Origin of the sequence: Serratia sp. JSRIV004 (assembly GCF_019968705.1) — a bacterium.
GTDB classification, from domain to species: domain Bacteria; phylum Pseudomonadota; class Gammaproteobacteria; order Enterobacterales; family Enterobacteriaceae; genus Chania; species Chania fonticola_B.
The window spans coordinates 3,616,644-3,672,732 of record NZ_CP074140.1; the positions used below are offsets into that span (position 1 = coordinate 3,616,644).

A 56,089-nucleotide genomic window follows, 5' to 3' on the forward strand; every position below is an offset into this window, starting at 1 on the left:
CGGCCACAGCGCCGATCCACTTTTCCCCTCCTGATAACTGCCATCGTCGAGACGAATTTCGTCGCCCTGGTCCGGCAAGGTGTTAAACCAGTGGTGAGGGCGCTTGGTCAGCGACTCCGGCAACCAGATGTTATCGACCCGTTCCCACGCCATCTCCTGACAGCTGAAGCCATAGCCGACGGCACTCATGCCGTTGAGGATGACGTCTTCCATATTGGGGATCCCGCCCATCCAATCGGCCACGGCGGCGGTGAGTTTCAACTCCTCAGCGCTGGCATTCAGGGGCGGCTCGATGGACCAGTCCAGCGTTAACAGCGCATTGCGCCGCTTCTCCATCTCGGCGAACAGGTGGCCGTCACGTTCTTCCATATCGCCGAACAGGCACGCCTGAGCGGACAGGTTGCCCTGCTCGGCGGCTTCCAGAATGCGCGGCAGGCGGCGAATATTCAACCCGCGTGACGGGTGATCGGGATAAATGCGCAGGCGCTCCGCCACCTTCACCGTCTGCGCCGTCTTCAGGGCCTCGCGCTGTAACGGTTGCCCGTACCTGTCAACAATGGCCATTACCAGCCCCCTCCTGAACCAAAACGACCATCACGATCACGCGAAGCACCGCGTGGCGTGTGGACCTGAAATTTCGCACTGCGTGAGACCGCAAGCCGCCAGAGCATATCGAGACAGTCCGGGCCGTCGTCGTGGTCTGCCTTCGGGTAGTGTCTGAGCTGGTCAATCAGGGTCTGGTGTGCCGGACTGACACGGATCAGGCCGTTGACCATGTGCGGCTGTAACGACTCGATACGCAGGGCCTTATCTTCCAGCGGAATGACCGGCAGCGCCGGAACCGGGACGCCTAATTTGGCGGAACGTTCAACTAACACGGTGCGTAAAAACTCCTGAAACTGGACCGCCTCAATGGACCAGCAAAGGCAGTGCCATTCGCGCTGGTACTTGATGGTGTCTTCAATAATTTTATCGGGTAAACGGCGACGGATATCGGCCTCCACAACGTCCAGGATCCCGGTGTAGCGATTAAAGCCCCCGACCAGAATGGCGGACGGGTCACGCTTCTTGTTCTTCTTGCCGAGGCTCGGGTCAACCGCGCCATAAAATACCCATTCGTTGAGCCGGTTCACCCAGAAATTGATACAGCCCACGAACAGCGCATCCTCGCCGCTGACCGGGTCGTTCTGGTATTCACTGTCGAAGGTGTCATGACCGTCACGAACGCGGATTTTCATCAGTGCCAGCAGCGGACGCGCCGCCCATGAAACGATCGCGTCCTTCAGCATGGCGGCCTCATTCTCGATGTAATAGCGTTCTGCTTCCTGTACCTGCTTGTTGCGGATCAGTTCTTCCCACTCGTCCCACAACTTCATGTTGGCGGGCCACTGGATCACAGCCTTAAATCGGGCAGTTTTCCACATCGGGTTATCCAGCGTTCGGGAGAGAACGGAATCGTAGTGGAGAATAGTACCGATGTAGACGATATCGGTTTTCCCGCCCGCTTCCCCGAGCGGCATGACGGTCTTCGTTAACCAGTCGTGAAGCTTGTCCCGCTGCTCATGGTTGCGGACCATCTCGTCGTTCTCGATATCGTCCAGGATAACCAGGTCAGGACGGTACGGGCCATGACGCAGACCACGCAGCTTTTTACCGCTACCCGCGACCGTGACTTTGATATTGTTGGCGGTGACAATGGTCCCCATCCGCCAGACGCGTCCCTGGCCACACGCCGCCGGGAAGTCGTTTTTTAAACGTGGGTTAAACTCCAGTTCCGCCTTGATGGCTTCCAGCATCGGATACGCCTGGTCTATCGAGTCCATAATGATGACCGGGTAATGCTTGATAGCCCGAATAAGGGTCCACAAAACGAACAACTGGCTGACCAGCGTCGATTTTGCTTCGCCACGCGGGGCCGCGATGGCGTCGTTCTCACCGTCAGGGCTGGCGATAATCTGCGGCAGTCGCTTGAATAAATACTTGTGCAGTTCACTTTTTGCCGGGTTACGGACGTAGTGCGGGAAATACGTCTCCACAAAATAATCATACCCAGTGACCGGATCGGCCACGGCAGCGCATCGCGCTTTAGTCGCCTGCGGATCGACAGCAAAACCCAGACACTCGGCTTCGATGGTTTGGCGTATGCTGGCGATGTACTCAGCCAGTTCCTGCTGGAACTCCTTGAGCGTCTTTTTTCTCTTGGCCATAAAATTCCTGATTATGCTTAACGTGTAACCCTTTTTTATGTAAGCTTTTTCCTTTCACTTCAAAGGAAATTCAAATGGGTGCCAGACAAATCGAATTACTCGAACGTTTTATTCAGGGGGTGACAGGAAAGCCGCTGTCATCATTTAAGCCTCTTGAGGGAACAGGCTTTGAAGCAAATGCGCTTATCTGGCCGCTGGGTTCTCGTTTTAAAGGCAAAACTACGGACATATCGAATACGATCTATCAGTTTGAATATGAACCGCTGGCAGATCAGGCTATTGAAGATTATGTTTTTAATGATGATCAATGGACTGATTTACCTCTGCCCGTTTTGGCCGTGCTTTATGAGCGATTCACTCAACTAAGTATGCTGTTGAGTGCGCATGAAAAACACGGCACGATGACCGTACTGCCCCCAGAGTTAGGCGAAATTAACAAGGCCAAATTTCTAGCACTGTTCTGGCTTCATGGAATGACGCTCCCTTTTCCAGTAAACGGCCAAGCTCTTTTCGAACGCGGGAAATTGTTTGTGGATCCATCGAGCGGGCCACACTAAAAGCCTTTTCTCGGGCCTGTTCCAACCAGACTGAATTAAGTTTATTCATGATGTAACCCTCTTGCTTTTCATGATCTCCAAGCGTTCACCGACGTTGGTTCTGACAGTAACCGATCACACTTGCGGCGCTTCTTGGGCCGCATAGCTAACGAAACTCATCCTCCAGCACGCTGGCGAACTGTTCCAGGACTTCGACGAACGGCACGTAAAGTGCCGGATTTTTCTTGCTGATAAAGTCGCCCATCTTCTGAACCACCTCCAGCGCCGTAGCCAACCGGTCGGTCTCTGGCAGGATTTTCTTACTGGAAGCCACTGCCTTGCTCAGGCTGTCTGACAGACTGGCCAACAACTCGACGGACTCTTTGGGCGGAATATCGGGGTTTTGGTTTACGAGTTCCAGCGTGGCCTGGCACTTAATCACCAGACTGATCAACACCGTGCGAGCCATGCTCTCCAAACCATCTCCCGCCAACGTGTGCGCCACGCGCAGCTTGTCCCAGTCGTCGCCTTTTTTGGCGGCTGCCGCTTTCCAGCGGCGCACCGTGTCAAACGGGACACTGCACTTGAGGGAGACCATCTCCAGTGATAGCTGGTCAAAGATGTATCCTTTGCGGACTTTGTCCCGTGTGTCCTGTGGCCAGGCCATTAGCGCTCCTTCTGAGCTTCCTCAATCTTGCGTTGGACGTCGCTGGCGTATTCCCCAACAATGACCTCTTTCCCGGTGTCTAATACGAGGGTGGTCCCGGACCTGCCGTTATAGTCGACCCCATAAAAATGGGTGATGCGCTCAACCATGACGCGAACCGGCTCTGCGCTATATCCGTATGACTGAAAACTCATTACTGCCATGCTATTCATACTCTGAGGTTAATAATTTGCACTCAGGCGGAGGGGGTAACGTTTTGCCTGTTTCCCCGCTGGCCCTGAGTTGCTCAATCTGCCGGATCAATGCTTTGTCACAGTTACCCTGGCGTAGGGTCTCCAGCAGCCCGATGTTCCACGTCACCGACTCCCCGTAGGTCAGCCGCCCGGGATTATTTCCCGGAAGCGGAGCCAGCCGGGAGGCGGTCAGGTTCGCGGGCAGCATCTGATAGGGCTGCGGCGCGGGTCTGCTCGGCGTACCGCCACAACCGCTGACCACTAGCATCAGGAACAGACTGGCCCGCGCAGGGTTCCCGGATGATTTGTTGACGGATTTCAATCTGCGTTTTCTCCTGCTTTGCCGTTCCCTGCTGGCTGTATGTCAAACCCTGCTGACCGACAACCTGTTCGCCGTTATGCTGCTTACGGCTGGCAGCCAATGTGTCGGAGAGGGTTTTATTCTCATCCCTGAGCGTCTTCACCGTTGCTTGCGTAGTGAAGTAGCTGTCCACAGCGAAATACCCCACCGTGATCGCCGCCAGTACTAACAGGTCTTTTGTGATTAGCGGCATGGTTTCAGGAACAAATCCCGCTCAGCGGCGCGGCGACGGGTTAAGCCCTTCATGACCTTGCCTGCGGAATTGTTCCACTTCACAAACTCATTCGCAGCCCCCTCATAGTCACCGGCATTGAGCTTGCGTAACAGCGTGCTGTCCCCCAGCCCCTCGGGCACGTCGTCCTCGTCGATATCGCTCCCGACGTTAAAGGCGAAGCTGACCAGCGCGTCGAACTGGTTCTGATTGATCTCGACCTTCACGAGCGTCCTTACATCACGCTCAAATCGAGCCACGTCATCGTTTAACGCCTGTTTAGCCTGCGCCTGAGTCCAGGTTAAGCCGGGTTTAACCTCAGGCCCAGTATGCCCCCAGCCAATCGTCCAGGGCGCTCCCCCTGTCCCCGGGTCGGGATAAGCCGTCAGCGACAGGCCTTCAAATGCTTTAATCAAGGCCAGGCCGTTATTGCTTATTTTCATTTTTCCCGTCCTGAGTGGTCCCATTGATCCGTCGGTTTGCGAGGGTGTTGGCGATATCGCGCAGCTTGTCCGCGCCAATGAAGCCAATGATCCCGCCGACCAGCGCAGCGGCGCTTGATGGCAAGCCAACATGTTCCAGTAGTCCACTGAGGCTGGTCGCAACAATCCCGCACACGATGGCGCTGGTAATGGTGTATTTTTTGGGTTGTCCATCTTTTATGTTCATCATCGACGACACGCCAATAGCCGCCAGACCTGCATAGAGGGCGGGGGCGTTGTCAGCTATCCATTTCAATGAGTCTTCCCAGAATCCCTGATCGCTCATACTTTTCTCGCTTGATGGTTATCGGATGGCAATGCCACGTTAACAAGTAGGGGGATTGTGGAATAAAGTGAGGGGGAGAAACGCTGGAAAGGCTTCAGCGCCCCCTTTTACCGGGGCGCTGATTAATCAGAATGTTGACAGGGAAGGCAGGGTGATGATGGGTTTGTTACACAATGCAGCGGCCTGATTGGCTCTTTCGACAGCCGCCCGCATTTCGCGCTCGGCTGAGGTGACGTCGTCAAGAGAACGTTGTAACAGTGCGGTGTCTAAAACGGTCTCATGCTGTTCTGCCTGCTGGTTAAGCATGGTAGCCATGCTTCTTCATAAACGCAAAACGGCGGCTGGCAGCATCGCTGGCCTGCCGGGATTACGCGTTATATTCGCCCAGTGCGGCATAATTTGTCATGATAAATCTCCGGTGCAAGAGTGAGTCAGTGTCGTCAGAGGGGCGCATGTTCATCAGAACAGCCCGGGTTGCGTCTGTTTATCCTGGTTAAGTCGCTTACTGATTAGCTGCCAGCCGATGCGGTCACTGATCCCGAATTGCGGGCATAATACCGCCATCGCCTGGCGAATTGAAAGACCCGCCTCCTGGCGCTCCGCAACCGCCGCCACAAATCGGGTGTTGCGCAGTTGCCTCAGTGCCGCATCACAACGGGGGATATAAAACTGCGCGGCCCCCAGGTAGGCGATTAATTTCTTCAATTCCTCATCGCTGAGCACCTCACGTAACAGCGAATGAACGCCGCCGGAACGCTCCTGAGCCGCGCCACTTTTAGCCGATAATGTGACACCGCCAAAACGGTCAATCAGCCTAGCTGTCGCGGGATACCCCAGAATGAGCAACAACACTTTGGCCGACTCGGGCAGGAGGTCTTCTGTTCTCGCCAGTTCCTCATGGTTGACGGTGATTTTCATGTTTCCCCCTGCGTTTGGCATCGATAACCAGGGCTTGCATCAGCCTGGTGAGTTCGTCCGTTGTCAACCAGTCCACGCGCTCACGGTTAAACATGTGCTTCGCCATGCTGACCGCATAAGACCACGGACGGCCCGCATCAGCCAGTAGCGCCTCGACCTTGCTTAAAAGGCCTTTGTGACTACTGGCCACCGAGGGGCGACGGCCCTGCTTTTTGGACTGGCGGGGGAACCCTGCCGTGTGCATGTACTCTTTGACAGTCTGGAGTTCCTCCAGACTGCATCGGGTTGCGCTGGTCTTCCCGATCAAGCGCTCAAGCGTCTGGCGATAGGTGGTATCATCCCAGCCCAGGAACGCCTGACCGGCTTTGATAGCCCCAATCAATTTTTTAGCATTCGGTGTCATGTTGTTTTCCTTTTCGCTGGGAAATTTGCAAACACCAACCATCGGATGTTTCCAGGAGCAGAACCTCTCCAGCCTTCAATTCATACGTCGCCAAAATTTGATTGATCGCAGTTTCAACCTTTCCTTTAGGGCTTCTGCCAGTAAAGAGTTTGATGACATTCCAGGTGATCCACGCCCCTGTTTTACTTGCAATATAAAACCAGATAACCACAATCTGACCGGTAATGAACCAATCAGCGGCGGTAAAATTCCCGAGGCTATTCATCAGCCTTCCCCTTGTAAATTGGCGTGACCGGTCACGGCGCTGGTTAAATTCATCGAAAGACAGTCACGGGTAAACCAACAGGCCGCTTCACCTTTGAAGTCACCGTTACAGCCACCAGGCAGAACCTTGCCGCAGCGCTGGCAGCTCCCCAGCGCCTTCTCTTGCCGCTCAAGACGCTGATCGTCACAGAGGATCAGCAGGCTTATATACTCATTGCGGCTGTAGGCAGAGCGCCCCGGGTTTCGGCGTTGGCGGTTTCTCTCCAGCGCTTCGGTCTCTGGCTGAGTCAGTACCAACTCGTGCCTCAGCCCCCCGCTGGCGGCCAGTTTTGCGCGTTGTTCTGCCTTGCGGTCAGTTGCTGACTTGGCCATCTTCTCCTCCTTGATGTTCGGGACGGTTCATCAGGGCCATGTGCTTCAGCGCATCTTGTGCCTTCTGGAATCTAAGGGCGTAGTCGGTGGCGATGGCTTCCAACTCCTTGATACGCCGAGCGGCACGGCTTGATGATGGAAGGGCGCTATAGGCGGCATGAGCAACTTTCACCTGATGCAGGGCATCGGCCAGCGCATTATGCTTCTCACCGGCAAACGGGATCGCTTTTACATCAATTCCAGACAGGCGCACCAGGGTGCGCAGGTCTGCAACATCCCAAAACTTCCAGGGGTAGATGTCGTCGCCCTTGGCGTCAACCATTGGATCGACGCGGTCAAACCATCCTTCAAGAATACTGATGTCAAAGACCGAACCATTACCCCACGGGATACAGCGACCACCACCGGAGTTATGCAGGAAAGCCCGCAACTCAGACGCAACACTGACAGGGGAGCGCTTACCGTTAAACGCTTCGTCGCGAGCTTCTGCACTCTGTTTACCCCACCATTCCAGGGTGCTTATTTCTGGCAAACCATAGGCGAGAGCCGCGTCATAACCCATTCGCTCGTAGAAGGTTTCGCCCACATTACCGGTCTGTAGATCAAACGCTACGGCGGCGATGGAAAGCACTGGACACCCGCGCTTTTTACCCAAGGTCTCGATATCGATCATGATGTTGGTCATTTGGCTAATCTCCATTTGGTTTTGTAGCGCTCGATGGCGGCCTTCATTTCCTGTTTCACCGCCCCTTTGTGGATGGCATAACCCCGAATGTCGTAAAACCTGAACCGTGCCTTCCCTGGATACTCAGGGACTTCCACTGCGGTGGAGAGATTGCTCATGGTGTAAACGCAGGTCTTGCCGTTATCGCGATATTCGCAACCCTTAACGTTAAGCATGTTGACCTCCGATCAATTTGGTTTCGTTGGTCGCACCATTAACAGCATGATTCAGCTGCGCCTGACGCCCAGCAACAAAACCGGCGACGCTGGCCTCATTGCTGCGGCTGCACTCGCGAGCCTCTCTGTAGGCGCTTGTTTTCATCGTGCCAGAGTCCATCTGCCGCTGCTTATAAGCAGCCATTAACGTGGTCTCTGACTCTGTCGGGGCCAGTTCAGCCACAATCTGATAGACCCCGTTAGCCCAACCTTCGCAGAACAGATCTGCCCGGGCGATTTTGGTGGCAGGCTTGGTGTTCTTGTGGATCTTTGCGATAAAATTTTTACGGGCTGCTGTCATTTGCCTGGCTAAAACATCAAAGGCATAGGCGGCAATCTGGGGACGACTGTCAGGCCCGTAGAACGTCACGACCCGGTGGGGTGTTCCGTACTTACCATAGCGCCAGTCAAACATGGCCTGAACACCGAAAGCACGATTGATCACCTCTACCAGCCAGCCCAGATATTTAGGCGGTGTCTGCGCATTGCTGGGAGAACCTTTGGTGCTTGCTTCGCTGATATCGATAAACTCCGCTTCAGACTCACTGACGCCGTGCTGCTTCATCAGGTTTTGCGCCTGACGCAGCGCGGCGGCGGCTTCATTGGAATTAGTCGCTTTACGTGCCAAATTGAGAAGCTTTTTAATTTTTGCTAAATACTTTTCTTTATTCATAAATAACTCCCGAAATTAGTTGATCAATTTCAATTGGTTACATGTAATAATGGTTAAGCCCATTTCGGCATAACACTTGAGGTAAATATGTTTGACGACAAAAAAACCATCGTTGACGCCATTGTCGCCAGTCAGGGGGCATGGAACATACTCATCGGTGAACTTATCGACCAGATGGCATTTGATCCCCATAAACTGGGTAAACACCTGAGGGGTGTTCAGGCCGACCTTCACAAGACTGGGCGTCCTGACATGGCTGTGGCGCTTGATGTGTACACTGCAATTGCTGATACATGGAGTCAGAAGACCTCACCATCTGATTAGCAACATCGCGAATGGATTGTTCAGAAATGATAGTTTTCATAATTTAATTCCTCGTAATTTGGCGTAAGTCAGCCCCGGCGGGTTTACGCCAATATTTACATAACGATTTAATAAACCATTAAATCAGTGTGCGGGAGTCAGTGTTTCCACTTTGACGAAATAAGGCTCCCGGTTTATTTCCACTACGCAACCACATTTGAAATCACGAGCCACGTCTACCGTTCTGACCACGGTGCCACCACACGGATCAGGATGTACCTGGTGGATGAATGCGGCCCCGACTGAGTGCGCCTGGTTAAATTTTGCGGCGTTCATGGCGTTTACACCCCTGAAATATCCAAAGAAATTGGCACGTATTTATCGGAATCTCCGACACGTTCATAGAGACGGATATAGCTTTTACTGCTGATAACCTGGACAGCCTCTGCAAGCGCATCCATTGCCCGCAACCAGCGAGGGTCGGTAATATCATGGCGACGGAGTTGTAACACGCGACCAGGGTTGATCTCGCCCTCCTTATCGGTAGAGAATGCCCGATCAATGATGGCTAGCAGCTCCGGACGGGCGTCCTTCGTCCACTCAGCCACACAAGCATCAATCAACTCCTTGGCGGCCTGAATACGCTCATCAAAGGCGATGCGGTCTTGCATGGCCCGCTGCACTCTGAATCGACCATCATAGCTGTACAGGGTGACATTGCCTTTTTTACCGCCAATAGTGGCCCCGTACTGTTCCGCAGAGAGGTCAACCAGTGCCTGAATGTCAGCAAATGTATCCTGTTTAAAATCACGCAGCGCCTCTTGCAACGGTTTGGCGCGTTCCACAATGGCCTTGACCAGGGCATCACGTTCTTTATCTACCGGTTTAACCAGGCTTTCAGGCGTCAGTACGCCGCGAGCATCTTTCCAGTAACCGTCTGGAATGGTGTTTTCAGGGGCATTAGTGGACATTGTCATTACTCCTATTGATATGAATGGTTTTACAAACATCTTCCCCGGAATTTTTATAACCGGGCTGATTACTTAATGCGCCAACGATGGTGTTATAAATAAACTTGGCTTGTCCTGACTCTGCTGTAGTGCATGGACCTTCAGCATAACTATTCGTATTAACGCCAGTTTTATTTTCCTGGATGGTTATCTTTAAAATAATAGTCATTGCATCCTGTCTTTAGTGAATCGACTCAGACCAGACGACCCTACAGCCGCCCGACGTAAACTGCCCTTGACGGTAACGCCCCTCAGCTGAGTAACCTAATTCATGATAAACAGCTCGACCACTATGGATCTGCTGATCGCAATAACCGCAGGGCTGAACCCGGATCACCGGTTTATTGCTAGCCAGTGTGATCGATTTCACGGTCACGCCCTGAATGCTGAGTGCCTTAACGACATTGCTGGCACGTTCCATTAACTCGACCAACTCTTCATTTTTTAAGCCGTTAAACATGACTATCACCTCAAAAAAGTCAGTTGATTAGCATCTCCGAGAACTTACGGACAGCCCCAGCGTCAACATGCTCGCCACTCAGCAGGCTGTAGCGATTGACGCCGCGCAGCAGCTTAAACAAGCGGCGGGCGTTGCCCTTGCAGGCAGAGAACAGTGCATCACTGACCGCTGAGTCCTTGGCATCTTCGAGGACACTCGTTGCTATGGAGTCAATGTCTTCACGTGGTAGAACGTCGCCCAGCGGCAGCGCAAAACCAACGCGGCTATAAAGCTGCTTATACTCGCCGCGTTTACCTTTGAGGTTAATAATCAGGCGGGGCATCCCTGCCAGTACAACGCCGATCCCGGCTTTGTCGTGGATGCGTCGAATGGTTTCGAGCGCACGATGTGGCAGGTTCTCCGCCTCATCAATCAGCAAAATACGCCCGGAGTCTTTAAGCGCCACAATGATGGCCTCGCTCAGCTCGTGCATGTTGCCGCGCTTGTTCAGGCCCAGACGGGCACACAGTTCCTCAAGCACAACGCGGGCGGTATAGCCCGGATCCGCTTCAAGCAAAAGGGCTGTGCGGTTATCGGCGGCATACTGACGCATCACCATGGTTTTCCCCATCCCTGCATCGCCATAAATAACGTTGATATCGCCGTCCAGGTGGGCCATACGAATAACCTCAAGGCATTTGCTGGCGGTATAGGTACGAATAAAAGAAACTGTTAATTTTTGGCTCTTTTCCTTTTCGGCTTCTCTAGCAATCAATGCAACGATATCCAGCTCAAGGGTTTTAACGTCGCCGTTATATTTCCCCTGTAAATACTGATTAAGCGTGGCCGGACTTTTACCCAACGCGCGGGCGACTTGTGTCTGTGACCAGTTACGACGGGCCATTAATTCGGATAATTGAGCAATCATAGTTACCTCGTTATTCATGGTGTGTGCCGGTCTTCTTTAAATGCTGTTCCCGGTCAACTTCTAAAAAATGGTAATCGTGCTGTTCTGCCTGCTGTATCTCCCCCTGGAGAAGCATCCCAAAGTCGGGCATTGGTTTATGCTCAATGACCGGGGTAGCCTGTTCAATGACACGCTGTTTTTTCTTGTCCAGCAGAGCCACCTGACGCTTGGCACGCTCCTGAATACCCTGAGCCATTTTAGTTTCAGGAACTGCGGCGTTTGTATTGCCGTTCCAGATAGCCTTACAAATATAAGAACCGTCCATCCTGCGGATAATGACTTCTTGAGCGTTGCGCGGGTCATAAGCGACACGGACTTCAACGCCATCAAAATCAGCCAGAGCATGGGAGAAATAGCGGTTATTGCTGAGGCGGATCCAGCCACGGTCAACGGTGCGTTTTTCTTCCGGCATGAACATCTCGCGCAGTTCCACTTCGGTCAGATACTCGATTTCGTCGCCCTCCGTGGCCAGAACCGCTTCGCGGTAACGGGCCGGGGTCAAGTGCTTGCTGTTGTACTTGGGCAGCTCACTGTGTTCGTGGCTGTTGTTGTAACGGTCGATTTCCTCCTGGATGATTGCCAGCACATCCTCCCATTCAGGCACCGCTTCTGTTGCCCGCCGTTGGCGGACGTTAAGTGGCTTACCCTGGCTCTGTGCGTTCTCGGCTGACTCAACCGCCACCATCAGACGGCGGAGGTTGTCACGATCTGCGCCGCGTCCATTAAATGTCGGTACACGCTGAGCGATAGCGTATGGAATGACGCCGTTCAGCCGCTCGATGATGCCACGAGCCTGCGGGTTACCGGGAATACCGGTCATGTGCTCGATCCCCATGCGAGGGAAAATACCGGTTGTTTCCGCGTCCAGCGTCTTGTTTTTCTGGCCTGAACCATTATCCGTATAGACAAACAACGGTTTACCATAGCGTTGTATGCCATAGCGGTACGCCTCAGAAACGCCGCGCACGTTCTCGGAATAGGACAGGCTCCAGCCCACAACAAAACGTGAACGACCATCAATAACCAGCGTCAACTCCGGGGTAAATGCTGCTTTGCTGATAGGGTGCTTCACTTTCATATCCAGTGATTTCCCATCGCAAATCCAGCAGCCATTAACCGGCATAGAGGACCAGTCACGGCGGCTGTAAACTTCCAGCGCACGGGCAGCGGAACCTGTGACACGACCGCGTAAGCGTTCGCGTTTCGGGAGTTTTTTCATCACCCGACAGATGGCGTCATATGACGGCATTACAGCCAGCATGGCGGGCTGGTCGTGAAATTCGTGTTTCCAGTCAGCCTCGAAATCACGGTAGCAAAAACGCATGGTTGGCCCGTTGGGGCTGCGCCAGTACGCCAGGAAGCGCGGCAACCAACTGACGTCCTCCGGCTTCTTCGCTTTATGGTGACCGGGTGCCAACATGGCCAGGCGTTTTTCGGTGTCGTTAACCGTCAGCAGATACACGGAATACCATTCCTGCAAACTGCTACGGCTGACGCCCAGGCGTTTACCTTTGCGAGCGTTCGCCAGTTCAGCCATTTGCATCAGTGGCCCCGGCAGTGTTCCGGCGCGGGAACCGTCGACAATGTAATTGACAGCAGCGAGACGACTCAGACCAGCTTGGTCATAAAGTTTTAACACCTCCAGTGCCAGCGCCGAACGTGCATCTGCCACGGCTTTTTGCTTGTCGGTCAACTGGCTGACCTCACGCTCCAGCAGGGCCGGGCACTGGTTCAGTATGTCGAGTTCTTCACGAGGTTTAATACCTGCCTTACGTTCTGCCGGGACAGTAACAGCCACGGGGGAATTGCTAGCCACTTCGAAAACCTGTTGATAATGGCGTCTGCGGATCTCGTTTTGCCAATCAACAGGCAGTGAATCAATTGAATATTCGTATTCAATGCCTTTTCCTAAGCGGCCAGTAGATTTATTTCTACGAACCCACCCCTCTTTTATAGCTTTACGGGCTATAGAGCTTGGACTGCTAGGAGTTTGCTTCAAAGCAATCAACTGCTTAGCGGTTACCCAGCTAACTTGAATATTATTCATAACGTTCTGGCCATATATCTTCAGGTTTGAGATTCAGTTCGCTAGCAATCCATAGCTCCCCGTTCGGATAAGGCTTGTCCAACGCGTTTTTTACTGTGCTGCTAGACCTGCCATGCTTACGTCCAATTTCTGCGAGAGAAATTTTTTTCTTGCGCAAAGCACAGAGAATGTCTTCTCGATGCCAGTTGGTTCTTTTCTTCATCGTCATTTAATGCAATCCTAAAGAATTAACTCGTGAGCTACCTTAAAGAGTAGTCCAACAGCTACGAATGTGAGTATGTATGGATTGCATAAGGATTGCAAGTATTGCAATCCTTATATTTGCGGCTCTAGCGAGGGTTTTCTATCTATCTATATGATAGATAATGAAATGTTTTTTTTGGATTGCGTGCATTAAAGAATTGCAAAAACGCAATCCTAACCAGCGGAATGAATTGCATGAAACGATGGTTATCTATTGACGAATTGATCGCTCTTTCCTTGCCAGGGCTGCCATCAGAGCGAAGCGCCTTATCAAGGAAGGCTAACAAGGAAAATTGGGAGAAACGTAAACGAGATACAGGCAAGCGTGGTGTAACTTATGAGTATCTAATCACCTCATTACCCACGCACTCCCAAGCAGTATTAACTCAGACCACTGATATAGTCGAACCTGAGCCATCAAATGTACTCAGTCAGGATAGTCAGAAGGTTCTGCTGCAAAGAATGCTTGGTTCCCTTACAGAGGATGAGGCTGAAGCCTTAAATCAGGTGCTGGTTAGGAAAGGTGTTGAGTTTATTTTACTTCTTCTTAACGACGTTAACCTACAGTTATTACAGCTATCAAGTGAGGAGAAAGAGCGTGCTTTAAGACTGATTACACAGATTAGAGAGGGGGCATCTAGCGATAGTGAAGGAAAAGAGCTAAGCAACCCTGCACATAAGCAAGCAAGTTAAAGTTCCTCAGTTAACCATCTATGCTTTACATCAGGGGGGAACTAGTTGGAATTTTGAGCTACTGATAAAACCCATTTAAACGACGTTTAAAGTGATGCTTTACACGTTCACAATAGTCCATAATTAACTGCAATTATTGGCATTTCTGGTCATTATCCACAACCCCGTCCAGAATCGTCAGGATTGCTCTATAGCCGCACCAGCCAAGGTGTCGCGGCGAATTTCCTCCCTACTTCAACTATCCAGAATTGAACACCTCCCCACATGCACCTCAAGGATCCATTCGTTCATGCCGTGGCTTGAGTGAATGCTGCGGGCCAGCTTGCGTTGTACCGCCATCAACGGGTATTTAGCGGCCAATTCCGGCGAGCCTTGTGGCGATTCATTCACCCGCAGATAAGTAACGACCGGCGAAAATTCTTTCTTCTGCCACTCTTCAATAAAGAAGTGGGCTTTACGGGTCGGCGTGCGGAACACCCCATGTTCAAACGGGATCCAGTCGCCGCTCACCGGCAGCACCGGTCCTTTTTTCAACTGTTCCAGGGTGATACCGGAACCTTGCAGGCAGGCATTGATGTAATGCTCAATCGGCTGGTTAAACACGTCGCCAAAGCCAAACCGTTCAGCCAGACGCGCAAAGATCCAATAATCCGGCTTGGCTTCACCCGGTGGCTCGACCGCTTGCTCCATCAGTTGCACATAGTGGCTACGCACACCCGCCATCAGGCTGACATCTTCAAAAATGGTCGTCACCGGCAGCACCAGATCAGCATACAGCGCGGTAGAACTCATCAGGTTATCGGCCACCACCACGAAGGGAACCTTTTCCAACGCCTTCCTGACCACGTTGGTGTTGGGTAGTTGGGTCATGACCCCCATGGTCATAATCCACCAGAATTTAATCGGGTAAGGCCGGTCATTGACCACCCACTCACCCACCTTGGCAACCGGTATCGGGGTGATTTTCTTCATCGCAGGCGCTGGTGGAATGATCGGGCTGAATTTTGCCATTTGGCGTGCTCCGCCTGCGTCACAGACCCCCGCCCCTCGCTTGCCGATATTGCCAGTTAGCAGGGCCAGGTAGAATTGGCTGGCGGCCACGTAGGTACCAAATTCGGTGCGCTGAGCGCCTGACATATTTTGCACAATCATCGCCGGAGCGGTGGTGGCATAGTCGCGGGCCAAACGCAAAATGGTGTGGGCGGGAATGTCGGTTTCAGCCGCAACCCGGTCAAGCGTCCATGGTGCAGCCTGCTGATAAACGGTTTCGAATACGGTGCGATAGCCGCTGTCGGCTGGCAGTTGGTGCTGGAACAACGCCGGAGTGATCCCCGCCTTGTCATGCCTTACCAGGCTCTGGCTGGTGCAGTCATAAACCAGATAGCTTTCAGTGTCGTTGGCATCGGCACGCACCAATTGATCTTTGGCATCCACCAGATACACCGCGCCGGTATGCTGACGCAGGAAATCTGCGTCAATATGCTGCTCTTCGATAATGATCTTCATCATCCCGAGCGCTAAAGCCGTATCCGTACCTGGAACAATCGGGATCCATTCGTCCGCTTTGGCGGCGGTCTCGTTAAAACGTGGGTCGATAACCACGATGCGAGCGCCCTGTTCTTGCGCACGTAGATAATTTTTAAAATACGCCTGCATGGTCACCGCCGGGTTGTTACCCCAGCAGATAATCAAACGGCTGTCGGCAATGGTGTCGCGGGTATCGGCATAACGTAGCCCCACCATTGGCATCATCGCCGCCGTCACTGCCGAGCAGCAGAGCGAACCCGCCTGTTTCACCGAACCGCCCAGATAGTCGAAGAACGCCTTGCCCATATCGTTCTTTATCGAGTCCATGTTGCCAGCATGAGTGGACAACAGCAGCCCTTCGTTGCCCTGTTCCTTGATGGTGGTACGGATGTTTTTTTCGATTAAATCCAGTGCCTGTTGCCAGGTAATAGGCTCGAATTTACCCTCACCTTTTTTGCCTACCCGCAGCAGAGGCGTCGTGACTCGCTGCTGATGATAAACCCATTTGGTTCGGCTGATGCCCCGCAGGCAACATTTCACATTAAAACCTTCCGTCGCTTCAATCTTCATCAGTTTTTTCTGATAGACGTAAGCGGTCAGGTTGCAGTGCAGGCACTCCATCGCACAGGTTGAGCGGAAAGTTTGATAGTCCGTCAGTTTAAGGTGGATGTGCCGTAGGGGTTCTTTTTGTTCGGATGTTAAGGAGAAAGCGCAAGGCGAGATTGACGCCAGGCCAATAACGCCAAGTCCTTTTAGCAAAGTACGCCGTTTGAGCCGGAGTGAAGAAAGTTCGTTCATAGTTTTTATCTCGGTAATCACACGCCCTGGTGTTCACTATAAATAAACCGAGTTAACCCATAGTATATTGAAGCAGATCAATCCACCTCAAAATAGTTAGTCCTTGCGCGCTGAAAATGCTGCTGCTGCGGAAGCCAGGATCGGGTTAACTGGGGCATTCACCGCCTTAAACTGGTAAAGTGAGCGGATCGAAGTATTAGCAAGTCAAGGTAAGCAGAATGTCGGAAGTTCAAGGCGTAAATTCGGTCGATATTGCCGTGTCGGTATTAGAGAGTGTCACCGCACTGGGGGGAAACGCCCGCGCTTCGGATATCGCCAAACACAGCGGGCTTTCGAAAAGCCGGCTGCATAAATATCTGGTTTCACTGTGCCGTAGCCAGATGCTGTATCAAGAGCAGGAGACCAGCCGCTACTCGCTTGGCAGCAAGCTGTTGGCGCTCGCGGCGGCGGCAGGCAAACAGCAGACGTTGGCGACAATCATCAATAATGCGCTGTGTGAGCTGCGTGATGAGTTGAATTACTCCACCGGCTGGGCGGTGCGACAAGGAAGTAGCATCTTGCTGACGCGCTATAATCGCAGCCATAAAAATATCGATATCGACTACCTCGAAAACACCCTCATCCCTATGAATGCCAGTGCGGCGGGTTATGCCTATCAGGCGTTTGATGGCTCTATTACCCCCCTGCTTGAGGCTAAAGAGCTCGAAAAGATCCGTCTGCAGGGCTATGCGGTACGTTACAATGTTACCGAAGGCATCCCAGGGGCACGCGCGATTGCCTGCCCGATTTTCAGCCAGGATAACGTCCTGTTGGGGATGGCGATCACCATGGGGTTTATTCCAGACGACCCGGAAGAGATTGTTCGTCTGGCTGACCGCCTGATGGCAAAGGTCAAAACGATCCCGCTTTAACCGGCACGAAGGTGACAACCCGGAGCCTGTAAGGTACGCTAAGTGAGCCTGCCGTAAGCTCTGCGCTGCGGTTAAACGACAAAATCAATTGGGTAAAGTTATTGATACAAGAACATCATCTCGCACTAGTCTGCGCACTCAGTAAATGGGTCGAAACCCACCTGGGACGAGTGATCCACCTTGAAGAGTTGGCCGAGTATTCCGGCTATTCACTGTGGCATATGCAGAAGCTGTTCAAAGAAGCGACGGGGATCTCGCTGGGCAAATACATCCGCGAGCGCCGCCTTGCCGGAGCGGTGTACCAGTTGCGTAGCAGCGAGGCTTCCATTTTTGATATCGCCTTGGATTTTGGTTTCGGTTCCCAATCTCACTTCACCTACATGTTCAGAAAGCGTTTCAACATTACGCCCTATGACTTCCGCCAGGATTTGAGTGTCGATCTGCACATCGAGCCTCCGCTGCATATTATTCACCAGAAGATGGCGTGAGACGGCAGCGGGTTGCTTAAGTTATTACAAAAGAAACGGCCCCAGAAAGGAGCCGTTGGCTGAGTATGTCAGCTATGTCAGGATTGTTGATTAGTCATCCAGCGTTACTTTAGTGCTACCGCCACGAGTACAGCAATGCAAACCCAAAACACCGCCGTGGCGATCACAACATGGGATAATCTTGCACGGGAGAGTAATTGACTCATAAACACCTCGCTTACATCGGCAATAGAACTGACAGAGATTTCCGTACAGATTAGTCTTAGCTTAGCAGGGCCTGACTAGTTACGACAGCGTGCTCATTCGGGGTAAATAACAATATTTGATTAACATCACAAACACATTTAAGAAATACATTCACTTTAATAATTTATTGCGACTTAAATATAATTAAAGTGAATTTATTTAGATAAGTTAACCAATAAAGTCCGCAGACCATGCTGCCTGACTCTCATAAGGAAAGGCCATCAAAAAGTGTGTCGTCTCCCTGCTACACCTGAGCTGTAGCGGCTTTGCCGTGGCAGAAAAAATGCCATCCAACTATCCGTTGTCTATTTAACGGCCCACAACCGACGAATGATTCGCCATAACCTTTATTAGTGGTTTAATCGCAGCTAGTACGTTAAGTCCCAAATAAACCAAGGCATATGGCAAAAATATTTCATTGTCGAATCAAGGATTGCGATAAACGCAACTCCGACTTCAGCCGCCTTTGATGTAACAACTTTTGGCATCGACCTCTTGATCGTTATGCCGCAGATCGGATAAATACGTGATGCCAAACAAGATCGACACGACAAGCAACACTGAGATCAATAAGGCAATGACCGCAATAAGCTTGGTTTCATCATGCGGATTATGTTCCATTTTATCTCCTAAAAACAGTAAGTAACTCCCACCCACTGTGTGATCGTCAACGTAAGAATGATCAATATGCAGCAACCGCCGTCAACGTTGTGCTGACCCGTTGCGCATTGTCCATGGTTTTCCTGGTGTTTTTTTGTCTAATGGGGCGTTCACACCCTCTACTCTCTTATCACCTAGCATAACGCCTTGATGCAAAAAAGGGATAACCCTAGGCTCAAGCAACAACCCAATTTACGCCAGAGATAGCTAAGATTTTTCTTGCATGCAGACGCTACCAATTTTCTGCAACAGGGTCAAGATTCTGGAGGTTAGTCACCTGCTTGTGGACTGGAAACATTCTTTGGGTTTATCGAATTACGGGTGGGGAACTTATAGGGGTTAACATATGTATGAACATACGCATTGGTGAGGGATTGCTGCACAGCGCCCCAGATGGGGCGCCGGATTACGCCGTTCTAAGCTCGAGCGTCAATTACCCTGGCTTTCAGCATCATTGCGGGATGCGCAATACCTGGCCCGGATAGATTTTATCTGGATGGCTTAGCATTGGTTTGTTGGCTTCAAAGATCTTGTTGTACAGGTTGGCATTGCCATACATCTCTTTGGCAACGGCACTCAGGGTATCGCCCTTCTTGACGGTGTAAAAGCGGCTTTCCGCTTCTGGTTGCGCCACTGCCACATTATCTTCCACGCCGCTGATACCTGCCACGTTACCCACGGCTACCAGAATTTTTTCTTTCAGTTCCTGGCTGATACCGTCCCCGGTGACCACAGCCTTGCCATCAACGACCTGAACATCCACCTTGTCCGTATCTGGCAGGCCGCTGTTATCAAGGTGCGCTTTCAGCTTGGCGCTTTGATCTTCAGCGTTACCACTCACCGTATCCCACAGTTTTGCGCCAGCTTCTTTGACGAAGTTAAACAATCCCATATTCGCTCCCGTTAATGATTGGATAGTTAGGAAATTTTAAAACTTGTTAAGCTTAGCAGTACCGAGCGGAACTTCAATCCTCTAAGGGATGATTAAACGCTGCCATAATTCTGAAAATACCGTTTTTGTCTGGTCAATTATTATTTTTTTGTATTAATTAGCTAAATTCAGCCAAATTTTACCTACAATAGGGATTGGAACCTTAATGGGGGGACGCAATAGGTTATGTACGCATTGGTGATGTTCGTTTGCTATCTGGATGGTGGCTGTGCCGACATCGTTGTCGACGTGCTGCGTGATGAGCATCAATGCCTGGTAGCGATGAAAGAACAACGGTTACGTCATGCTGGGTGTTTTCCGATCGAGGACTTTATCGACGGCTTCTGGCTGCCTGCCAGCGAGTACGCTCCTTTCTGATCCCACACGCCAAACTGAAAAAGGCAGAGCTTGCGCCCTGCCTTTTGAACCACGTTCCGACACAGGAATGAGGTTTGAATACGACTTAGAAACGGTAGGTCAAGCTGGCTGCCACGATGTTGTCAGTGTTCAGTTTCAGCTTGTTATCGTCATTCAACTGGTTGATTTTGTAATCAACGTAGGTGTACATGTTTTTGTTGAAGTAGTAAGTCGCGCCGATATCGATATATTTCACCAGATCGACATCGCCGATGTTCTCAATGTCTTTACCCTTGGATTGCAGGTAAGCCAGTGATGGACGCAGGCCATTTTCGAACTGGTATTGCGCGACCACTTCAAAGTTTTGCGTCTTGTTGGCAAAGCCAGCAACGCTGTTAACCGTGATCGGGGTCATGTTGCGGGTTTCAGCATACATGGCCGCCAGATACACCTGGTTGGCGTCATACTTCAGCGCGGTGGTCCAGGCCGTCGCGCTGTCGCCTTTACCGTATTGAACGGCCTTCTGATCTTTCGTACGGTTAGAATCAGAGAAAGCTACCGCAGCGCCAATGCCGCTACCGCCGATGTCCTGATAGTCCACAGACATACCATAGCCGTCACCGTTCTGCTTGTGGATGTTGCTGCGGTCATTCTCGTTCTTACCTTGGTACTGCAAGGCGATATTCAGACCATCGACCAGACCGAAGAAGCTGCGGTTACGGTAGGTAGCCAGACCGGTAGAACGGCCATTCATGAAGTTATCGGTGAAGGTATAGGTATCGCCGCCAAACTCCGGCAGCATATCGGTATAGGATTCGACATCGTAAACCACACCGTAGTTACGGCCATAGTCAAAGGAACCGTACTCGGCGAATTTCAGACCAGCGAAGCCCAGACGAGTTTTGGTGCCTTCGGTACCCGCTGACTCGGCGTGGTTAGCCTGGACGTTGTATTCCCATTGGCCATAACCGGTCAAATCGCTGTTAATCTGCGTTTCGCCTTTAAAACCAAAACGCACATAGGTCGCGTCGCCATCGGCAGATTTGTTATCGCTGAACAAGTGCTTGGCGTTAACACGGCCGTACAGGTCGAGTTTATTGCCATCTTTGTTGTAGATTTCGGCCGCATTGGCCATTGAGGCGGCGGTGGCAAGAACAACCGCCAGGGCTACTACACTGCGTTTCATCATTTATTTTCCTAGATTTTATTAAAAGCTGCCCGTCACGCCCAATTTATGCTTTGGGCTGTGATTTTTATCATTTTGTTTTTTATCTACGCCCCTTAATAAAGCGCCATGTGACATTAGCATCATGAATAAAAACTTAAAATAAAAAAGTTCATGAAATAGCGCGCATAAAGCATGTTTATTTGTAACTAAATATTACATCAAAACACTATTCTAATATAATGATTTAAATAGATATTTAATGCATAAGCCATAACGATCACGTTTAAAAGCACCAAAACAGTGCAACCACGTTTCATTTTGTGTGATTTACCTACGATTTTGAATAACCACAAAATTAGCATGCTAATCAATAGCGTTACTTATTTCACACTTTTTACTTATATCAATCTGATTACCAGGAATGGTGCAAATAATTGTATCTTTACTCTGTTTTTTACTTATTGGGGTAAATCATCGAAAGTAAGGGCACGTAACAGGCAAAATACCCTATCAACTGATTAAATAAATTACGCTATTAATGTTTGAAAGGAAAAACGGCGCCACAGGTCACCGACCTGTGGCGTAATGAACGGATGAGATTAAAACAGGGTGCTGCGCGGTACTTCTATCAACATCATGCCTGCACGTAACCCCAATGCCACCTTGGGATTGGGAAACAGGACCCACTCCTTTTCATGCTGCACCCGATAACTATCCCCCGGTTGCTCATACAATAAAGTGCCCTGCGGCAGAGCGGTAAAATTGGCAGTCTCATCGCTCAAATGAAGTTTGAAAGATTCACTGCGTTTAATCAGCGACCGATCGACACGGAACACCCTAATCGGAGCCCCCCCCCGCAAAGGGAGAGATTGCCCGCAAACCAACGCCTGCAGTGCTTCATTGATAGCGGAAAACTGCTGCAGATCGTTGCTGCCAAAGGGACGCGCCTTGCCCAATTCGAGGGTACAGCTGGCCGCCTGCGCATGCTCGCTGGAAAAGTGGCTGAACGTGCCACCAGGCGCCTGGTGTATCACCAGTGCATCCAACTCGGCGGCGTCTAGTAACGCCAACATCTCGGGGCTGTAACTCTGTAGTTGATAGGGCAGGATACCAAAACGTGGCAACAGCGATCCGCGGATCGCCGTATGCAGATCGTAATGAAAACGAGTAGCCTGCTCTCCGGCAAAGAAGCTGGTGACCACTTGCTCTAACTGCTGCGCCCGCGCCGTTTCGCCAGAGGGCTCAAACTGCTGATAGCGCCCACCAAACATGCGATTCATATCGCTTGCCAGATAACGTTGATTGGTTCGCATCGCTGGTGGATTGCCCAACACCACCAGCAAGCGCACCGCCAATGGTCGCACACCTGAGAAGATTTCGTTCACTAACCGGTCGAGCAGTTCGATCGGGGCCGTTTCATTGCCGTGAATACCGGCTGAAAACACCACGGCTTGCCGATAGCCTTGCAGTGGAGTGAGCTCCAATAGCCCTTCCCCCAACCACTTCCAGCGCAGTGCAGCGTTTTCACCCTGGGTGGTAGCTGGTGGAGTTCCCGCCAACGTCAGAGCCAATAAATTGTTCACTATTGCCTCCGGTTACTGTTGGAACGGGTAAACATTACCCAGCCCAAGGATAGAAGTCAGAGCATCCAGTGCCGCACGCCCTTCATGCAGCAGTTGCGGGTCTGCCAGATCCTCCTGTACCAAGCGATCGCGGTAATAGCGGTCTACCCAGTCGTTCAGGGTGGCGAAAAGCGTATCGTTCATCATCACCCGTGGGTTCACCGCCCCCAACTCGGCATCGTTCAGCGCCACGCGTAAACGCAGGCAAGCCGGGCCGCCGCCGTTGCGCATACTTTCGCGCAGGTCGAACACTTTGATCTCGTCGATTGGCCCACCGCTGGCCACCATCTCCGACAGATAATGCCAAACGCCCGGATGCTGGCGGGACTCTTCCGGCACTACGATCATCATCTTGCCATCGGCTTTGGTCAGGATCTGGCTGTTAAACAGGTAGGTCGCCACCGCATCCCCCACGCTGACACGGGAGGTTGGCACTTCTATCGCCACCAGCTCCGTCTCCAGCAAGGCCATCTTACGGCGGATTTGATCCAGCCCCTGCTGCTGATGCAGGAACGCCTGCTGATGATGGAACAGCACCTGCTGATTGCTGACGGCGATCACGTCGTTATGAAAAACGCCCTGGTCGATCACCGCCGGATTCTGTTGCAGAAATACCGTTTGTTGCTCGTGCAACTGATGCAGGCGGGCGATCGCCTCACTGGCCTCGCGCGTCTGGCGAGCCGGGTAACGCGTGGGGGCACTTTCCCCGCCAAACTCCTGCTTGCCATACACAAAGACCTGCACCCCGCGTTTGGCATAGTCGCCCCCAAGGCGGTTATGGTTGGCAGCGCCCTCATCTCCAAACAGTGCCACCTGCGGTAAGGCATCGTGGTGAGCAAAGTATTGCTCATCATTGAAGATGGCACGCAGCACGCTGGAGGTGGTTTCGGCCTCAATCGCACGATGGAATTTGTTATTCAGGTTGGCGGCGGTGAAATGCACTTTCCCATCCTGACTGTCTGGCGAAGGCGAAACCGTCGCGGCATTGGCCGTCCACATGGATGAGGCCGAACTAAGCGCCGAGAGCAGGCGCGGTGAGGTTCGCATCGCCTGGGCCAGCACGCTCTCGTCACTACCGCTGAAGCCCAATTTGCGCAGCGTGGGGAGATGAGGCCGTTCCTGCGGTGGCAACACGCCCTGCTGGAAGCCCATATCCGCCAGCGCTTTCATTTTCAGCAGCCCCTGCTTTGCCGCCAGCTTGGGGTTAGACACGCTGTTGCGGTGCTGCGTCGATGCCTCATTGCCAAACGACAGCCCGGCATAGTGGTGTGTCAAGCCAACCAACCCATCGAAATTGACTTCATATCCGGACATTTTGCTCTCCTGTAAACTGCCGAACGATCAGTTAAATATCAGGCCCGGTGACAGGCTGGTGGGTAGCGTCAGGCTGGCACTTTCCAGCGACGCCATCGGCCAGGCGCAGTAATCTGCCGCATAGAACGCACTTGGCCGATGGTTGCCGGAAGCCCCCACACCACCGAAAGGTGCTGCGCTAGAAGCCCCTGTCAGCGGCTTGTTCCAGTTGACAATACCGGCTCGCGCCTCCAGCAGCAGCCGTTCGAACTGCTCCCGCTGCGGGGACACCAGCCCGACAGACAGGCCATAGCGCGTGTTATTAGCCATGCGCAACGCCTGGTCGAAATGGTCGTAACGAATGATCGTAGTCAGCGGGCCAAAATATTCTTCGTCTGGCACGTCCGCCACGCCGGTCACATCGATAATCCCAGGGCTTAATAACGCACTACCGCTCTCCAGCGATTTCATGGTCAACAAGGCTTTGCCACCCAATGCCAACAGATGGTGCTGAGCTGCCAGCATGTTCTCTGCCGCAGAGGAGGAAATCACCCCGCCCATAAACGGCTGAGGTTCAGCATCCCAACGGCCAATGCGCAGTGTAGATGCCACCTGAACCAGGCGTGTAATAAAGGCATCACCCTGCGGCCCATTTTTCACCAAGATGCGGCGAGCACAGGTACAGCGCTGCCCGGCAGAAATAAACGCCGATTGAATGGCCAGATTCACCGCCGCGTCACAATCTTCAACCTGTTCGACGATTAGCGCGTTGTTGCCACCCATCTCCAACGCCAGGATCTTTTCTGGCTGACCGGCCAACTGGCGATGCAGGTGATAACCGGTGCCTGCGCTGCCGGTAAACAGCAGCCCATCAATATCAGCACAGCTTGCCAAGGCCTCACCGGTTTCACGCCCCCCCTGTACCAGATTGATCACCCCGTCCGGAAGCCCCGCCTGCAGCCATAGCTGTAACGTCACCTCCGCCGTTAACGGCGTCAATTCGCTAGGTTTGAACACCACGCAGTTGCCCGCCAACAGCGCCGGAACGATATGCCCATTCGGTAAGTGACCAGGGAAGTTATACGGGCCAAACACCGCCAATACGCCGTGCGGCCGATGGCGTAACACCGAGGCTCCGTCGGCCATCGCGGTTTCCGTCACCCCAGTTCGTGCCTGATAGGCCTGTAATGAAATGCCCACCTTGCCAATCATCGCCTGGACTTCGGTCAAGGTTTCCCAGCGGGGTTTGCTGGTTTCACGGCTGATGGTCTCGGCCAGATGCTGTTTATGCTCTTCCAGTAACGCCGCGAAGCGTTTTACCAACTGTTCGCGCTGCGCAAATGGCGTGCGAGCCCAGGCAGGAAAAGCCTCGCGTGCAGCTGCGCAGGCCGCAGCCACGTCGTCAATATTGGCCGCATTGGCTTGCCATAGCGGTAGGTTATCCAACGGATCGGTTTTGCTGAACTCAGCGCCTCGGCCAGCCAGCCAGACGCCATTAATTAACAATGCAGGATGCGACATTACACTTTCTCCTGAGCGATAAGCTTGATGACCCGTACCGGGCCCCCCTGCTCGACGCCCAGCGCCGCTGCCGTTTCGGCGTTGATACGCAGGCGATCATCATGCAGTTGGGCATGCACCAACAGGGCGCGATAATTCTGATAGTTGTCGTTGGCCACCAGGTAGGCTGAGGCTTCGTTGAATACCTGTGCCTCATCCAGCACCACCTTCACCAGTTTGCTGCGCTTGACCGCGCGGATCTCGTCGATCTCGGCTTCCAGCGTCGGGCCCCCGTCAAAGATATCGACGTAGCCCTGATAGCGCAGCCCTTCGGCTTCCAGCAGCTTGCGCGCTGGTGCGGTTTGCGGGTGAACCTCGCCGATCACCTTCTGCGCATCTTCGGCCAGAAAGTCGACATACAGCGGGTGTTTTGGCATCAGTTCGGCGATAAACGCCTTTTGCCCGGTGCCGCTGAGGTAGTCCGCCTTGGCGAACTCGATAGAAAAGAAGTGGCGGCCAACGCTTTCCCAGAAGGGGGAACGGCCATTTTCATCGGAATAACCGCGCATCTCCGCTATCACTTTGCGGGAGAATTGATTGCGAAATGCGGCCATAAACAGGAAGCGAACCTTTGACAGCAGCTTGCCATTCTCACCATGCCGATAGTCCGGATCGAGAAACAGCGTACAGAGTTCCGAATGACCGGTATGATCGTTGCTTAAAAACAGCGTTGGCACCGATTTATAGACATTAAGCTGCTTTGAGGCATGCACCTGGGTACCGACGCGGAAGCTGTACCAGGGTTCGGTCAGCCCAACCGCGACTTCGATCGCACTGACGCCAACGACCTGTTGCCGTTCGGTATCCTCCATCACAAACAGATAGCAGCGATCGCTTTGGGGAAGTTCGCCTTGCCAGGTTTTTAACGCCCGCTCAATACGTGCCGACAGCGTCTCTTCATTCTGCGGCAAAGAGGTGAGGCCAATACCGGATTTACCGGCGAGCGTCAGCAGGTCAGCCAGGTCACGACGCTCTATGGGGCGGATAATCATCATAATGCGAACCTCGGTAGTCATCGGCTGCGCACCGGGCGCAGCCGCCTTGATTAGCTGCAAATCCGCGCCACAGCACGCGCGAATCGCGCCAGCCCCTCTTTCACATCCTGTTCCGGGATGATCAGTGAAGGCGTAAAGCGCACCACGTCCGGACCCGCGATCAGGGCTATCACCCCTTCCTCGTTAGCCAGTTGGGTGATCTGCTTGGCTCTACCGGCATATTCCGGGTTCAGAGCGCAACCAATTAACAGACCCGCCCCGCGGATTTCGCTAAAGATCGGATACTGTAGGTTGATTTCCGTCAGCCCGGCGATAAACCATTCGAGACGCTGCTTCACCCCATCGAGCACCTCCGGTGTGTTAATCAGCGAGAACACCACCCCAGCCACTGCCGCTGCCAGCGGATTGCCGCCGTAGGTGGTACCATGAGTGCCGACGCCCAGCGTTTTTGCCAGTTTGTCGGTGGTGATCATCGCACCGATCGGGAAACCGCCGCCCAACGCCTTGGCGGTGGTCAACACGTCCGGTACCACCCCGTAGTTCATATAGGCATACAGCGAGCCAGTTCGGCCCACGCCGGTTTGCACCTCATCAAAGATCAGCAGTGCGCCGTGGCGATCGCACAGTTCACGCAACCCTTGCAGGAATTGCGGTTGCGCCGGTACCACACCGCCCTCGCCCTGAATCGGCTCAACGATCACCGCGCAGGTACGGTCGTTAATCACCTGAGCAGCGGCGGCCAGATCGTTAAACGGCGTGTGGGTAATACCGCCAGGCAGTGGCGCAAAATCCTGTGAGTATTTTGGTTGGCCCCCGGCAGAAACGGTAAACAGGGTGCGACCATGAAACGCGTTATTGAACGCGACGATCTGGTTCTTTTCTCTGTTACCACTATCCAGTGCATATTTTCGCGCTAGCTTCAGCGCGGCCTCGTTGGCTTCCGCACCGGAGTTGCAGAAAAATACCTTGTCGGCAAAGGTGGCATCAATCAGCTGTTTGGCCAGGCGCAACACCGGCTCGTTGGTATAACCGTTGCCCAGATGCCAAAGCTTGCCGGCCTGTTCGACCAGCGCGGCCAACACCTGCGGATGGGCGTGGCCCAGGGCGTTGACGGCAATGCCTCCGGCGAAATCAATATAGGATTTCCCCTGCTGATCCCAAACCTGTGAGCCTTCTCCCCGCACCAAAATAAAGTCCGCAGGGGCATAAACCGGGATCATCCAGTCGTCGAAAGACTGGCGGGTAACTGCGATTGGCTGTTCCATAATGACCTCATAACGTCAGCAAAGGCTGAATTTTGGCGGTAAGGACCGCTCTGGTGGCGCAAGGCCGGCGAAAAAGCAAATTAACCCTATTATCCGGTGTCTTTTCTGGCCGACGATAATGCTGCTCAGCGCCGCCTATTCAGATACAAACCTGTTACATAAAATCGGTTATTCACTATTAATGCCGCATTTAGCGCCCCGGAGCGGGGAATAAATGTTAATGAGTAGTTAAAATACAGCCCATTTGATAAATAGTGTAGAGCAGCTATCGTGCCAGAACGGGGTTTTTGACGGATTTACCAATTTTTTTCGTTAAAACAAGGAGTTATATTGCATAAACATTCAATAATTATGCATTTGTAATGATTAATGGCAAAAATAGGGCCTAAAATCATCAGCGATGGAGAAATCCTATTCAATCGCAAAATTCTTCCGCTTTTCTGATCCTGCTCGCAAAAATAATTGCGTGAGATGGCGGGATCGGCGCCCTTTTGCACCGCAATTGTGCAATGCGCCCTCATTTAGCGCAGCAAAATGCCCCTCACCCTAACCCTCTCCCACAGGGAGAGGGGACAGTCCGTGCCACAATTTATCTGGGTGTTCGTCCTTTTGTTGGGGGGCCGATCGAGTGGATTTGAAACTGTGGTGATTCACCTTTGCCTGAGAGATGAGTTTGCTGAGAGGACCACTTTACTTCCAAATGAGCAGGAGCTATCAGCTCCCTCTCCCTATGGGTGTACAGACCGGGGACAGTCCGTGCCACAATTTATCTGGGTGTTCGTCCTTTTGTTGGGGGGCCGATCGAGTGGATTTGAAACTGTGGTGATTCACCTTTGCCTGAGAGATGCGTTTGCTGAGAGGACCACTTTACTTCCAAATGAACAGGGGCTATCAGCTCCCTCTCCCTATGGGTGTACAGACCGGGGACAGTCCGTGCCACAATCTATCTGGGTGTTCGTCCTTTTGTTGGGGGCCGATCGAGTGGATTTGAAACTGTGGTGATTCACCTTTGCATGAGGAGATGCGTTTGCTGAGAGGACCACTTTACTTCCAAATGAGCAGGAGCTATCAGCTCCCTCTCCCTATGGTGTACAGACCGGGGACAGTCCGTGCCACAATTTATCTGGATGTTCGTCCTTTTGTTGGGGGCCGATCGAGTGGATTTGAAACTGTGGTGATTCACCTTTGCCTGAGAGATGAGTTTGCTGAGAGGACCACTTTACTTCCAAATGAACAGGGGCTATCAGCTCCCTCTCCCTATGGGTGTACAGACCGGGGACAGTCCGTGCCACAATTTATCTGGGTGTTCGTCCTTTTGTTGGGGGCCGATCGAGTGGATTTGAAACTGTGGTGATTCACCTTTGCATGAGGAGATGCGTTTGCTGAGAGGAGCACTTTACTTCCAAATGAGCAGGAGCTATCAGCTCCCTCTCCCTATGGGAGAGGGTTGGGGTGAGGGCACACTCCCAGTCTTTGACTACACTGATAAGTTACCCCGTACTCAATGTTCCTCCTCAACCTTAAGGATCCCAACATGAGCAAGAAAACCTTTGATGCCACCCAGCCCGCAGCGGTCAAAGACGTAGCCGCCTTTCTGGCGGAGTTGAATGCCAGCGGCGGCAAACCGATGGAACAGATGAAGCCGAAGGAGGCACGTAAGGTGTTGGAAGGCGCGCAACGCAGCGTCGAGGTGGTACAGCGTGAGGTCGAGATCGAAGAGAAAACCATTCACGTGGCCGGTCAGGACATCCTGCTGCACATCGTGCGCCCGCCACGAGTGAAAGGGAAATTGCCGGTATTCATGTTTTTCCACGGCGGTGGTTGGGTATTGGGTGACTTCCCAACTCACGAACGATTGGTGCGCGACCTGGTTTACAGTTCCGGAGCGGTAGCGGTGTTTGTCAATTACACACCGTCACCAGAAGCCCTGTATCCCGCCGCCATCGAGCAAGCCTACGCGGCCACGGAATGGGTGGCGGAATACGGAGAAAAGATCAACGTCGACGGTACCCGGCTGGCGGTAGTGGGTAATAGCGTTGGCGGTAACATGGCGACGGTGGTCAGCCTGATGGCTAAAGAGCGAGGCACGCCGGCACTGCGCTGCCAAATCCTGCTGTGGCCGGTCACTCACGCCAGTTTTGATCGCGATTCCTATCATCAGTTTGCTGAAGGCCATTTCCTGACGCGCAATATGATGAAGTGGTTTTGGGACAACTACACCACCGACAAGGCCCAGCGTAAGGAGATCTACGCCTCACCGCTCAATGCGAGCCTGGAACAGCTGCAAGGGCTGCCACCCGCGCTGATCCAGACCGCCGAGCTGGACGTACTGCGGGATGAGGGGGAGGCCTACGCCCGCCTGCTGAACGCGGCTGGCGTCGAGGTGACCGCCACCCGCTACAATGGGCTGATCCACGATTACGGCCTGTTAAACCCCCTCGCCCAGGTTCCGGCGGTGCATTCGGCTATTCATCAGGCAGGACGTGCATTGAAGCATTACCTGGCCTAGCCCAGGCTACGGATCAGCCTGGCCAAGGTCTTGATGGCGGTTTCAAGCCTGTCGCTCCACTCAAAGGAGGCGTTCAGGCGGAAACAGTGGTTGAAACGATCGCCGGTGGTGAACATTCGCCCCGGCGCAATACTGATGCCCTCCGCCAGCGCACGCTGGTAGAGCTCCATGGATGACTGTGTCGCCTCCAGCTCCAGCCACAGGAAATAGCCTCCGTCCGGCTGGCTGACCTTCACCGTCGGCGGGAAGTGTTGGGCGATCGCCTGATGCATGGCACTTTGGCGCTGGGCCAATAAACGCCTCAGGCGACGCAGATGGGTATCATAACCACCATGCAGCAGATAATCGGCAATCGCCATCTGGGTCGGCACGCTGGTTGAAACAGTGCTCATCAACTGCAAGCGCTGAATTTGCGGTGCATATCGCCCTGCGGCTACCCAACCCACGCGAAATCCCGGAGCCAGACATTTTGAGAACGACGAGCAGTGCAAAATCTGCCCGCCCTGATCCAACGCCTTGGCTGGCAAGGGGCGCTCAGCGCTGAAATAGAGCTCGCCGTACACATCGTCTTCCAACAACGAGATCTGATGCTCGCGCAGCATCGTAACCAGCCGTTGTTTATTCTCGTCCGACATGCTCGACCCTTGCGGATTCTGGAAATGGGTCATCAGCCAGCAGGCCTTGATCGGATACTGCTCAATCGCCTGCTGTAACGAATCTAGATCGATTCCGTGCTGCGGGTGGGCAGCGATCGCCACCGCTTTCAGTTTCAGGCGTTCCAGCGCCTGCAACGCGCCGTAAAATGCCGGGGATTCAATCGCCACCGTGTCCCCCGGCTGCGTCACCGCTTGCAGGCTTAGGCTTAACGACTCCATCGCTCCGGCGGTGATCACAATCTCATCAGGGGAGACCTGCATCCCATTCAGCGCATAGCGTTGGGCAATATGGCGACGCAATGCCTCGTTGCCGGGCGGCAGATTGGCAAGGGAACTGTGAGGTGTGAATTTTCGGGCTACGCTGCTCAGCGCCCTGGCCAACTTGGGTTGCATAAACAGGGTGGCATCCGGGAAAGCCGAACCGAAGGGCACAATCTCTGGATCCTTACAGGCTTGCAGCACGTCAAAGATAAAGGCGTTGATATCCACCTGTTCGCTCACCAGCAGTTTCTCACCCCGAATGGGCTGTGGTAACGCCTGTGAACGGGCCGCCACATAGTAACCAGACTGCGGCCGCGCTACGATCCAGCCCTGGCTTTCCAGTAGCTGGTATGACTGCACCACCGTCATCAGGCTCAGCCCGGCACGTTTGCCACTTTCCCGCAGCGAGGGCAGTTTATCCCCGGCACGCCATACCCGGTTCTGGATCTGTTCGCGGATCTGCTGGGCAAGCTGTTCATATCTGGTCATACAATTCCAACTGTTATAGGAAAAAGTAAAATAACTGTCACTGTTATCGTTACTCTACTCCATGCTCTACTTAGCGCAAGTTTTAATAAGCAAGCTTTCGCTTTCCTAAGAGGCCGATTATGAACAAATCAAGGAGGCTCCATGTTCGGACTTGATGCATTGGAGCTGGCACGGATCCAGTTCGCCTTCACCGTTTCCTTCCACATTATCTTTCCGGCGATCACCATCGGCATGGCCAGCTATCTGGCGGTGCTCGAAGGCCTATGGCTGAAAACCGGCAATCAGGCTTACCGGGATTTGTACCATTTCTGGTCCAAAATCTTCGCCGTCAACTTCGGCATGGGCGTGGTTTCCGGCCTGGTGATGGCCTATCAGTTCGGCACCAACTGGAGCTTTTTCTCCGAATTTGCCGGCAGTATCACCGGCCCACTGCTGACCTATGAAGTGCTGACTGCCTTCTTCCTCGAAGCCGGATTCCTGGGCGTGATGCTGTTTGGCTGGAGTCGTGTTGGCCCCGGCCTGCACTTCTTTGCCACCAGCATGGTAGCACTCGGCACGCTGATCTCCACCTTCTGGATCCTGGCCTCCAACAGCTGGATGCAGACCCCGCAGGGGCATGAGATCATCAACGGCGTGGTCGTGCCGGTTGACTGGTTCAAAGTGATCTTCAACCCGTCCTTCCCTTACCGCCTGCTGCATATGACCACCGCGGCATTCCTGTCGTCGGCCTTCTTTATCGGTGCCTCGGCGGCCTGGCACCTGTTGCGTGGCCGTGATACGCCAGCCATGCGCAAGATGCTGTCAATGGCTATGTGGATGGCGCTGATCGTCGCCCCTATCCAGGCGGTGATCGGCGACGCACACGGCCTCAATACGCTGAAATATCAACCGGCCAAAATCGCCGCCATCGAAGGCCACTGGGAAAACCCGCCGGGAGAGGCCACTCCGTTAATCCTGTTCGGATGGCCGGATATGGAGCGTGAAGAAACCCGCTTTAAGGTGGAAATCCCTTACCTAGGCAGCCTGATCCTCACCCACAGCCTTACCGAGCAGGTTCCGGCGTTGAAATCCTTCGCACCAGAAGATCGCCCTAACTCCACCGTAGTGTTCTGGTCGTTCCGGATCATGGTGGCGCTGGGCATGCTGATGATCCTGGCTGGCGTGTGGAGCCTGTGGCTACGCTGGCGCGGCGGACTGTATCAGTCCAAACCCTTCCTGTACTTCATTCTGTGGATGGGGCCTTCGGGGCTGATCGCCTTGCTGGCGGGGTGGTTCACCACCGAGATTGGCCGCCAGCCATGGGTCGTCTACGGGCTGCAACGCACCGCCGATGCCGTCTCTGCCCATGGCGACATCCATATGAGCGTGAGCCTGTTGGCCTTTATCGCCGTCTACTGCTCGGTGTTTGGCGTCGGTTATTCCTACATGATGCGCCTGATCCGCAAAGGCCCGCAGGCCCATGAAGGTGACGAGCCAAGCGGCCACGGCACTCCGGCACGTCCGCTCTCAGCGGTACACGAAACTTTGGACGACAGGAGCTGAACATGGGTATCGATCTTCCGTTGATTTGGTTTGTGATCATCGTGTTTAGCACCATGATGTACGTGGTCATGGACGGCTTTGATCTGGGCATCGGCATTCTGTTCCCATGGGTGAAAGATAGCCACGATCGCAATGTGATGATGAACACCGTAGCACCGGTATGGGACGGCAACGAAACCTGGCTGGTGCTTGGCGGGGCTGCCCTGTTTGGCGCTTTCCCACTGGCGTATGCGGTGATCCTGGATGCGTTGGCCATTCCCCTCACGCTGATGCTGTTTGGCCTGATCTTCCGCGGCGTGGCCTTTGAGTTCCGCTTCAAAGCCAAACCGGAAAAGCGCCATATCTGGGATAAGGCGTTTATCGGCGGTTCAATCCTGGCCACCTTCTGCCAGGGCGTGGTCGTCGGGGCGATTATCGACGGCTTCCCGGTGGAAGGCCGTGCCTATGTCGGTGGCCCCTTCGACTGGTTCACTCCGTTCGCCCTGTTCTGCGGTTTGGGCCTGGTAGTGACCTATGCGTTACTCGGCTGCACCTGGTTGGTGATGAAGACTGCCGGAAGCTTGCAGACCCGGATGCATCGTCTGACCACTCCTCTGCTGGTTAGCCTGCTGCTAATCCTGCTGGCCGTCAGCGTCTGGACGCCGATCGCTCACCCTGAAATTGCGACCCGCTGGTTCAGCCTGCCGAACCTGTTCTGGCTGCTGCCGGTGCCGCTGCTGGTGCTGCTCAGCGCCTGGGGGATCTGGCACGGCGTACGTCACGATGCCCACTATTCACCGTTCCTGCTGACGCTGCTGCTGGTGTTTCTGGGACTAAGCGGTCTGGGTATCAGCATCTGGCCGCTGCTGATCCCACCGACCATCACCCTGTGGCAAGCCGCAGCGCCGCTACAAAGCCTGGGCTTTATGCTGGTGGGCGCGCTGTTTATTATTCCGATTATTTTGGTCTACACCTTCTGGAGCTACTACGTGTTCCGCGGCAAGGTGAGCCATGAGGATGGGTATCACTGATGATGAATAAGACGATGAATGAGAACACCGCTACCATTCCCTGGTGGAAACGCGTCGGCTGGCTGGTGGTTATCTGGAGTGCCAGCGTCCTGGGGCTGTTTTTGGTCGCTTCGCTATTTCGCCTGCTGATGACCGCCGCCGGGATGAAGCCGGAATAGTTCCTACTGCTTCCCCATCGCCCCCAAAAAACGCTGTTGCATCCGCAACAGCGTTTTCAGATCCAGGCACTGATAATCCAGCCCGTGTTGGGCCGCAACCTCGGCAATGATCTTCGCCAAGGCAGGGTAATGCCGATGGCTCCAATGTGGGAACAGATGATGGGTCAGGTGCAGGTTGGCACCGCCCAGCCAGTAACCAACCCAGCGTGGCGTGGCCTGCCAGTCGAAGGTGGTGGCAAACAGATGTTGATACCAGCCATGCACCATCTTGCCCTGCTCGGGAGCCTGATAAAAATTGGCTTTGGCCCAATGGGTACCCACAATCAGCATCACAAACACCAACGACGACAGCATCTGGCTCAGCAGGTAAGTTAGCCAGATCGCGGTGGCGCTAACCTCAGGCGGCATCAGCCATAGCGGGATTGCCAACGCCAACGTGAAGTGTGCCAGCTTGCTCAGCAAGAAAACGCCCCAGCCTTTGCTCCCCTGCAACATCATCTTGGGCGTCATGCGCGTTTTGCCAGCCCGATCCAACCAGTCAAACAGCCAGATGTAATACGGGAAAGTCAGTGCCGCCACCATCGGCCAGTAGTATTGCTGCAAACGCATAAAGGTTTTGCGCTGCTGGAACGGTGTTTGCCGCAGTACGCCGTTAGGCTCAATATCCGGATCGTAACCTTCGATATTGTTGTAGGCATGGTGGAAGATAACGTGACGCACCCGCCAACAGTCCGCATCCAACCCCAACGGGATGCTCACAATAAAGTTAAGCCAGTGGTTCAGCCGTGCCCGTTTGAAAAAGGCATTGTGTGAGGCGTCGTGCACCACGTTCACCGTCAACATCATGGCGGAGAAAATAAAGCCGACGTAGCAGCCGAAATAGGCCCAGGCGTTTTGCTGCTGCAAACTGAGTGCATAAAAGCCCGCGCACACCAGGATCAGCAGCAACACCTTGGCGAACATCCCTCGGTCGGCAAAGCGGTGGTCGCCCCGCTCCGCCAGATAAGCCTGGCTGCCACGCATCAGCGCCAGATGAATGTCTCGGTTCTCCCTTTGGAACGCCAAGGGCCGCAGCGGCGTGGTGTCTGGCATCTTCATAGAGGCTGTTGCCCCATCGTACGTAGGAAGCGTTGCTGCTGTTGCAACAGCTCACGATAGCTGATGCAGCGATAATCCATGGCATAGCGTGGCGCGAGTTCAGCCAGAATGGCGGCTAGCGCTGGATAATGGCGGTGATTCCAGCCGGGGAACAGATGATGGGTGAGATGATAATTCAGCCCGCCGGTCAGATGATGCAACCACTTCGGCGAGGTTTCCCAGTCGCAGGCAGTGGCAAAGTTGTGCCGATACCAGCCCTGCGGCATTTGGCCTCCTTCTGGCACCGCGTAAAACTCAGCCTGCGCCCAGTGGGTACCCAGCAGTAAGAACACCACCAGCAGCGAGGCTAACATCTGGCTCAACAGATAGGCGATCAGCACCGTTTGCCAGCCAATGCCGTGTTGCTGGCAAACCACCAACGGGATCACCAGCACCACCACTATGTGACACAGTTTGCTGGCAATAAACACCGCCCAGCCCTTGCGTCCGGCCAGCACACCCTCGGCGGCCAACGGGGTTTTGCCCAACCGGTCTGACCAATCAAACACCAGCGCGATATAGGGCAGCGACAAGGCGGCAATCAGCGGCCAGTAAAGGTGCTGATAGCGCATGTGCGCTCGCCATTGCTGGAACGGCGTCTGGCGGAAAAAGCCGTTCTCTTCGGTGTCCAGATCGTAATGTTCGACGTTGGCATACACATGATGATAGCTGACGTGCCTTGTCCGCCAATAGTCCGGATCGACCCCCAGCGGGATCGTCACCAAACGCCCCGCCAGACGATTCACCCAAGGAGTGCGGGCGAACGCGTTATGCGAAGCGTCATGATTGACGTTGACGTTCAGCAACATGCCCATCATGACAAAGGCAAAGTAGCACAGCATAAACGCCAGTCCCTGCTGCTGCACCAGGCTAAGCAGGTAGAACCCCACGCACAACAAAAGCAGGACGATAGCCTTGACCCAACGGGCCACATCGGCAAAGCGGTGATCGTTACGGCCGCTCAGATAAGCATAGGTCCGTCGTTTCAGTTCACGATGAAACGCCTGTTCCCCATCGGCAGGGAAAGAGAGTGGCGGCAACGAATCAACCATGCACTGCCTCCTTCTGGCGTCCCCAGCCAGCAGCAACGGCGCAGCCATGCACGGCAATGCCGCAGGTCATCAGCCACCAGTAAGGTTGGTGCCAACCCAGCGCCAGCAGCAACAGCAGTGGAGCGGCCAACGCCACCAGTAACCAGACCTTTACGCCCCAGCTACGGCCTTCGGCAATCCCACCCAGCGCCACCGCACCTACCGCCAACAGCATAAACAGTATCGCCTGCTCGCCGGTCAGGCCGTTGTAGCCGTAACCGAAACGATACACGTAGCCCAGCACCAGGGCGAACAGCAGCAACGCACCACTCACCATACACCAGGCGGAACTGCGGAAACGGGTGCTATTGGCCGAGGGTTTGAAAGGCAGTTTGAAGTAGCGCAAAAACGGCTGATTGCTGGCCCAGAACGGGTTAGCCGACGATTTCTCCCCGCGTACGCCATAGGCGAAAGGCTCGGTTGGCAGCGACGGTCCAAAGGTGCCAAACAGCTTGTCCCAGAAGATAAAGCTGCCGCCAAAATTACGGTTGGAATAGGCCAGATCGTTGACGTGATGTACCCGATGGTGCGCCGGGGTAACGAAGATTTTTTCCAGCCAGCCCAGCTTTGGGGTCAGCGCATTATGGTTAAACAGCTGAATGCCGTAATGCAGGATCGAAACGGTGATAAACACCGAAAGCGGCACACCGGCCAACGCCAGCAGCATAAAGAACGGGATCGACGTTAATGACGAATACCACGAGTTACGTACGCCCAACGACAGATTGAAGTGTTCGCCCTGGTGATGCACCACATGCACCGCCCACAGCAGGCGGAAACGGTGATGCAGACGGTGTAACCAGTAAAAACCAAAGTCCCACGCCAGCAGGGCAAACAGCCACACCAGCGCGACCGGCCAGCTATCTACCAGACCCAGGCTGTAATGGGTCGCCACATAGCCATAGCAGAAGATCTCCAGCCCCCGGAACAGCCACAGCATGATATGCCCGGAGTTGAGGTTGAAGATCACATCGTGCCAATCAACGCTGCCCCGGTTGCGCTTTTGCAGCCACAGGGCTTCGCCCAGCACCACGCACAGCATAAATATTATCGGTATTACCAGATCGGTCATGGTCGTTCTCCCTGACGATAATCACTGACAATCCATCGAACATGCTGGCAGGCATAGCCTACGGCCATGGCCAACACCGCTCCACTGAGCAAATCCACCAACAGGTGACGGCGCAGTTGCAGAATAGAGAAGGCAATCGCCACTCCCCAAACCGACAACAGTACGCTGCGCCATTTTTTCCGGCTGTCCGCCACGGCCCACACGGCCAGGGCCGTCAAGGCTATATGCAAAGAAGGTAAACAGTTTTGTTTGGAATCAATCCCGATCAATGCCGCCAGCATGGTTGAGCTGAGTGAACTGCCCTGATCGACCGGGTAGTCCATCGTCGTCGGCCACAGCAGATAGATGGCCCCCGCAACAAGAGCGGCAAGCTGCATTGAGCTTCTAAGCCATTTGATCCGGCTCAGCGGACACAGCAGATAGCACAGCGGAACGATCAGGAAAAAAGACAGGTATAGCCAGATAGCATGCGGACTGAAGGGAATGGCACGATCCAGCCAACTCGGCGTCAGCTGATAACCAGCGCCTTGCCATCGGTCAGTGCTGTTATAAATCAGGCCGACAAAGCCCCAACCCAGCAGCATTTGCCATAGGCGATAGATCACCTCTTTCATGGCACCTCCGGCAACCGTACGATACGTCGGCATTTAGCATCGAACTGCGGCATGATGCGTTGCGCGGTCAGTTGCCATTCCAGTTGCTGCACCGCGATACCCTGCTGGGTAAACAGCGCAATCAGTTGCTGCTGGCAATGTACCAGTTCTTCCGGACTGCAGTCGGCCATCAGGTGCAGCCGCTGGCCAGACAACTGGGTCAGGCGATAATCCGCCACGGCGGGCAACGCGTTGGCAATCACCCGGCGGCACAAATCGGCAAAAACTCGCTGCGCCTCCCCCTGCAATCCTGGCAGCATCAGTTGATCGTCACAGCGTCCCTCAATCTGCTCCAACGCCATGCTGGCCTGGCCACACGGGCAAGGCTCTTTACGCCGAACCAAAATATCATCCAGCCGATAACGTACGATCGGCTGCGTACGGCGGGTAAAATCGGTGATCAGCGGGGTAAAGCGTTGCTCATCGATCCACTGTGGTTCCACGTGGATAAACTCTTCGTTCAGATGCAAGGTGCCGTGGCTACAGGTGGCAGCCAGAAAACCTTCGGTGGCCTGATAGACTTCGCCCACGTCGGCAAATACCCGCTTTAGCAGTTGGCGATCCTGCGGCTCCAGCACCTCAGCCACCGAGATCACCTTTTTCACCTGTAGTTGTAACTCGCCCCGTTCGACCGCATGAGCCAACGCGCACAATACCTGCGCAGGTGCGACCACGATGGTGGGTTGCTCCCGTTCAATCTGCGGTAAGTGCTCGGCAAAGGGTGCAAACAGATCGTAAAACGTCAGGCTCAACCAGCGGTTGTTGACGCTGTGATACAGATTGTTGTCCGCACGCAGAAACAGCGCGACACGCTCACCGGCAAATACCCCTTGCGGCAGCATTTTGGCCAGCATGCCCCCAGCCCAGATCTGCTGCTCCTGCGGGCTGACCACAAATACGCCGCGCCTCCCGGAGGTGCCGGTCGATAGACCTACACTGTATTTGCCCACTTTTGGGGTGAAGTCGCGATCGGTTTCGCTGCGCCGGGCACAGGCCAACAGCGCCTCAAGTTGCAGCCCGGCGGTATTCATCCGATCAAAATGCGTCATCATGATCGCTTTGTCCATTTCTGGCCATTCGCTCACAGGTAACAGACAGTATGGCCGGAAATAGGGGCTATACGCCAATACCCGGCGGGCAAAGCGTTTTAACTGACGCGCCTGGTAAGCCTCCAGTTCTGCCCGTTCGGTGAAATGCAGCCTGCGCGCTCGCAGATAGTGCCACAGCGTCATCAGCGGGATCATAAATCCCCCTCATGGCACAACAGGATCTCCGCCGCGCCGCCGTGATGCAGCTGGTTGAGCGCTTCAAGGGTTTGGTAGTAGCTACGCGGGTTGTCCATGATCAGGTTCGCCAGCCGCGAAGGGCCACGCAGTTGCTGGTAGTTCAGCGGCGACCAGGCGGCGTCGCTTGCCAGCAGCGTCCAGCCCGCGTCGGTTTGGACAAAGGCGCCAAGGTGGCCCGCAGCATGCCCTGGCAGAGGAACAATGAAGATTTGCCCATCGCTGCCCGGCAGCGCATATCCCTGCTGGAACGGTGCCAGTTCGGCTGGCAGACTCTGTAGCGGGAATGACTCCACAAACTGCAATGCGGATTCAAACTCCTCGGGGATCAACCCCGGTATAAACGCCCGCTTCAGGGCGGCAAAGCCACGCAGCTCTCGAGTTTGCTGCCAGCCCTCACCGGAACAAATCATGTTGAGGCTGCTGAAATCACGCAGGCCAGCGATATGGTCAGCATGAAAATGGGAAATAATCACCGCCTCAATATCACTCACACTGACACCCCGGCTACGCAACTGCTCAAGCAGCGCCTGCTGTGGGCTGAAATAAACCGGGGTGATCTGGCTATACAATCGGAAAATACCGCTGGCGGTGTACTGTTGGAAATAGCTGGCATAACCGGTATCCCATAACCAGCGACGCTCTCCCACCTCCAACAGGTAGGCACGAGAGGGGAATTTGCAGCTACGCATTGGCGAGCCACGCAGCGCCATGCAGCCAAGGTGGGTACAATAGCCGATTTCAAAGGGGGTAATGTTAGCCATGCGCCGCCATCCCCTGCTGTTTCATCCATTGCCCTGTCAGCTCTATCCCCTGCTCCAGGCTATAACGTGGCCGGTAACCCAGCTCTTCAATCGCGCGGCTGTTATCCAGCGTCATATCAAAATAGGCGGCCGCCGCGCTGTAGCGCGTCAGCATCGGCTCTTTGCCGGTAAAATGGGCTATCAATTCCATGCCCCCTGCCACCGCCCACAACAGCCGGTAAGGCAATGCCTGCACCCGATATTGCCAGCCTAGCTGCTGGGCCAGCAGTTGGTGCAGCATATCCTCCAGCCGCTGCGGCTGTTGGTTGGTGATGTTATAAATGCCGCCAGAAGGCAAATTCGGCCGGTTGCTGGCCAGATCCATTGCATGCACTACGTTGAGCACAAAGGTCAGATCCAGATAGGCTTTACCGCCACCGGGCAGGCGCAGAGCACCTTTGTCACGCTGCATCTGGGCCAGGATCCTGGGTACGATCACTCGGTCATGTGGCCCAAACAGGCCACGAGGTCGCAGGATCAGGTACGTGGTTTGCGGATAGCGATGCAACAGCGCACCAATGCTCTGTTCGGCAGCATACTTACTGGCGGCGTAATGATTGGCAAACCGGCGGGCAGATTCACCCTCGGCAATGTTGTGATGATGTTTAAAGTCAAAATAGATCGCCGGGGTCGAGATATGAATAAAGCGCTTCACGCCACAGCGCCCGGCAGCTTTGGCGAGCTTTTCCGTGACGTAGGTGTTGGCCTGGAAAAACGCCCTGCGATCGCCCCACGGGGCAGATTTGGCGGCACAATGCCAGACAATGTCATACCCTTTCATCAGCTGTTCGCACTGTTCCGCCCCAGCACGGGTCAGGTCCAACGGGGTAAACTTTGCCCCCAGTGCCGCCAACTCACGGCCAACGGCTTCATCACGCCCGGTGGCATGCACCTGATGTCCGGTAGCCAGCAGCCACTCGGCCGCATTGCGCCCTAACCCACTGGTCGCTCCGGTTACCAAGACTTTCATGGCAGCAGAACCATGCCGCCCAGGGTCAGCCCAGCAGCGGTACCGATCAACATTACCGGCTGATTGGCATTCAGCCTGTCAGTGATCGCCGCCTCGTGCAACGCGGAAGGAATTGACGCCGCCACCTGGTTGCCCCGGTAACGATAGATATCCACCAACGCCTCTGGCGCTACATGCAGCCTTTTGCGCATATGTTCCAGCGAGAGATGGCTGGCCTGATGCGGCACCACGGTGGCGATTTGTGGCAAGGTGAGCCCCGCGGCGTTCAGCAAACGCTCAAGGTAGCCTTCAATCAGCGCCGAAGCCTGGCGGAACAGCTGCTTACCCTTCATATGGAACAGAAAATCGCTGTCGTTCATCCCGGCACGCGGGTTACGACGTGTGCCACCGGCGCGGATTTCACACAGATCGCTGCCTTCCGGGTAGGTTTCCATCAGGTAGGACAAAATCCCGCTGCGCCCATCGCCGCGTTCCACAATGGCACAGGCGGCACCATCGCCAAAAATCAGTGAGGACTCTTCATCTTCCCAGTCGATACCGCGCGAGGCGATATCAGCAGAGACGATGGCAATACGCCGGTAAACGCCTGCGTTGAGTAGCCCAGCCGCCACCTGCAATGCGCTAATAAAGCTGACGCAGCTGGTATTGATATCAAAACCTGCGGTACCTGAGGGTAAGCCGGCGATTTTAAGAATATGCGCGGCACTAAAGGGCAATGCCTGTACGGCAATGGCCGAGGCCGAGATCAACAGATCGATGGAGTCACGCGAAATAGTATGGCGAGCCAGCGCGTCATCCAATGCGGCGACGGCCAGTTCAGCCTGGCTGGCCTGATTGCTGGCATGAAAGCGATGAATAATCCCCGAGCGTTTTTCTACATAGCCGTCGGGTTTGTTCAACTGCCGATCCAACGCCGAAGATTCGACGCAGCCGGGAGGCAAAGCCGCTCCTGTCGCAATGATTTTCAGCGGCAGCACGGGGTGGGACAGGTTATCAATGGTCATAGGTGTTCAGTCTGCTTATCCCTAACTCGTTTGGCTTAGCATCCAGCGTAATTAATCAAACTTTTTACGCTCTTTTGATCTAGCCCTTATTTAACATCAGCATAAGGAAAATCCTAACAAGAATTTTTACTGATTGATTCCGTTCGCTTAACTAACCTGGTAAACCATGCCGTTAACCTAATGGCACAGCCTAGATCAACGCCGAAAAGAGATCTATAAGAATAAGCTGTTTGGCCAAGTCCTGGGCGGCTAAGGCAGGCCAAAATCAATGACTGAATCAACGGTAAAAGGGTATTGATGCGGGGAAAACCGAACAGCGGCAACGTCCAAAGACCTTGCCGCTGGGTAACGCGGGGAATTAACGGCGGTTACGCACCAACTGGTAGCGGCGAGTCAGATATTCCACCGGCACGCTCCAGATATGCACCAGGCGGCAGAACGGGAATATCAGGAACAGAGTCATGCCGAGCACGATATGAATCTTGAATATCAGTGCAACCCCTTCCAGGTGTTGAGCTGCACCGCCATGGAAGGTCACCACCGCTTGCGCCCAAGCGACCAACTTCAGCATCTCGCTGCCGTCCATGTGTTGAGCAGAGAACGGAATGGTCAACAGCCCCAGGCACACCTGTACGACCAGCAACGTCAGGATCAGGATATCCCCTACGCTACTGGTGGCGCGGATACGTGGGTTGGTCAGACGGCGCTTTAATAACAGCACACCGCCCACCAACATCATCACGCCACAGGCCCCACCGGCAAACATCGCCATTTTCTGCTTCACGGCCATCGGCAGGAAAGACTCATACATCCAGTGCGGCGTCAGCATGCCGAGGAAATGCCCGGCAAAAATGCCCAGAATGCCAATATGGAACAGATTGGAGGCCAGCCGCATGCCCTTTTTATCCAGCATCTGGCTGGAGCCAGCACGCCAGGTGTATTGCCCGTAGTCGTAACGCAGCCAACTGCCGATCAGGAAGATCGCCCCGGCGATATACGGATAGATATCGAAGAAGAAAAGCGTCATAAAGTGCATGATTAGCGTCCTTTGGTTGCCGTGGTCATCGAGCCCACATCCAGATACTGTGGCGCCACCGCCCCAGCAAAGCGCCGCTGGTGAGTGGCTTGCTGCGCCGAAGCACAACCCTGCTCACCCAAAAACTTGATCTGTTCTTCTTCCCAGACGGCATCCAGTGCCTGTGGCGTGTCGTCACGTGTTTCACCGGCAACTTGCGGCTGCAGACTTTGGGCTGCAACGCCACTAGCAGACAACACCAGCAGCAGATCGAACAGCACCGCATACGGGCTTTGACGCTGCTGCAAGCGAGCACCCAGCAGGGCCAGAATGGGGGCGATATCCTGCAATCCGCCCTGAGCTTCCTCTTTGTTGCGGCTAGCCAGATACTCCAGATACAGCGGCAGGAAGTCCGGCAGTTCGCGGCTATCGATCTCCAGCCCGGCTTCGCGGTATTGCGCCATCAGATCGACCATAGCCTGGCCGCGATCGCGGGATTCACCGTGAACATGCTCAAACAACAACAGTGAAGTCGCACGGCCACGATCGAACAGCTCGCAATACTCCGCCTGCACGTCCAGCAACGGACGGGCACAGAAGCGGCGGATAAACAGAATCAACTGGGCGCTGTGATGCAAGTCCAGTTCACAGGCCGGTTCCAGGGCTTCCACCAGCTCTTGCTGATGGTCAAACAGTTCCTGCTCAGGATAATCCAGCAGGCGGGCAATAATTCGCAGAGCGATCATGAAGCATCCTCCTTGCGCGGGGATTTCTGCGTCACGTCGATGGCATCGATGCGGCGGCTGTTAAACAGGTTGAACTTGCTGTCGCTGCCGTGGCAACCGTCGCCAAAGCTGAAGCCACAGCCTTTGCTTTCCGGGAAGGCTTCGCGAGCCAGTTCACGATGGCTGGAAGGCACGACGAAACGGTCTTCGTAGTTAGCGATCGCCAGATAGCGATACATCTCTTGCGCCTGCGCCTCTGTCAGCCCAACCTGCTCCAGCGCGCTGGTATCCACCACGCCGTCCACGGTTTCTGCCCGCTTGTAGTGGCGCATCGCCAACATCCGTTTCAGCGCCAACAGCACCGGAGCGGTATCCCCGGCGGTCAACAGATTCGCCAGGTATTGCACCGGGATGCGCAGGCTTTCGACATCAGGCAACACGCCGCTATGGGCCAACTCACCGGCATCGGCAGCCGACTGGATCGGAGACAACGGCGGCACGTACCACACCATCGGCAAGGTGCGATATTCCGGGTGCAGCGGCAACGCCAGCTTCCAGTCCATCGCCATCTTGTAAACCGGTGACTGCTGCGCAGCCTCAATCACCCCTTGCGGGATACCGTCTTTCAGCGCTTGATCAATCACCGCCGGGTCGTGCGGATCGAGGAAGATATCCATTTGGCTCTGATACAGGTCTTTATCGTTCTCTGTAGCGGCCGCTTGTTCAATGCGGTCGGCATCGTACAGCAGCACGCCGAGATAGCGGATACGCCCCACGCAGGTTTCCGAACAGACGGTCGGCTGGCCAGCCTCAATCCTTGGGTAGCAGAAGATGCACTTCTCGGATTTGCCGCTTTTCCAGTTGAAGTAGATTTTCTTGTACGGACAGCCGGTCAGGCACATCCGCCAGCCGCGGCATTTATCCTGATCGATCAGCACAATGCCATCTTCGCCGCGTTTATAGATCGCACCGCTCGGACAAGTCGCCACACAGGCCGGGTTCAGGCAGTGCTCGCACAGCCGTGGCAGATACATCATGAAGGTGTTTTCGAACTGGCCGTACATCGCCTTCTGCATGTTGTCGAAGTTTTTGTCCTTGGCACGTTTGTCGAACTCTCCGCCGAGGATCTCTTCCCAGTTTGGGCCACTTTCGATCTTGTTCATCCGTTGACCAGTGATCAGCGAGCGCGGACGGGCGATCGGCTGATGCTTGCCCTGCGGGGCAGTGTGCAGATTCTGGTAGTCGTAATCGAACGGCTCGTAATAATCGTCCAGCGCGGGAACATCCGGGTTGGCAAAGATCTTCGACAGCAGGCCAACGCGGTTACCCATGCGCGGCTCCAGCTTGCCGTTGATTTTGCGTATCCAGCCGCCCTTCCACTTATCCTGATCTTCCCAGGCGTTGGGATAGCCGATGCCCGGCTTGCTTTCCACGTTGTTGAACCAGGCATATTCCATGCCTTCGCGGCTGGTCCAGACGTTCTTACAGGTTACCGAACAGGTATGGCAACCGATGCACTTGTCCAGGTTGAGCACCATGCCAACTTGCGAACGAATTTTCATTTGGCTTTCTCCTGCTGGCTGCCCTGCGCGTAGTCGTTACCTTCGCCGTCTAACCAGTCGATATGGTCCATTTTGCGCACCACCACAAACTCATCGCGATTCGAGCCAACGGTGCCGTAGTAGTTAAAACCGTAGGCCAACTGCGCATAGCCGCCGATCATATGGGTCGGTTTCGGGCACACGCGGGTCACCGAGTTGTGGATCCCGCCGCGCTGACTGGTAATTTCCGAGCCTGGAATGTTCACGATACGTTCCTGCGCGTGATACATCATGGTCATCCCCGACGGAATACGCTGGCTGACCACCGCACGAGCGGTGAGCGCGCCGTTGGCGTTGAAGGCCTCGATCCAGTCGTTATCTTCAATGCCCAAATCTTTGGCATCGTCCTCACTCAGCCAGACGATTGGCCCGCCGCGTGACAGGGTCAGCATCAACAGGTTGTCACTGTAGGTGGAGTGAATGCCCCACTTCTGGTGCGGCGTCAGGAAGTTCAGCGCCTTCTCTTTGTTGCCGTTCGGCTTTTTATTCAGCAACGGCTGCGCGGCACGAGTGTCGATCGGCGGACGATAAACCAGCAGGCTTTCCCCGAAGGCACGCATCCACTCGTGATCCTGATACAGCTGTTGGCGGCCACTCAGGGTGCGCCATGGGATCAGCTCATGCACGTTGGTGTAGCAGGCGTTGTAAGAAACGTGTTCGTCTTCCAGGCCAGACCAGGTTGGGCTGGAGATGATCTTGCGCGGCTGGGCCTGAATATCGCGGAAGCGGATTTTTTCGTCTTCCTTGTTCAGCGCCAGATGGGTGTGATCGCGCCCGGTAATGTTGCTCAGTGCCTGCCAGGCTTTCACCGCCACCTGCCCATTGGTTTCCGGTGCCAACGAGAGGATCACCTCCGCCGCATCGATAGCGCTTTCGATCTTAGGCCGCCCAACTGCCGGGCCTTCGGTCTTCACGTAGTTGAGCTTTTTCAGGAAGTCGACTTCGGTCTGGGTGTTCCAACTGATGCCCTTACCGCCATTGCCAAGCTTGTCCAGCAGCGGACCAAGTGAGGTAAAGCGCTCGTAGGTCGCGGGATAATCGCGTTCTACCACCATGATGTGTGGCGCGGTTTTGCCCGGGATCAGCTCGCACTCGCCTTTCTTCCAGTCTTTCACGCCGTAGGGCTGTGCCAGTTCGGCGGCGGAGTCATGCTGGATCGGCAGCGTGACGATGTCGGTCTCCTGGCCCAGGTGACCAACGCACACCTCGGAGAAGGCTTTGGCGATACCCTTGTAGATCTCCCAGTCGCTCTTGGAATCCCAGGCAGGATCGACAGCCGCAGACAGCGGATGAATAAACGGATGCATATCCGAGGTATTCATATCGTCTTTCTCGTACCAGGTAGCGGTGGGCAACACGATGTCGGAATACAGGCAGGTGCTGGACATGCGGAAATCAAGCGTCACGACCAGATCCAACTTGCCTTCGCCGCCGTTATCCAACCACTCGACTTCCTGCGGTTTTACGCCGCCCTGTTGGCCCAGATCCTGGCCCTGGATGCCATTCTCGGTCCCCAGCAGGTATTTGAGCATGTATTCATGCCCCTTGCCGGAGGAGCCCAGCAGGTTGGAGCGCCAGACGAACAGGTTACGCGGGAAGTTCTGCGGGTTGTCCGGCTGTTCGGCAGCAAAGCGGACGTTGCCCTGTTTCAGGCTCTCCACGGTGAAGTCAAGCGGCGTCTGACCGGCAGCTTTGGCCTGAGCGGCCAGATACAGCGGGTTAGTGTCCAGTTGCGGTGCCGATGGCAACCACCCCATGCGCTCGGCACGCACGTTCAGGTCGATCAGGCTGCCAGCAAACTGGCTCTTGTCCGCCATCGGTGACAACAGCTCTTCGGTGCCAACCGTCTCATAGCGCCATTGGCTGGAGTGGTTGTAGAAGAACGAGGTGCTGTTCATATGGCGCGCAGGCCGTTGCCAATCCAGACCAAAGGCCAGCGGCGTCCAACCGGTTTGTGGGCGCAGCTTTTCCTGGCCGACATAGTGCGCCCAGCCGCCGCCGCTTTGGCCAACGCAACCGCAGAAGATCAGCATGTTGATCAACCCGCGATAGGTCATGTCCATGTGATACCAGTGGTTGACACCGGCCCCAACGATAATCATCGAACGGCCGTGGGTTTTCTCGGCGTTCTCGGCAAACTCGCGCGCAATGCGGATGATGTTGTGGCGTGATACGCCGGTGATTTGTTCTGCCCAGGCTGGCGTATAGGCTTTGACTTCGTCATAACCGTTGGCGCAGTTGGCATCATTCAGACCACGATCCAGGCCGTAGTTAGCCAGCGTCAGGTCGTAGACGCTGGTCACCAGCGCCTGGCTGCCGTCCGCCAGTTGCAGGCGTTTTACCGGCAGCTTGTGTAGCAGGATGTCGTCCAGCGCCACGCTGTTGAAATGCTCACTCTCGGCACCGCCGAAGTATGGGAAGCCAACGTCAACCACCTCATCATGGCTGCCTAGCAGGCTGAGTTGCAGCACCACATCCTGCTGGGCTTTACCTTCACGCTGTTCCAGGTTCCATTTGCCCTTCTCACCCCAACGGAAGCCGATGGAGCCCTGCGGCGCCACCAGTTCACCGCTTGTCTGATCCAGCGCGACGGTTTTCCACTCGGGGTTGTTTTCCTGCCCAAGGCCATCCACCAGATCGGCGGCGCGCAGAAGGCGGCCAGCGGCGTAATAGCCCTCGGTGCGCGGTTCCAACATCACCAGCATCGGCATATCGGTGTAGCGGCGTACATAGTCGCGGAAATAGCCAACTTCACGATCCAGATGGAACTCTTTAAGCATCACGTGGCCCATCGCCAGCGCCATGGCGCTATCGGTACCCTGTTTCGGGTTCAGCCACTGGTCGCATAGCTTGGCTACTTCCGCGTAGTCTGGCGTCACCGCGACGGTTTTGGTGCCCTTGTAGCGAACCTCGGTGAAGAAGTGGGCATCCGGGGTGCGCGTTTGCGGCACGTTGGAGCCCCAGGCAATGATATACGAGGAGTTGTACCAGTCGGCGGATTCAGGCACGTCGGTCTGTTCGCCCCAGGTCATCGGCGAGGCCGGTGGCAAATCGCAGTACCAATCGTAGAAGCTCAAGCAGGTGCCGCCAATCAGCGATAGATAACGGGCACCGGCTGCGTAAGACACCATCGACATCGCCGGGATCGGCGAGAAGCCGATAATGCGGTCCGGGCCAAAGGTCTTGGCGGTATAGACGTTGGAGGCGGCGATCAGTTCATTGACCTCCTGCCAACTGGAACGAACAAAACCACCGCGGCCACGGGCCACTTTGTAGCTTTTGGCTTTTTCCGGGTCGGAAACGATCGAACCCCAGGCATCAACCGGATCGCTGTGCAAGGCTTTAGCCTCGCGCCATAGCTTGATTAGGCGTTTGCGCATCAGCGGATATTTCAGGCGGTTGGCGCTGTAGAGATACCAGGAATAGCTGGCACCACGTGGGCAGCCACGGGGCTCATGGTTGGGCAAATCAGGACGGGTGCGTGGATAATCGGTCTGCTGGGTTTCCCAGGTAACCAGGCCGTTTTTCACATAGATTTTCCAGCTACAGGAGCCGGTGCAGTTAACACCATGGGTGGATCGCACCACTTTGTCGTGCTGCCAACGGCTGCGGTAACCGTCTTCCCAATCGCGGTTGGTGTTCAGCGTTTGGCCATGACCGCCAGAGAAAGGTTCGGCCAGCTGTTTGAAGTAGCGGAACCGGTCTAGAAATTTGCTCATCCGGAGTTCTCCTGAAGGCTCATCACCCTACGAGTTTCAAGCCGCAGCTTGAAAGACGACGGGCATATTGTTGTAAGAAGTTGCCAAGTGACATTGCTCAATCTGCGGCCAAGGCTACTGATGCTCTGCCGGGCGTAACTTGATTGCGATCAAGGGAATCAGTGAGGAAAAACGTGGGGGACGTTGGAAATACCACTAAAGGATGATCGTTAGAATTAACGCTATCACATTGTAATAAAACAAGAATTATAGACTAGTAAAGAGACACGCCTGGCGAACCCCCTGAAGCGGAAATTTGGGGGTAGAGGCGGTAAAAACGGAAATGTGAGCAAGATTAATGACAGAATGACCGGATAATCTTGTCTGAAACGGCTTCCAGGGACTCCCTGCTAGCGAGTCCGACATTCAACCCGCATTTCCTTTTCATTCCCCGCCAGATACACGCAGTTCAGCGCCTGGGGATTAACACCAGCAGAGGTGTCTAATGAAAAAGAGAGAAACATTCGAGGGCTGTTTAGCTGCTCATGCTGTATTGCAGGCCTGGTCCGACTGCCCAATGCATAGGATAAAAGTGAAACTGTCAACAGCGCAATAAACGCCGCCAGATACGTCAATACCCGGCCCCCTGGTATTAGCGTGTTTTGCCTGGGATCATCCAAAGCCATTTCGCTTAATATCGGATGCATGCAGGAATAATCTTCCGGCACCGTTGCATTTTCAATAATTTCATCGACCATATGATTTAATTTGCCCGCAGATAAATCACTATTAATAGTTTCAGCATTATTATTGCCAGGAATAATCTCCGTGGCGACGGCAGATTCTCCTGATGATATAAAGTTAAAAATTGCTTTATCGTCCACCTTATAACCAAGACGAGGAATGGTCCGGATGAGAGCATGCTCCGTGTCGCCAATTTTCTGGCGAATGGACTTAATCGTCTGATTGATTGTCGAGTCTGAGCAATAGGTGCCTTTCCAGATAGTCTCAATGATTTCTGAGCGGCTCACCAACTCAGGCGACCGGTTAACCAGCAGGGAAAGGATCTGCAGCTCTTTCCAACGTAGGCGTGAACGCTGCCTGGAGGGGAGCAAAACATCAAAATTTATGATTTTTATTTCCTGTTCAGCAGCCACTTTTCATTTTCCTTATGAGTTCACAGCGTCCCCATTTGTATAGACATATGAAAAAATGTTCAACAATTTAAATATAAACTCGGTGAAACAGACTGACTTTATATTTCACCTGTTTTTCATAACTTAGTGAAATCATGCAGCTCACTGAGAAAAAACCATCCCCTCCTGGTCCATGGCCAATTCAGACATAAACCACTCCGCACCAAGGATTATGGGCTTTATTTTCTGATGAAACAGTGGGCATTAAGATTTTATCAATAGATAAACATGGGTTGCTCTTATCCTCACTCAACAAAAAAGCGATGTTAATATAGACCAATAAAACCGCCAAAAGTCGGTAATATTACACAGCGGAGTTTCGGCAAAATAGCGGTGACTTCACCGATTGGCAATCACTGAAACAACGGGTGGGAATTGAGAGGGTAGACACTCCCCGGCAAGCGAGGAGTGTCTGATTACTGACAGGCAATGGTGCACAATGGGTAGGCGTCGCACATGTTCGACAGTAGGGTCGCCGCATATTGCCTTCGCTTGACTCAACTAGCGTGAAACCTTTTTACGGCCGTAAACCCCCCAGGTCACCACGACACACAGAATATAAAACACCAGGAAAATCTTCATCGCCCCAGCCGGTGAGCCAGTCAACGCCAGCGAAGTCCCAAACGCCTTGGGAATAAAGAACCCCCCTGCTGCACCAATCGCCGAGATAAAGCCCAACGCCGCAGCCGAATCGGTTACCGCCTCGCGCTGTGCCAACTCATCGCTTCCTCCTTCGGCTTTCACTCTGTCCACGGTGATTTTACGAAATATCACGGCGATCATCTGGAAGGTCGAGCCGCTGCCCAACCCGGCGGTGAGGAACAGCACCATAAACACGCCATAGAAGGCCATAAACGAGCCCTGATGATCGCTACCCGGCAAGGTCAGGAACAGCAAGGCGGCGAAAATAGCCATGACTATAAAGTTCAGCAACGTCACACGAATACCGCCAAAGCGATCGGAAAGCGCCCCGCCCACGGGACGAGCCAGCGCCCCAAGGAACGGCCCGAAGAAGGCATAATGCAGGATCACCACGTCAGGAAACTGGGTTTTCGCCAGCATGGCAAAACCGGCAGAGAAACCAATAAAGGAACCAAAGGTTGCCAGATACAACAGGCTCAAAACCCACAGATGCCCCCGTTTCAGTACCGGCAGCTGTTGGCGCAAAGAAGCCTTTGAGGCGGCCAAATCGTTCATACCGAACCAGGCCGCCAGCGTTGCCACCAGCAGGAAAGGCACCCAAATCCAGGCGGCGTTTTCCAACCACAGCTGGCTGCCGTCTGGCTGTGTCTGCCCAGTGCCGCCCAGGAAGCCGAACATGGCGAGCGAGATGGCTAACGGAGCCACCAGTTGCATTACGCTGACCCCCAGATTTCCCAGACCGCCGTTCAGCCCCAACGCGCCCCCCTGCTTCGCCTTCGGGAAGAAGAAGCTGATGTTCGCCATGCTGGAAGCAAAGTTGGCCCCAGCAAAACCACACAACAGCGCGATAATGATAAATACGTTGAATGAGGTGGTCGGATCCTGTACCGCATAGCCCAACCACAGGCAAGGTACCAGCAGGAAACAGGTGCTGATGGCCGTCCAACGGCGGCCACCAAACATCGGGATCACGAAGGAATACGGCACGCGCAGGATCGCGCCGGAAACCGAAGGCAATGCGGTCAACAGAAACAGCTGATCGGTGGTGAAGTTAAAACCCACTTTGTTCAGATTAACCGCCACGGCGCTGAACAGCATCCAGACGCAGAAGGCGAGCAACAGGCAGGGTATGGAGATCCACAGGTTGCGGCGGGCAATGCGGTGCCCGCTCTGCTGCCAGAATTCGCTGTTCTCAGGTTGCCAGTCCTGAATAACCGCACCCGTTTTTTTTGCTAAAGGCGTTGCAGATTGCGACATAATAACCTCAGAAACACGGTGATAACTGCGCACACCCTAGTTGATCCCCTCAAGCGGTAAAGTTGACGCAAATCAATGAGCAAGCAGGTAACTCATGGCGGAAAAACCTCATACATCCCTTAGTGAGTAGCCAATCCAGTCCAGCTAATCTATTGGTATTCAGCAGGTTATACCACAGTAGAGCTAATGGTTTGGCTATGGGTCAGACCACCGGAAACTAAGGGGTACTTCGTTAGGGGTATGGGGTTACGCCGGGGGATGAGGAAAAATGGCTGCTATTGACGTAATTTGGCGGCCGGATTTTCGGGTATCTACTCTCTGGTTTCTGCTGCTCTCTAGGGGACGCGTATTCGATGAAACGCTTGCTGGCTCCGCTTTCCATCGTTAACCAGGTTGCCCTGCTAATGCTACTGCTGGGGGTGCTGGGTATCGCCGGAATGAGTATTTCCGCCTGGATGTCGCAAAGCATTCAGGGCAATGCTCATGCCATCAACAAGGCGGGCTCCCTACGGATGCAGAGCTACCGTCTGCTGTCTCAGGTCCCTCTGGATGCCCGCAGTGACCTCCTGATGCAGGGATTGGATCAGGATGAAACCAGCCGCGATTTGCAGCTGGCGTTGGAGCGCGAAGGGCTAACCCCACAGTTGCTGACGCTGCGTGACTATTGGCTAAACCAGCTGCAACCGCGGCTGCGCCAAGCACAACGCCCCGCCGATGCGGCCCCCCAAGTGGCCCATTTTGTCAGCCTGCTGGACAAGCTGGTTTCCGATATCGATCATCAAACCGAACGGCGCTTGTTGATGGTGACGCTGGTTCAGGGGGGATTTATCGCCCTGACGCTATTGCTGCTGATCGGCACCATCTGTTATCTACGCCGCCGTTTGCTGCACCCTTGGCGTCAATTGGTGGCACTGGCGCTGGCGGTTGGCCGCGGTGATTTCAGCCACCGCTTTGCCCAACGTGGGCATCAGGACGAGATGTCTTCCCTAGGCGCCGCGCTCAACACCATGTCCGACGAGCTTGCCACCATCTATGCCAGGCTGGAGCAACGTGTCGCAGAAAAAACCGCCGACCTGCAACAGAAAAATCAGGTGCTGGGTTTTCTGTATCGCACCAGCCGGCAGTTGCACACCAGCGAGCCGATCTGTAGCCGCCTGACGCCGATCCTCAACCAGTTGCAAACCTTGACGCCGCTACACAGCATCCAGGTACGGCTGTATGAAAACAACAGTCAGGAACAGTTTCTACAATTAAGCGGTAACCAGCCATTGAGGCCGGAGTATTGCCATAATCCGGTCTGTAGCGCCTGCTTGAGCGAACATCAGCCGCATAGTCAGGGCCATCCTTCTCTTAGCTGGAGCCTGAGTGACCAACTGGGCAATTATGGCATCGTCGTCGCTCAACATGCACCAGAACAACGGCTAAGCGATGAGCAATGTCAGTTGATGAATACCCTGATAGAGCAGTTGACCAGCGTATTGGCGATAGAACGCCAGGTTGACCACCAGCAGCAGTTGATGTTGATGGAAGAGCGTGCCGCGATTGCCCGCGAGTTACACGACTCCATCGCTCAGTCCCTCACCTGCTTGAAAATGCAGACCAGTTGCCTGCAAATGCAGGGGGGCGAACTCCCTCCAGCCAGCCTGGCGCTGGTGCAACAGATGCGTGAAGAGATCAGTACCGCCTATCGCCAGTTACGCGAGCTGTTAACCACCTTCCGCCTGCGCTTGACCGAGCCTGGCCTGCTGGCGGCACTACAGTCTACGGTACAAGAATTCAACCAGCGGCTGGGGATCACCATCGAACTGGATTATCAGTTAGGACCACGAAGCATACCGGCCTATCAGGCGATCCACCTGCTGCAGATCGCGCGTGAGGCATTGAGTAACATTCACCAACACGCGCAGGCCAGCCAGGTCGCGATTCGGGTGACCAACCTGCAGGGCGAAGTCACCCTGAGCGTCAGCGACAATGGCCGTGGTCTGCCAGATATCAGTGAACGGCCCGATCATTACGGCCTAATCATCATGCGCGATCGCGCCAAAAGCCTGCATGGCCAGTGCGAAATCTTGCCGTGCAGCGGCGGCGGCACCGAAGTCCGGGTGACGTTCCGCCCGGATAACTCCGCTATTGAATAAGGAAATACTATGACGACCGAAGAAGCTGCCACCATACTGCTGATTGACGATCACCCCATGCTGCGTAACGGCGTCAAGCAGTTGATTAGCATGGATCCGCGGCTGCAAGTCATCGCCGAAGCCAGCAATGGCGAACAAGGGGTGGAACTGGCGGAGACGCACGATCCCGACCTGATCCTGTTGGATCTGAATATGCCCGGACTGAACGGCCTGGCAACCCTGGATCGCCTACGCCAAACCGCCCTTTCCGGCCGCGTGGTGGTGTTTAGCGTCTCCAACCATGAAGACGATGTAGTAAGCGCGCTGAAACGCGGTGCAGATGGCTATCTATTGAAAGATATGGAACCAGAGGAACTGCTCAAGGCGCTGCATCAGGCGGCGGCAGGGCAAATGGTACTGAGCGAAGCATTGACTCCAGTGCTGGCGGCCAGCCTGAGGGAAAACCGCCCGGCGGTAGAACGCGACATCCAGCAGTTAACCCCGCGCGAGCGCGACATCCTCAAGCTGATCGCGCAGGGGCTGCCAAACAAGCTGATCGCCCGTAAACTGATGATCACCGAGAGTACCGTCAAGGTGCACGTGAAACACCTGCTGAAGAAGATGAAACTGAAGTCCCGCGTAGAAGCCGCCGTTTGGGTGTTGGGTAATAAGAAGGATTAGTTACCCTCTGGGTGCAACGGCCCGGTAACCGCCGGGATTGCCGGTGGCTGCAGGGTTTGCGGCGGTGGTAACCCAGGCTCCCCTTCAATAGACAAGCTCAGGGGAGCGGTAACCTGTAGCGTGATCCAGTTCGAGGTGGCTTTCTGCTGCTTTTCATCCTCAAGGGTGACGGACAGTTGGTAGTGATTACTGGCCCCTGGCGTCTCATCCCACGCGGGCACCGTCAAGGTCCACCCCTGCGGATCGTTGATATTCGCCGGTGGCGTCAGGCTGACTGCTTGAGTGTCCCCTTGCCAGTTGACCGCAGCGATCTTATTGGCCGCCTTGATTTCCAGCACCAGCGGCAGCGTTTCCCCTGGATTCAGGCTCCATGACGGCGTCGCCAGAAACACCTGCAACGTTTTGCTTTCACGGAACTCCAGCACCGGCACATTATTACGTTCA

Annotated in this window: 58 protein-coding genes (2 of these 58 only partly in view); 12 read left to right on the forward strand and 46 right to left on the reverse strand. The window is 54.4% G+C overall.

Features of this window, described 5'->3' with window-relative positions:
• Both KGP21_RS17385 and terL read right to left on the reverse strand, forming a co-directional pair.
• Positions 1-564, reverse strand: partial view of a DUF935 domain-containing protein gene (locus KGP21_RS17385; protein ID WP_223499000.1) — the beginning only. Its footprint begins 1,020 nt before the window's first position; only the first 564 of its 1,584 coding nucleotides appear in the window; it begins with the start codon at positions 562-564; its stop codon lies beyond the left edge, outside the window.
• Positions 564-2,207 (reverse strand): phage terminase large subunit, encoded by a 1,644-nt coding sequence (gene terL, locus KGP21_RS17390; RefSeq protein WP_223535860.1) that lies wholly within the window; start codon positions 2,205-2,207, stop codon positions 564-566. Before terL ends, KGP21_RS17385 begins: the two co-directional genes overlap by 1 nt.
• 74 nt (positions 2,208-2,281) lie before the next feature.
• Between terL and KGP21_RS17395 the strand changes: the two genes are divergently transcribed.
• Entirely contained in the window at positions 2,282-2,764 is a 483-nt protein-coding gene (locus tag KGP21_RS17395; protein ID WP_223535862.1) for a hypothetical protein, read from the forward strand.
• Positions 2,765-2,909: 145 nt separating this feature from the next.
• Here KGP21_RS17395 and KGP21_RS17400 read toward each other — a convergent pair whose 3' ends face one another.
• From KGP21_RS17400 to KGP21_RS17455, 12 genes are all read right to left on the reverse strand, one after another.
• Entirely contained in the window at positions 2,910-3,410 is a 501-nt protein-coding gene (locus tag KGP21_RS17400; RefSeq protein ID WP_223535864.1) for a DUF1804 family protein, read from the reverse strand.
• A 388-nt stretch (positions 3,411-3,798) separates the two neighbouring features.
• Positions 3,799-4,197, reverse strand: coding sequence for a hypothetical protein (locus tag KGP21_RS17405; RefSeq protein ID WP_223535866.1), 399 nt, complete (start codon positions 4,195-4,197; stop codon positions 3,799-3,801).
• The gene (locus tag KGP21_RS17410) at positions 4,188-4,658 is read right to left on the reverse strand and encodes a lysozyme (protein WP_223535869.1); all 471 of its coding nucleotides are present in this window, start codon (positions 4,656-4,658) and stop codon (positions 4,188-4,190) included. Before KGP21_RS17410 ends, KGP21_RS17405 begins: the two co-directional genes overlap by 10 nt.
• A complete protein-coding gene (locus tag KGP21_RS17415; protein ID WP_223535871.1) occupies positions 4,642-4,983 on the reverse strand; it encodes a phage holin, lambda family in 342 nt (113 codons plus the stop codon). Before KGP21_RS17415 ends, KGP21_RS17410 begins: the two co-directional genes overlap by 17 nt.
• 126 nt (positions 4,984-5,109) lie before the next feature.
• A complete protein-coding gene (locus tag KGP21_RS17420) occupies positions 5,110-5,298 on the reverse strand; it encodes a hypothetical protein (RefSeq protein ID WP_223535873.1) in 189 nt (62 codons plus the stop codon).
• A 144-nt stretch (positions 5,299-5,442) separates the two neighbouring features.
• Positions 5,443-5,901, reverse strand: coding sequence for a mor transcription activator family protein (locus tag KGP21_RS17425; RefSeq protein ID WP_223535875.1), 459 nt, complete (start codon positions 5,899-5,901; stop codon positions 5,443-5,445).
• Positions 5,879-6,304 carry a gp16 family protein gene (locus KGP21_RS17430; RefSeq protein WP_223535877.1) on the reverse strand — a complete coding sequence of 142 codons (426 nt, stop codon included), beginning with the start codon at positions 6,302-6,304 and terminating at the stop codon, positions 5,879-5,881. Before KGP21_RS17430 ends, KGP21_RS17425 begins: the two co-directional genes overlap by 23 nt.
• A complete protein-coding gene (locus KGP21_RS17435) occupies positions 6,288-6,569 on the reverse strand; it encodes a DUF4752 family protein (RefSeq protein WP_223535880.1) in 282 nt (93 codons plus the stop codon). The genes KGP21_RS17430 and KGP21_RS17435 overlap by 17 nt, the downstream gene beginning before the upstream one ends.
• Positions 6,569-6,940: a hypothetical protein gene (locus KGP21_RS17440; protein ID WP_223535883.1), complete on the reverse strand. Its 372-nt coding sequence runs from the start codon at positions 6,938-6,940 to the stop codon at positions 6,569-6,571. The genes KGP21_RS17435 and KGP21_RS17440 overlap by 1 nt, the downstream gene beginning before the upstream one ends.
• Positions 6,921-7,640 carry a 3'-5' exonuclease gene (locus KGP21_RS17445; RefSeq protein ID WP_223535885.1) on the reverse strand — a complete coding sequence of 240 codons (720 nt, stop codon included), beginning with the start codon at positions 7,638-7,640 and terminating at the stop codon, positions 6,921-6,923. Before KGP21_RS17445 ends, KGP21_RS17440 begins: the two co-directional genes overlap by 20 nt.
• The gene (locus tag KGP21_RS17450) at positions 7,622-7,840 is read right to left on the reverse strand and encodes a hypothetical protein (protein ID WP_223535887.1); all 219 of its coding nucleotides are present in this window, start codon (positions 7,838-7,840) and stop codon (positions 7,622-7,624) included. The genes KGP21_RS17445 and KGP21_RS17450 overlap by 19 nt, the downstream gene beginning before the upstream one ends.
• Positions 7,833-8,552 carry a DUF2786 domain-containing protein gene (locus KGP21_RS17455; protein ID WP_223535889.1) on the reverse strand — a complete coding sequence of 240 codons (720 nt, stop codon included), beginning with the start codon at positions 8,550-8,552 and terminating at the stop codon, positions 7,833-7,835. The genes KGP21_RS17450 and KGP21_RS17455 overlap by 8 nt, the downstream gene beginning before the upstream one ends.
• A gap of 87 nt (positions 8,553-8,639) precedes the next feature.
• Here KGP21_RS17455 and KGP21_RS17460 point away from each other — a divergent pair, with 87 nt between their 5' ends.
• On the forward strand, positions 8,640-8,876 hold the full coding sequence (locus KGP21_RS17460; protein ID WP_223535891.1) for a hypothetical protein: 237 nt from the start codon (positions 8,640-8,642) through the stop codon (positions 8,874-8,876).
• Between the two features lie 123 nt (positions 8,877-8,999).
• Here the strand turns inward: KGP21_RS17460 and KGP21_RS17465 are convergent, their stop codons facing one another.
• From KGP21_RS17465 to KGP21_RS17495, 7 genes are read right to left on the reverse strand one after another with little or no spacing between them, the layout of a single operon-like run.
• Entirely contained in the window at positions 9,000-9,191 is a 192-nt protein-coding gene (locus KGP21_RS17465) for a hypothetical protein (RefSeq protein ID WP_223535893.1), read from the reverse strand.
• A gap of 5 nt (positions 9,192-9,196) precedes the next feature.
• Positions 9,197-9,826 carry a DUF3164 family protein gene (locus KGP21_RS17470; protein WP_223499017.1) on the reverse strand — a complete coding sequence of 210 codons (630 nt, stop codon included), beginning with the start codon at positions 9,824-9,826 and terminating at the stop codon, positions 9,197-9,199.
• Positions 9,816-10,034 (reverse strand): hypothetical protein, encoded by a 219-nt coding sequence (locus tag KGP21_RS17475; RefSeq protein WP_223535895.1) that lies wholly within the window; start codon positions 10,032-10,034, stop codon positions 9,816-9,818. The genes KGP21_RS17470 and KGP21_RS17475 overlap by 11 nt, the downstream gene beginning before the upstream one ends.
• A gap of 12 nt (positions 10,035-10,046) precedes the next feature.
• The gene (locus KGP21_RS17480; protein WP_223535896.1) at positions 10,047-10,325 is read right to left on the reverse strand and encodes a hypothetical protein; all 279 of its coding nucleotides are present in this window, start codon (positions 10,323-10,325) and stop codon (positions 10,047-10,049) included.
• Between the two features lie 19 nt (positions 10,326-10,344).
• Positions 10,345-11,232: an AAA family ATPase gene (locus KGP21_RS17485; protein ID WP_223499020.1), complete on the reverse strand. Its 888-nt coding sequence runs from the start codon at positions 11,230-11,232 to the stop codon at positions 10,345-10,347.
• Between the two features lie 10 nt (positions 11,233-11,242).
• Positions 11,243-13,318 (reverse strand): Mu transposase C-terminal domain-containing protein, encoded by a 2,076-nt coding sequence (locus KGP21_RS17490; RefSeq protein WP_223535897.1) that lies wholly within the window; start codon positions 13,316-13,318, stop codon positions 11,243-11,245.
• Positions 13,311-13,526: a helix-turn-helix domain-containing protein gene (locus KGP21_RS17495; RefSeq protein ID WP_223535898.1), complete on the reverse strand. Its 216-nt coding sequence runs from the start codon at positions 13,524-13,526 to the stop codon at positions 13,311-13,313. The genes KGP21_RS17490 and KGP21_RS17495 overlap by 8 nt, the downstream gene beginning before the upstream one ends.
• A gap of 230 nt (positions 13,527-13,756) precedes the next feature.
• On the opposite strand from KGP21_RS17495, the gene KGP21_RS17500 reads away from it, so the two are divergent.
• The gene (locus KGP21_RS17500; protein WP_223535900.1) at positions 13,757-14,254 is read left to right on the forward strand and encodes a DNA-binding protein; all 498 of its coding nucleotides are present in this window, start codon (positions 13,757-13,759) and stop codon (positions 14,252-14,254) included.
• 234 nt (positions 14,255-14,488) lie between these two features.
• On the opposite strand, the gene KGP21_RS17505 is transcribed toward KGP21_RS17500, so the two are convergent.
• Positions 14,489-16,579: a molybdopterin-dependent oxidoreductase gene (locus KGP21_RS17505; protein WP_223535902.1), complete on the reverse strand. Its 2,091-nt coding sequence runs from the start codon at positions 16,577-16,579 to the stop codon at positions 14,489-14,491.
• Between the two features lie 218 nt (positions 16,580-16,797).
• Here KGP21_RS17505 and KGP21_RS17510 point away from each other — a divergent pair, with 218 nt between their 5' ends.
• The gene (locus KGP21_RS17510; protein ID WP_021805653.1) at positions 16,798-17,490 is read left to right on the forward strand and encodes an IclR family transcriptional regulator; all 693 of its coding nucleotides are present in this window, start codon (positions 16,798-16,800) and stop codon (positions 17,488-17,490) included.
• A 101-nt stretch (positions 17,491-17,591) separates the two neighbouring features.
• Positions 17,592-17,978 carry a helix-turn-helix domain-containing protein gene (locus KGP21_RS17515; protein WP_024486415.1) on the forward strand — a complete coding sequence of 129 codons (387 nt, stop codon included), beginning with the start codon at positions 17,592-17,594 and terminating at the stop codon, positions 17,976-17,978.
• A gap of 702 nt (positions 17,979-18,680) precedes the next feature.
• Here KGP21_RS17515 and KGP21_RS17520 read toward each other — a convergent pair.
• A complete protein-coding gene (locus KGP21_RS17520; protein WP_021805654.1) occupies positions 18,681-18,845 on the reverse strand; it encodes a hypothetical protein in 165 nt (54 codons plus the stop codon).
• A gap of 490 nt (positions 18,846-19,335) precedes the next feature.
• Positions 19,336-19,776 (reverse strand): peptidoglycan-binding protein LysM, encoded by a 441-nt coding sequence (gene lysM / locus KGP21_RS17525; protein ID WP_024486819.1) that lies wholly within the window; start codon positions 19,774-19,776, stop codon positions 19,336-19,338.
• A gap of 225 nt (positions 19,777-20,001) precedes the next feature.
• Between lysM and KGP21_RS17530 the strand changes: the two genes are divergently transcribed.
• Complete coding sequence (locus KGP21_RS17530; protein WP_021181014.1) at positions 20,002-20,193, forward strand: YebW family protein; 192 nt, start codon at positions 20,002-20,004, stop codon at positions 20,191-20,193.
• Positions 20,194-20,278: 85 nt separating this feature from the next.
• Here the strand turns inward: KGP21_RS17530 and ompC are convergent, their stop codons facing one another.
• From ompC to KGP21_RS17560, 6 genes are all read right to left on the reverse strand, one after another.
• Positions 20,279-21,361 carry a porin OmpC gene (gene ompC, locus KGP21_RS17535; protein WP_021805655.1) on the reverse strand — a complete coding sequence of 361 codons (1,083 nt, stop codon included), beginning with the start codon at positions 21,359-21,361 and terminating at the stop codon, positions 20,279-20,281.
• 578 nt (positions 21,362-21,939) lie between these two features.
• Positions 21,940-22,923: a succinylglutamate desuccinylase gene (gene astE / locus KGP21_RS17540; protein ID WP_021805656.1), complete on the reverse strand. Its 984-nt coding sequence runs from the start codon at positions 22,921-22,923 to the stop codon at positions 21,940-21,942.
• 12 nt (positions 22,924-22,935) lie between these two features.
• Positions 22,936-24,276 (reverse strand): N-succinylarginine dihydrolase, encoded by a 1,341-nt coding sequence (gene astB, locus KGP21_RS17545; RefSeq protein ID WP_037375384.1) that lies wholly within the window; start codon positions 24,274-24,276, stop codon positions 22,936-22,938.
• 27 nt (positions 24,277-24,303) lie between these two features.
• Positions 24,304-25,776 carry a succinylglutamate-semialdehyde dehydrogenase gene (gene astD / locus KGP21_RS17550; RefSeq protein ID WP_179246469.1) on the reverse strand — a complete coding sequence of 491 codons (1,473 nt, stop codon included), beginning with the start codon at positions 25,774-25,776 and terminating at the stop codon, positions 24,304-24,306.
• Complete coding sequence (gene astA, locus KGP21_RS17555) at positions 25,776-26,810, reverse strand: arginine N-succinyltransferase (protein WP_223538535.1); 1,035 nt, start codon at positions 26,808-26,810, stop codon at positions 25,776-25,778. Before astA ends, astD begins: the two co-directional genes overlap by 1 nt.
• A gap of 50 nt (positions 26,811-26,860) precedes the next feature.
• Entirely contained in the window at positions 26,861-28,075 is a 1,215-nt protein-coding gene (locus tag KGP21_RS17560; protein WP_021805658.1) for an aspartate aminotransferase family protein, read from the reverse strand.
• Between the two features lie 1,534 nt (positions 28,076-29,609).
• On the opposite strand from KGP21_RS17560, the gene KGP21_RS17565 reads away from it, so the two are divergent.
• Positions 29,610-30,584, forward strand: coding sequence for an alpha/beta hydrolase (locus KGP21_RS17565; RefSeq protein WP_223535903.1), 975 nt, complete (start codon positions 29,610-29,612; stop codon positions 30,582-30,584).
• Here KGP21_RS17565 and KGP21_RS17570 read toward each other — a convergent pair.
• On the reverse strand, positions 30,581-31,990 hold the full coding sequence (locus KGP21_RS17570) for a PLP-dependent aminotransferase family protein (protein WP_223499952.1): 1,410 nt from the start codon (positions 31,988-31,990) through the stop codon (positions 30,581-30,583). The two genes, KGP21_RS17565 and KGP21_RS17570, sit on opposite strands and share 4 nt — an antisense overlap.
• Positions 31,991-32,131: 141 nt before the next feature.
• On the opposite strand from KGP21_RS17570, the gene KGP21_RS17575 reads away from it, so the two are divergent.
• From KGP21_RS17575 to KGP21_RS17585, 3 genes are read left to right on the forward strand one after another with little or no spacing between them, the layout of a single operon-like run.
• Positions 32,132-33,532 carry a cytochrome ubiquinol oxidase subunit I gene (locus tag KGP21_RS17575; protein WP_223499953.1) on the forward strand — a complete coding sequence of 467 codons (1,401 nt, stop codon included), beginning with the start codon at positions 32,132-32,134 and terminating at the stop codon, positions 33,530-33,532.
• 2 nt (positions 33,533-33,534) lie between these two features.
• Positions 33,535-34,542, forward strand: coding sequence for a cytochrome d ubiquinol oxidase subunit II (gene cydB / locus KGP21_RS17580; RefSeq protein ID WP_218519212.1), 1,008 nt, complete (start codon positions 33,535-33,537; stop codon positions 34,540-34,542).
• 14 nt (positions 34,543-34,556) lie between these two features.
• Positions 34,557-34,700: a DUF2474 domain-containing protein gene (locus tag KGP21_RS17585; protein WP_094983222.1), complete on the forward strand. Its 144-nt coding sequence runs from the start codon at positions 34,557-34,559 to the stop codon at positions 34,698-34,700.
• 3 nt (positions 34,701-34,703) lie between these two features.
• Here the strand turns inward: KGP21_RS17585 and KGP21_RS17590 are convergent, their stop codons facing one another.
• From KGP21_RS17590 to KGP21_RS17655, 14 genes are all read right to left on the reverse strand, one after another.
• Entirely contained in the window at positions 34,704-35,792 is a 1,089-nt protein-coding gene (locus tag KGP21_RS17590; RefSeq protein ID WP_218520379.1) for an acyl-CoA desaturase, read from the reverse strand.
• Between the two features lie 2 nt (positions 35,793-35,794).
• Entirely contained in the window at positions 35,795-36,889 is a 1,095-nt protein-coding gene (locus tag KGP21_RS17595) for an acyl-CoA desaturase (RefSeq protein WP_223499954.1), read from the reverse strand.
• Entirely contained in the window at positions 36,882-38,000 is a 1,119-nt protein-coding gene (locus tag KGP21_RS17600) for a sterol desaturase family protein (RefSeq protein WP_223499955.1), read from the reverse strand. The genes KGP21_RS17595 and KGP21_RS17600 overlap by 8 nt, the downstream gene beginning before the upstream one ends.
• Entirely contained in the window at positions 37,997-38,614 is a 618-nt protein-coding gene (locus tag KGP21_RS17605) for a phosphatase PAP2 family protein (RefSeq protein WP_021805667.1), read from the reverse strand. Before KGP21_RS17605 ends, KGP21_RS17600 begins: the two co-directional genes overlap by 4 nt.
• Positions 38,611-39,897, reverse strand: a complete 1,287-nt coding sequence (locus KGP21_RS17610; RefSeq protein WP_223499956.1) for a F390 synthetase-related protein — start codon at positions 39,895-39,897, stop codon at positions 38,611-38,613. The genes KGP21_RS17605 and KGP21_RS17610 overlap by 4 nt, the downstream gene beginning before the upstream one ends.
• A complete protein-coding gene (locus tag KGP21_RS17615) occupies positions 39,894-40,700 on the reverse strand; it encodes an MBL fold metallo-hydrolase (protein WP_021805669.1) in 807 nt (268 codons plus the stop codon). The genes KGP21_RS17610 and KGP21_RS17615 overlap by 4 nt, the downstream gene beginning before the upstream one ends.
• On the reverse strand, positions 40,693-41,709 hold the full coding sequence (locus KGP21_RS17620) for an NAD(P)-dependent oxidoreductase (RefSeq protein ID WP_021805670.1): 1,017 nt from the start codon (positions 41,707-41,709) through the stop codon (positions 40,693-40,695). The genes KGP21_RS17615 and KGP21_RS17620 overlap by 8 nt, the downstream gene beginning before the upstream one ends.
• Complete coding sequence (locus KGP21_RS17625) at positions 41,706-42,713, reverse strand: 3-oxoacyl-[acyl-carrier-protein] synthase III C-terminal domain-containing protein (RefSeq protein WP_223535904.1); 1,008 nt, start codon at positions 42,711-42,713, stop codon at positions 41,706-41,708. Before KGP21_RS17625 ends, KGP21_RS17620 begins: the two co-directional genes overlap by 4 nt.
• A 358-nt stretch (positions 42,714-43,071) precedes the next feature.
• Positions 43,072-43,749 carry a respiratory nitrate reductase subunit gamma gene (narI, locus tag KGP21_RS17630; RefSeq protein WP_094983215.1) on the reverse strand — a complete coding sequence of 226 codons (678 nt, stop codon included), beginning with the start codon at positions 43,747-43,749 and terminating at the stop codon, positions 43,072-43,074.
• Between the two features lie 2 nt (positions 43,750-43,751).
• The gene (gene narJ / locus KGP21_RS17635) at positions 43,752-44,474 is read right to left on the reverse strand and encodes a nitrate reductase molybdenum cofactor assembly chaperone (RefSeq protein ID WP_094983214.1); all 723 of its coding nucleotides are present in this window, start codon (positions 44,472-44,474) and stop codon (positions 43,752-43,754) included.
• Positions 44,471-46,015 (reverse strand): nitrate reductase subunit beta, encoded by a 1,545-nt coding sequence (gene narH / locus KGP21_RS17640; protein ID WP_223535905.1) that lies wholly within the window; start codon positions 46,013-46,015, stop codon positions 44,471-44,473. Before narH ends, narJ begins: the two co-directional genes overlap by 4 nt.
• Positions 46,012-49,773, reverse strand: a complete 3,762-nt coding sequence (locus tag KGP21_RS17645) for a nitrate reductase subunit alpha (RefSeq protein WP_166732792.1) — start codon at positions 49,771-49,773, stop codon at positions 46,012-46,014. The genes narH and KGP21_RS17645 overlap by 4 nt, the downstream gene beginning before the upstream one ends.
• Before the next feature lie 389 nt (positions 49,774-50,162).
• Positions 50,163-50,909 carry a winged helix-turn-helix domain-containing protein gene (locus tag KGP21_RS17650; RefSeq protein ID WP_059201093.1) on the reverse strand — a complete coding sequence of 249 codons (747 nt, stop codon included), beginning with the start codon at positions 50,907-50,909 and terminating at the stop codon, positions 50,163-50,165.
• 540 nt (positions 50,910-51,449) lie between these two features.
• Positions 51,450-52,847: a NarK family nitrate/nitrite MFS transporter gene (locus tag KGP21_RS17655; protein WP_094983211.1), complete on the reverse strand. Its 1,398-nt coding sequence runs from the start codon at positions 52,845-52,847 to the stop codon at positions 51,450-51,452.
• A 353-nt stretch (positions 52,848-53,200) separates the two neighbouring features.
• Here KGP21_RS17655 and narX point away from each other — a divergent pair, with 353 nt between their 5' ends.
• Complete coding sequence (narX, locus tag KGP21_RS17660) at positions 53,201-54,985, forward strand: nitrate/nitrite two-component system sensor histidine kinase NarX (RefSeq protein WP_223535907.1); 1,785 nt, start codon at positions 53,201-53,203, stop codon at positions 54,983-54,985.
• Positions 54,986-54,994: 9 nt separating this feature from the next.
• Entirely contained in the window at positions 54,995-55,645 is a 651-nt protein-coding gene (gene narL, locus KGP21_RS17665; RefSeq protein WP_021805679.1) for a two-component system response regulator NarL, read from the forward strand.
• Here narL and KGP21_RS17670 read toward each other — a convergent pair.
• A protein-coding gene (locus KGP21_RS17670) for a YchO/YchP family invasin (RefSeq protein ID WP_223535909.1) crosses the window boundary here: on the reverse strand, positions 55,642-56,089 show its 3' portion. Its footprint extends 1,334 nt past the window's final position; 448 of the gene's 1,782 nt are visible here — the last part of the coding sequence; its start codon lies off the right edge, out of view; its stop codon occupies positions 55,642-55,644. The two genes, narL and KGP21_RS17670, sit on opposite strands and share 4 nt — an antisense overlap.

Bases quoted from the DNA above. Each gene is read 5' to 3' on its own strand.
- KGP21_RS17575 (WP_223499953.1), top strand. From the start codon at position 32,132: ATGTTCGGACTTGATGCATTGGAGCTGGCACGGATCCAGTTCGCCTTC.
- narL (WP_021805679.1), top strand. From the start codon at position 54,995: ATGACGACCGAAGAAGCTGCCACCATACTGCTGATTGACGATCACCCC.
- KGP21_RS17415 (WP_223535871.1), bottom strand. From the start codon at position 4,983: ATGAGCGATCAGGGATTCTGGGAAGACTCATTGAAATGGATAGCTGAC.
- KGP21_RS17615 (WP_021805669.1), bottom strand. From the start codon at position 40,700: ATGGCTAACATTACCCCCTTTGAAATCGGCTATTGTACCCACCTTGGC.
- KGP21_RS17460 (WP_223535891.1), top strand. From the start codon at position 8,640: ATGTTTGACGACAAAAAAACCATCGTTGACGCCATTGTCGCCAGTCAG.
- KGP21_RS17620 (WP_021805670.1), bottom strand. From the start codon at position 41,709: ATGAAAGTCTTGGTAACCGGAGCGACCAGTGGGTTAGGGCGCAATGCG.
- KGP21_RS17440 (WP_223535883.1), bottom strand. From the start codon at position 6,940: ATGGCCAAGTCAGCAACTGACCGCAAGGCAGAACAACGCGCAAAACTG.
- KGP21_RS17450 (WP_223535887.1), bottom strand. From the start codon at position 7,840: ATGCTTAACGTTAAGGGTTGCGAATATCGCGATAACGGCAAGACCTGC.
- KGP21_RS17430 (WP_223535877.1), bottom strand. From the start codon at position 6,304: ATGACACCGAATGCTAAAAAATTGATTGGGGCTATCAAAGCCGGTCAG.
- KGP21_RS17400 (WP_223535864.1), bottom strand. From the start codon at position 3,410: ATGGCCTGGCCACAGGACACACGGGACAAAGTCCGCAAAGGATACATC.
- narI (WP_094983215.1), bottom strand. From the start codon at position 43,749: ATGCACTTTATGACGCTTTTCTTCTTCGATATCTATCCGTATATCGCC.
- lysM (WP_024486819.1), bottom strand. From the start codon at position 19,776: ATGGGATTGTTTAACTTCGTCAAAGAAGCTGGCGCAAAACTGTGGGAT.
- ompC (WP_021805655.1), bottom strand. From the start codon at position 21,361: ATGATGAAACGCAGTGTAGTAGCCCTGGCGGTTGTTCTTGCCACCGCC.
- cydB (WP_218519212.1), top strand. From the start codon at position 33,535: ATGGGTATCGATCTTCCGTTGATTTGGTTTGTGATCATCGTGTTTAGC.
- KGP21_RS17595 (WP_223499954.1), bottom strand. From the start codon at position 36,889: ATGGTTGATTCGTTGCCGCCACTCTCTTTCCCTGCCGATGGGGAACAG.
- KGP21_RS17470 (WP_223499017.1), bottom strand. From the start codon at position 9,826: ATGTCCACTAATGCCCCTGAAAACACCATTCCAGACGGTTACTGGAAA.
- astD (WP_179246469.1), bottom strand. From the start codon at position 25,776: ATGTCGCATCCTGCATTGTTAATTAATGGCGTCTGGCTGGCTGGCCGA.
- terL (WP_223535860.1), bottom strand. From the start codon at position 2,207: ATGGCCAAGAGAAAAAAGACGCTCAAGGAGTTCCAGCAGGAACTGGCT.
- KGP21_RS17410 (WP_223535869.1), bottom strand. From the start codon at position 4,658: ATGAAAATAAGCAATAACGGCCTGGCCTTGATTAAAGCATTTGAAGGC.
- KGP21_RS17420 (WP_223535873.1), bottom strand. From the start codon at position 5,298: ATGGCTACCATGCTTAACCAGCAGGCAGAACAGCATGAGACCGTTTTA.
- KGP21_RS17425 (WP_223535875.1), bottom strand. From the start codon at position 5,901: ATGAAAATCACCGTCAACCATGAGGAACTGGCGAGAACAGAAGACCTC.
- KGP21_RS17625 (WP_223535904.1), bottom strand. From the start codon at position 42,713: ATGACCATTGATAACCTGTCCCACCCCGTGCTGCCGCTGAAAATCATT.
- KGP21_RS17510 (WP_021805653.1), top strand. From the start codon at position 16,798: ATGTCGGAAGTTCAAGGCGTAAATTCGGTCGATATTGCCGTGTCGGTA.
- KGP21_RS17530 (WP_021181014.1), top strand. From the start codon at position 20,002: ATGTACGCATTGGTGATGTTCGTTTGCTATCTGGATGGTGGCTGTGCC.
- KGP21_RS17610 (WP_223499956.1), bottom strand. From the start codon at position 39,897: ATGATCCCGCTGATGACGCTGTGGCACTATCTGCGAGCGCGCAGGCTG.
- KGP21_RS17560 (WP_021805658.1), bottom strand. From the start codon at position 28,075: ATGGAACAGCCAATCGCAGTTACCCGCCAGTCTTTCGACGACTGGATG.
- narH (WP_223535905.1), bottom strand. From the start codon at position 46,015: ATGAAAATTCGTTCGCAAGTTGGCATGGTGCTCAACCTGGACAAGTGC.
- KGP21_RS17490 (WP_223535897.1), bottom strand. From the start codon at position 13,318: ATGAATAATATTCAAGTTAGCTGGGTAACCGCTAAGCAGTTGATTGCT.
- KGP21_RS17565 (WP_223535903.1), top strand. From the start codon at position 29,610: ATGAGCAAGAAAACCTTTGATGCCACCCAGCCCGCAGCGGTCAAAGAC.
- KGP21_RS17475 (WP_223535895.1), bottom strand. From the start codon at position 10,034: ATGACTATTATTTTAAAGATAACCATCCAGGAAAATAAAACTGGCGTT.
- KGP21_RS17590 (WP_218520379.1), bottom strand. From the start codon at position 35,792: ATGCCAGACACCACGCCGCTGCGGCCCTTGGCGTTCCAAAGGGAGAAC.
- KGP21_RS17480 (WP_223535896.1), bottom strand. From the start codon at position 10,325: ATGTTTAACGGCTTAAAAAATGAAGAGTTGGTCGAGTTAATGGAACGT.
- KGP21_RS17655 (WP_094983211.1), bottom strand. From the start codon at position 52,847: ATGTCGCAATCTGCAACGCCTTTAGCAAAAAAAACGGGTGCGGTTATT.
- KGP21_RS17645 (WP_166732792.1), bottom strand. From the start codon at position 49,773: ATGAGCAAATTTCTAGACCGGTTCCGCTACTTCAAACAGCTGGCCGAA.
- KGP21_RS17465 (WP_223535893.1), bottom strand. From the start codon at position 9,191: ATGAACGCCGCAAAATTTAACCAGGCGCACTCAGTCGGGGCCGCATTC.
- KGP21_RS17505 (WP_223535902.1), bottom strand. From the start codon at position 16,579: ATGAACGAACTTTCTTCACTCCGGCTCAAACGGCGTACTTTGCTAAAA.
- KGP21_RS17435 (WP_223535880.1), bottom strand. From the start codon at position 6,569: ATGAATAGCCTCGGGAATTTTACCGCCGCTGATTGGTTCATTACCGGT.
- KGP21_RS17445 (WP_223535885.1), bottom strand. From the start codon at position 7,640: ATGGAGATTAGCCAAATGACCAACATCATGATCGATATCGAGACCTTG.
- KGP21_RS17500 (WP_223535900.1), top strand. From the start codon at position 13,757: ATGAAACGATGGTTATCTATTGACGAATTGATCGCTCTTTCCTTGCCA.
- KGP21_RS17570 (WP_223499952.1), bottom strand. From the start codon at position 31,990: ATGACCAGATATGAACAGCTTGCCCAGCAGATCCGCGAACAGATCCAG.
- KGP21_RS17485 (WP_223499020.1), bottom strand. From the start codon at position 11,232: ATGATTGCTCAATTATCCGAATTAATGGCCCGTCGTAACTGGTCACAG.
- narJ (WP_094983214.1), bottom strand. From the start codon at position 44,474: ATGATCGCTCTGCGAATTATTGCCCGCCTGCTGGATTATCCTGAGCAG.
- narX (WP_223535907.1), top strand. From the start codon at position 53,201: ATGAAACGCTTGCTGGCTCCGCTTTCCATCGTTAACCAGGTTGCCCTG.
- KGP21_RS17395 (WP_223535862.1), top strand. From the start codon at position 2,282: ATGGGTGCCAGACAAATCGAATTACTCGAACGTTTTATTCAGGGGGTG.
- KGP21_RS17455 (WP_223535889.1), bottom strand. From the start codon at position 8,552: ATGAATAAAGAAAAGTATTTAGCAAAAATTAAAAAGCTTCTCAATTTG.
- KGP21_RS17405 (WP_223535866.1), bottom strand. From the start codon at position 4,197: ATGCCGCTAATCACAAAAGACCTGTTAGTACTGGCGGCGATCACGGTG.
- KGP21_RS17495 (WP_223535898.1), bottom strand. From the start codon at position 13,526: ATGACGATGAAGAAAAGAACCAACTGGCATCGAGAAGACATTCTCTGT.
- astB (WP_037375384.1), bottom strand. From the start codon at position 24,276: ATGTCCGGATATGAAGTCAATTTCGATGGGTTGGTTGGCTTGACACAC.
- astA (WP_223538535.1), bottom strand. From the start codon at position 26,810: ATGATGATTATCCGCCCCATAGAGCGTCGTGACCTGGCTGACCTGCTG.
- KGP21_RS17585 (WP_094983222.1), top strand. From the start codon at position 34,557: ATGAATGAGAACACCGCTACCATTCCCTGGTGGAAACGCGTCGGCTGG.
- KGP21_RS17605 (WP_021805667.1), bottom strand. From the start codon at position 38,614: ATGAAAGAGGTGATCTATCGCCTATGGCAAATGCTGCTGGGTTGGGGC.
- KGP21_RS17520 (WP_021805654.1), bottom strand. From the start codon at position 18,845: ATGGAACATAATCCGCATGATGAAACCAAGCTTATTGCGGTCATTGCC.
- KGP21_RS17600 (WP_223499955.1), bottom strand. From the start codon at position 38,000: ATGACCGATCTGGTAATACCGATAATATTTATGCTGTGCGTGGTGCTG.